Genomic DNA, 57,671 nt, shown 5'->3' on the forward strand with positions numbered 1-57,671 from the left:
GGCGGAGGCGGAGCCGACGTACGGTTCGGCCAGGCCCCGGGCGAGTCCGGTGCCGGCGGCCTTGAGGCAGGCCTCCTTGCGGCACCACAGGCGGGCGAGGGCGCCGGGGCGCCGTGGTGGAGCGAGGGCGGTCAGTTCGGCGCTCTCCACCGGGTGCAGGGACTCCAGGACGTCGGCGACGGCGGGACGGCCGTGGGGGCCGCCGCAGCACGGGCAGTCCTCCCGGACCAGGGTGACCTCCCGCGGGTCGAGACCGAGGCGGGCGCCGAGCAGGACCCGCAGCCCCAGGTGCGAGGCGAGGTAGCGGTGGCGGTGGCCGGGCAGCAGTTGTGCGGCCTTCTCGCGTTCGCCGGCGTCCAGGACGGCGTCCGCCTCCTCGACGCGGTACCCGCCGACCGTGTCCGCGGCGGTGTCCAGGGACCACACCGAGGCGTCCGTGCCCGTGGGCGCCGGCCCGATCCACGGTGCACCGCGGCCGAGTTGGTTCACGTACTCGATCATCTGATCGAGAGTAGACGAGGTGGCCGGTGGGCACGGCACCCCGACTCTTCCACGCGGGACGATCGGTCCGTCCGCTCTGTGGGCCGTACCGGGCCGCACGGCCCGCCCACCCGTGCGGTCCACTTCCCCCGTGGTGGTCGCCGCGGTGTTCGCGGGGTGGGTACGGTCTGTCCATGTACTTGATCGGTCCGGGGCAGCAGCAGCGGGGGCATGTCCTTCTCATAGCGGGGGACGCCGCGGTGCGCCGCGGCACGGTGCATCTTGCGCCGAGCGCGAATCTCGCCGCTCTTGCGATGGTGCCGGCTTCGGTGTTGCTGGGAAGCGGGCTTCCGACGGACACGGTGTGTCTGGACGGGGCGCGTGATCCGAACACGGTGCTGGCGCGGTTGCGTGCAGCGGCCGCGACTCCCGGGCCGTTGTTGCTCTATCTTTCGGGCCGGCTCACCGCTGACCGGCGCGGCCGCGGGTTGTACCTGGCTCTGGCAGGGACGGCGCGCGCGGCCGTGCGGTACACGGCTCTGCCTTGGGATTGGCTGGTGGGCGAGCTGCGGGGCCGCCCTGCCGGGTTGACGACGGTGCTCCTCGACCTTGCCGCGGACAAGGAGGCCTGGCCGTTGCTCCAGGAGTGCGGCGGTCTGCCGGGCCTGCCGTCTCCGGAGGTGTACGGGGTGGTGTGCCCGCCGGGTTTCGCGGCGGGGAGCGGTACGGTCAGCGGCTACACGCGGCACTGGATCGAGCAGCTGCGCCGCAGTCCGTCCCGGCCGGCCGATGTGCAGCTGCACGCTTTGGCGGCGGGAGCGGCGGGTCTTCCGCCGGGTGCGCTGGTCCTGCCGACCGCCCGCGAGCTGGGCATGCGCCCGGGCCCGCAGCAGCAACCGCTGCCGCAGCAGCCGCAGCAGCCGGACCTGCAGGGGTCGTGGCAGGAAGCGGGCGCGCCGGCCACGGCGCCCTCCGATCGGGTGCCGGGCGAAGGGTCGGGTGGGGATCCGCGGCCGCACATCCATGCCTTGGCGACCGCGGGCCGTCATTCGGAGGCGGCTGCCCTGGCCCGGGCGTGGGAGGAGCACGTCCGGCAGGCTTACGGGTTCTCCTCCCCGGAGGCGGTCCAGTGGGCGGAGATCCGTGCAGATCTGGCGCGGATGGCGGGTGATTTCCTGCTGGCGACGGCGTTGTGGATCGGGGCCTGTCGGGTCCGACTGGCCGGTCAGGGCGCGGCCGACCCCGAGGTCTATGCCGCGGCGGCCGGGGCGCTGTACTGCTGGAGCCAGCTCAGGGACCGGGCGTCGGCGGTGGAGTCGGGGCCCGAACTGCTCGCCCTACTGAGGGCCCTGCCCGCGCTGGAACCCCGTTACCTGCGGCTGGCGCAGGCACGCCTGGAGGCACTGCGTGCCCCCGAGCTGCCGCGTGCCGTTCCCACCTGAGCCCCGGGAGCGGCGGCCGGGCTGCCCGCCTGCGCTGCCCGGCTGCGCTGCCGCCGCCGGGCAGCCGCAGCCGGGGTGTGGGGCAGGCGGTCTCAGGCGGCTCGGTTCTTTCCTTCGTCGTGCTGGCGTGCGGTGCGTAGGGCGTGGCCCCACCACAGGAGGTCGTCGATGAGGAGGGTGGCGGCCTGTGCGGCGGCGTCGGTGTCGCGGGGTGCTCCGGTTTCGTCGAAGGGGAACTGGTGGAAGCTGACCGTTTCGCGGAGCGTGGTGGCGTGGAGTTCGGCGAAGACGGGGCGGAGTTGCTCGACGGCGCGCAGGCCGCCGGAGAGGCCGCCGTAGGACACGAAACCGACCGGTTTGCGCCGCCAGATCTGCCCGGCGATGTCGATGGCCTGTTTCAGGGAGGCGGGGAAGGAGTGGTTGTACTCGGGGGTGAGGACCACGTAGGCGTCCGCTAGGGCGAGGCGTTCGACGAATGCGTGGCCGTGGGGTGTGAGGTCGGGGGTCCAGTGTGCCGGGAGGTCGGCGTCCGCGAGGTCGGCGACGGTGAGTTCGATGTCGGTGCGGGCGGCGGCGATGGTTTCGAACCAGCGGGCGACGGTGGGGCCCAACCGGCCTTCCCGGGTGCTGCCGACGACGAGTGCGATACGGAGGGGAGTGGTCATGACCTCATGTGTAGAACATCAAGTCCGGTTGAGGTCAAAGGACTGAGGGCCATGTGCTGCGGACCACGTGCGGTGGGTCATGGGAGGCGGGTCATGGGTTGCGGGTCAGCGCCGCGGGAGCGCCCGCCGACTGTGCACCCTCGGATTCCAGTGTGAGACGGTCCGGGTCCGTCATCGTCAGCACGTACAGGTTGCCCCGGGGGCAATCGAGGACCGCCGCACGGTCGGTGGGATGGCTGGTCGCCGCTTCGAACACCGCGCTGTTCCCGCGGATCTGCTGCAGCCGCAGGGCCTCGGTGCACCCCAGGTTCTGCCCGGTGGTGAGCTCCTTGAGGTCGCTGACCTGCCGGCCCACGAGCTCGCCCACCGCTCCGCCGTTCAGTGTGACGGTGACGGAGAACTCACCCGTGCGCGCCCGGGACACACCGTCCGCGTCGGGAGTTCCGGGTCCGGCACCCGACCACGTACCGGCCCACGCGGCCGGCAGTGCCCCCGCCGGACCCATTGCCGGCGCGGGTGAGGACGCCCCGGGGGAGGGTGTCCGGCGCTCGCCGTCGTCGCTGCCGTCGAGGTGTCCGGGGAGCCACACCGCGAGCGCGACGGCTGCGGCGACGATGGTGGCACCCGCGGCCGCGCCGGCGCCCCGCGAGCGCAGGACCGCCCGCCTCGGCCCGCGCCTCGGGGACACGGGGGAGTACGGCGGAGTCGGCGGAGGCGAGAGCGGTACGGGCACGGATGAGGGGGGAGAGCTGTCCGCGCCGGGAGTTCCGAGAGCGCTGTTTGCACGGGGGGTGCGGGGGGCGCTGGTTGGCGGTGGGGGCAGCGTGAGGAGATGGCGGAGCTCGGTCTCCCGGCGCCCGGCCTCGGCCGCCAGGGCCTGCGGCGCGGCGGGCCCCCAGCCCTGTGCCGGGCTGCCGCCGGCCAGCCGCGCCGCTATGTCCTCGGCAAGGGGACGTTGTTGCGGGTCCTTGGCCAGGCATTCCCTCACCAGCGCCCGGAGCGGCTGGGGTACACCGTCGAGGTGCGGTTCGTCGTGCACGATCCGGTACAGCAGGGCCGGCAGGTCCAGTTCCTCGCCGTCCGCGAGGAAGGGACTGCGGCCGGTCGCCGCGTACACGAGTACCGCGGCGAGGGAGAACACGTCGGCCGCGGCCCCGGCCACCGCGCCGGTTGCCTGTTCCGGCGCCAGGAAACCGGGTGTGCCGATGACCGTGCCGGTGCGGGTGTGCCGCGCGTCGCGGACCGTGCGGGCGATACCGAAGTCGATCAGGAAGGGCCGCTCCGTACCCAGCAGTACGTTCGCCGGTTTGATGTCGCGGTGGACGACCCCTGCCGCCCGTACGCTGACCAGGGCCGCCGACAGTTCCTGTCCCAGCTGCCGGACGGCCGGGGCCTGCAACGGCCCCCATCCGCGTACCCAGTCACCCAGCGACGGCGCGGGCACGTACTCGGTCGCCAGCCACTGCGGGGAGGCCCCCGGTGCGCTGAAATCGACCACCGACACCGTCCACGGGCTACGTACTCGGTCGCTGGTGCGTATCTCCCGGTCGAAGCGGTGCGCGAAGTCCGCTTCCAGGCTCAGCTCGCGGTGCACGGTCTTCAGCGCGAGCGCCCGCCCGGACATCGTCCGCGCCAGGAACACCTCACCCATGCCACCCGATCCGAGCCGTGCCAGCAGACGGTACCCGCCGATCTCCAGCGGGTCACCGGGCCGCAAAGACTCCATCAGTTCCCCCTGCCCCCGGCCGTTGCCGGACCGCGCCGCGCGGCCCGGGTGCCGGGCCGCCGTGATGGACCCTAGAGGACGAGACCTCGCCGCGCCCGCTCAGGGGGAGTACGGCAGGACCCCCGCCCCGCCCGGCGAAGTACTTTCTGGTCGATCAGGGCAGCCCCGAGCTTCCCACCGAGGTCCTTCGGGCGGTGGCCTGGGACGCTCTGCACCGTCGCGACGGCAGGCATGGACGGATCGGCGTCGAGATCGGATCCGACCTCAGCTTCACAGTGGAGAGCGATCAGCGTCCCGGCGCCGATGCACAGGAGAGGCTCCTGCCGCGGTTCTTCGGTTCCCTGCTCGACCTGTTCGACGTGCAGCGCTGGGCTCCCTCCGCGGCTGCCGCACTCAGCGTCCGTACGGTCATCGAGGTGTGGCTGGATGGCCACGGCCTTCGTCAGGAGCTGGTCGGGATGGCCCCGACCGGCCCACCGGAAGAGTTCTCAGCGCCGAAACCGGTCGGGACCCGGACCACGTTCCACCTCGATCCGTCATTCTGCGGTGCGGGCGAGGCCATTGCCTGGGCGCTGCGACCCGAAGAACTGCACGGAGAAGCGTGCAGGGAACACCCTTCCCCCACGACGTTCCCGATCTACGATCTGCGATCTCCGCTCGGAGACTGAGGAGCCACTCAGCAAGTAGGACTCGTGGCTGTCCCGCAATGACCGCTCATGGCTCCGGGAACGGCGGGGTGCCGTCCATCACCAGCAACAACTTCCGAGCAGGTGTCGCCTCTTCCGGCCGTACGGAGGAGGCGACACCCGTGATGACTGACCGGCCCGCGTACACGGCTGTCCTTGCGGCTGCCTCCCAGCCCGTTTGCTGCCGGTAGCTCGCCTCGTGCTTGCGGCCCTGGGCCGCCGCAGCGGCGGAGTGCCACTGGTCGGTCCGGCAGATCCTCTCCAGCAGGTCCAACAACTCGGCCTTGCAAGCCACGTGCGGGGACCCGACCAGTTCGAGTAGGAACGGGACCGTGTGAGCCGTCGCCTCGCCAACGACGAACCCCAGCGCACAGATGGCGTCGCCCAGGTCATCGACGGCGATACGGGCCGTGTCCTGATCTCCGTGTGCGATCCGGGACAGCAGTGGGGGAATACCGCAGGCCGCAGCCCCCGTCGCGTCGTGCAGTTCTCCCCATCGGACCCCGGAGACGCCCCTCAACAGACTTCCCACGTCCTGCTCCTGATCCCTCGCCGGATGGACGAGCGGACCGAACATCGGCCGACCTCGCCCGCACCCGCCCCCATACGCGCGCTGACGTTCGGGCGCAGGCTATCGCCTTGGTTGAGTCAGAACCCGAGCGGGCGCGAATCAAGCCGGCCGTGCGGCAGTTGGGGGAGCGAGCGGTACGGAGCGGGGGCGTCCGGATGTCTTGTCCGACCTGTGATCCGATTTTCGGACATGCGCCCCATCAGACCCTCTAATCTGAGCATGTTCAAAACGAGGGGGAATCGAGAAGTGAAGATCAAGCGCATCGCCGCCGTCGCGGCCGCGGCCGTCGTCGGTCCGGTCCTGCTCACCACGCCCGCGATGGCCGAGGAGCAGAGGCAGCCGGCCGTGACCACGCCGGACGCCGCGCCGAAGGGCGACACGGCACCGGCCGCCGGGGAGAAGGCGGGGACGGCGGAGACGGAGAAGCCCGCGACCACCGGCACTTCGGCCGAGCGGCCGGCCGCCGGGTCCGCGGTGGCGCCGCCGGCCGTTCCGCAGCCGCCGGCCGTTCCGCAGCCGCCGGCCGCCCAGACACCCGTACCCCCGGCCGCCGGGACGCCCGTCGCCCCGGCCGCCGGAACGCCCGTCGCCCCGGCCGCCGGAACGCCGGCGAAGGACTCCGCGGGCCCTGCGACCGAGGACCCCGACCAAGAGCTGCCCACCGGGATGCTCATGGGGCCCGAAGTCAGCGTGCAGGGGATCCCGAAGGCCGGTTTCAAGGCCGACGGCAGCTGGACCCCGCTGACCGTGCAGGTCGACAACTCGGGCCACGTCGCGGTCGCGAACTACACGCCCGAGATCTCCGTCACGCAGCGGGACGGGAAGATCAAGGCCTCGCAGGTCAAGGTCGAGCAGCGGGTCACCGCCGGGGACGGATCCGTCTCCTGGCAGCCGGCGAAGCTGGTCCAAGGCCCGCAGTTCGGCCACGGGTTCAACTACAAGCTCGCGACGACCACCTCCGTGGCCGTCGACGCCGTCTACGGCATCGACGTGCGGATCAGCTTCGCCGTGGACACCCCGGTCGTCGCCTTCGACCTCACCGCCGACGGCACGAGCCGCATCGGCGGCAAGACCAGTGCCTCGCCCACGTCCTGGTACAGCACCGCGATCACGGGTGCGACCCCCGACAACGACCAGCCCGTGGTGACCGAGGGCCCCGAGCTCACCATCGGCGGCCTGCCCGGCGGCCTCGCCGTGGGCGGGGCCTGGCAGGACCTCACCGTCCACGTCGACAACTCCGGCAAGCCGGCCCTGGACGACTTCCACCTGTACTTCACCCTCGCCCGGCCCGACTGGGTCCCGACGGAAGGCGAGAAGCTGGAGGTCGAGGTCTACGGTAAGAACGGCTGGGAGCGCGCGGAACTCGGCTACAGCGACGGCTACTACATCGTCAACCACCTGGCCGGTGGCCGCGTCCCCGCGGGCAAGGCCTTCGACGTCAAGCTGCGCATCCGGTTCGCAGCCGACACCCCGCTCGGCTACGCGCAGTTCCAGGCGTCCGGCACGCTCCTCGAGATCGGCTCGCACCTTCGCAGTGCCAGCCGCCCGGTCCTGGTGAAGATCCTCGCCGCCGACCCGAACACCGGCAACCAGCCCGGCCCGAACGGCGGCACCACCACGCCGATCAGCGACACGGGCAGCACCGGCCAGGCCGGAACCACCACCGGGGCCGGCGGCGAGCTCGCCGCCACCGGCGCCGACGCGGCCACCAGTTGGGCGCTCGGAGGTGCTGGTGTGGCGCTGGCCATGGGCGCGGCCCTGGTTGCCGGCACCGGCCGCCGCCGCCGTACGACGGTCTGAACGGCCACCCTCAGCACGTGAAGGGGCCTGCGGGGGGATGCCCCCCCGCAGGCCCCTCCGCGCGTGCACCGGGCCCCACCATCGGCGGACCCATTCGTGGGGTGGGGGTCGGTCGGGATGGTCGGCCGCGACATGGGCGGCAGAGCAGCCCGTGGGAACGCGTTCGACCGAGATCCGCCTGCCGTGAACGGTCGGGCGGACATTACGGTAGGGCGCGATGACCTACGTGTGGGGGGATGCGGACGGTGCCAAGGTCGATGCGCCGGTGGCTGTGGGGTGGTTGGGCAGCGCTGGTCCTGCTCGGTGGCGCGGCCACCCTGTACTTGGAGGACGGAGCAGGCGCTCCGGCAGAGCCACATCGATGGCAGCGCCCTTCCTCACCCTCACAAGAACCGCTCCCTTGCCCGACTTCCACCCTGGAGGCGCCGGCGCCGGAGACTCGCAGCAAATGCTTCTTCTGGGAGCGGGGATAGACGGCTCACCGCTGACCGGGGCCGGAACGGTGCTGCCGGATGATGAGACAACCACTTGCAGAAGATCGTCGCCGGAACCAGCGTCGCCTGACCCCAGCCCCGCGGAAACGGCAGCTACCGCCTCGGCGACTTCCGAGGTCACCACCCGACAAGAACCGGTCTCGACCGAGAACGGCGGCTGACCGCCCGGGCCGGTGGGGAGCGTCGCCTGCAGAGGCGGGCGAGGAGGCGGGCGTGCTGCGGTTTCACTTCACTGCAGAGGATCTGGCGCTGGTGCGGGTCACTGTTCTGGGTCCCCTCGCGGAGACGCAGCTGAGTTTGTGGAACCTCCAGCGGCGTGACGGCAAGGCACTGTACGGCGGCTGGCGCATGCGCACCGGCCCGCTGGTCACCAGCGACGGGCCGGACACCGCACGGTTCCTCAGCCGCCCCGCCGGGGGGCTGGTGGATCTGTTCACCCTGGTCGGCGCGGCAGGCTGTATGGACGAGGGGGTAGAGCGGCTGAGCAGTGCGCCCGACCGTCGGCTGCGCGCGGAGTTCGCCGTCCTTCCGCCCACGGACAGGTGGCGGGCGCCGTGGCTGACCGAAGCGATGCATGCCGACCCGCGGGCCGTACGAAGGCTGGCCGCCGCACTGCAGGACTGCCACCGCGTCGCGGTGGCCCCGTACTGGGGGCGAATCCACCAGCACCTGGACGGGGAAGTGGCCCGGCGCGGGAGGCTCATGGTGGAGGGCGGGGTGGGGGCACTGCTGAACAGCCTGCGCCCGATGGCCTTGTGGAAGGCGCCCGTGCTGGAGATCCCGGGCTACCGGCCGCTGGCCCACCCGGATGCCGACTTCCACCTGGCGGGTCGTCCGCTCGTTCTGGCTCCATCGGTGTTCTGCGGGCCGGTTCCCCAGTTGTTCGCCAGCCTCCAGTCCGACACGGTCGTCATGGTGTATCCGGCGCTGAACAACCCGGTGGAGGCGGCAGGCCTATGGGCTCCCCCCGCCGATTCGCGCCAGGTCGATTCCCCCGTACCACCCGCTCTGTCCGCGCTCCTCGGCCGTACCAGGGCGGTCGTGTTGTGCGTGATAGCCGACCATCCGGCATGCACCACTACGCAGCTCGCCCAAAGGGCGGGCATCTCACCTGCTAGCGCGAGCGAGCACGCCACCACGCTGCGCAGTGCCGGGCTGACCACCCTCACCCGGGAGCGGAAGGCCGCCCTTCACACGTTGACCCGTTTCGGTCTCGCCCTGCTGAACTCCAACGGCTCGGCCCCGTCCAGTACCTGAACACGAACCCTGCTCCCCGGGGCCGGCCCGCGTTCGGCAGGGCGAAACGGGCCAACCGCGCCGAACGCGCCGGCGTGACTGCGGGTCAGTTGCTGCGGGCGGTGATGTCGCCGTAGGAGGTGGTGGCGCGGATGGTGAGGCCGGCGCCGTCGGCGTTGGTGAGGGCGTTGTGGATGCGGCCGTAGGCGGTGCCGGCGTCGAGGGTGGCGGAGACCCCGCGGGCGGCGCCGACGGTGATGTCGCCGGCCTGGGTGGTCAGTTCGACGGTGCCGCGCTGGGCCTCGGCGATCTGCAGGTCGCCCTTCTGGGTGGTGATCCGGGCGGCGCCGCGCAGGCGTCCGACGGAGACGTCCCCGGCCATCAGGGTGAGGTGGGCGCTCGCGGTCTCGTCGAGGTCGACCGTGCCGTGGGCGCTCTCGTAGGTGACGTCGCCGAGGCGCCCGGTGCTGCGGAACTCGGCGGTCGCGGTCTTCGCTTCGACGCGGGAGTCGGCGGGGAGTTGGACGGTGATCTTGACGGATCCCGGGTTGCTGATGATCGGGCTCTTCGCGGGTGCGGCGGCGATCCGCAGTACACCGTCCTGGCACGTGGCGGTGGTCTGCTCTGCGGCCTTCACGTCGCGGCTGTTGGAGGCGTCGACGGGCAGGATCTCGACGGTGGTGTCGGCCCGGTCGGCGGCGATGAAGTGGATGAGGCCGGCAGGGACGTCCAGGACGGCGGTGATCGGGGTGGCGGTGGCGAACTTCTGCATGGTGCTTCTCCTTCATCAGCGGCTGCGCTCCGTGCGCCCCGCGGTTTCTGATGAACGAAAAGCTACGTTGCATTCAAGAATCTGGCAACAGACTCGTTGCCCCGTAATCACGTTCGTGCAGGTCATGGTGGGGATTTCATTGCAATGGTTTCGAGCTTAACGCAACAACCCCCACACCATATCGTTGCAATGGAGTGGGGGTGAATGCTCCGGTGAGGAGGAGGCCGTGCCTGCCGGCGGTCCCGCAGCACGCCTGACTGTCGGTCTGTTCAGTGCAGGACGGGGATCGCGTCGTGTGTTTCGTCGACCTCAGGGGTCGTGGTGCGGCGGTCGAGCGGCTGTGGGGGCGTTTCGTCCGCGCAGACGGTGCCTCGGGCGGGCAGCGCCAGCGTGGTGAGGTAGGTGTCGACCAGGGTGCTGACGCATGCGCTGCGGTGGTAGGCGGTGTGCCCCTCGGCGTCGAAGGTGAGTAGTCGTCCGCTGGCCAGTGTCCTGGCCAGGGTTACGGCGTCTTGGTAGGGGGTGTCCGGGTCTCCGGTCGTGCCGAGTACCAAGATCGGGGCCGAACCCGCCGCCCGGTAGGAACCCTCGAAACGGCTTGGGCGTTCCGTCGGCCACTGGGCGCAGGTGGGTGCGTGGTTGTGGTCGTAGGTGGGGGGCCCGAGAGCGATCGGGGGTCCCAGCAGCGGGGCGGACGCGGTCTCGGCGGCGATCAGTGTGCGCAGGAGCGGCTGGCTGCTCGGATAGCGGCGGTCGGCGCACTCGACGGCCGTGTTGACGTTGAGGAAGTCGAATGATGCGGGCGAGGGAGGCGACAGGAGGAACGAGGCCTGCCGCGCTTGGGCGGATCGCAGTGCCTGCCCCAGATAGGGCCAGATTTCCTTGCCTGCGTTGATGTTGAACATGAGGCAGTAGGCCAGGGTGTAGCCGGTGGCCGGGCGCCCACTCGTGGTGATCACAGGGTGCGCGTCCAGATCTCGTTTCAGCTGTTCGAACGCCGGCCGTGGGTGGCCCTCACCGAACCCACAGGCCGCCACGTTGCGCCCGCACCAGTCCAGGAACCGGCCGACCGCTGCGTCGAGGGCGGCGAATTGCTCGGCGTCGTACGCGTAGGGCAGGTCCCCGTAGCGGCGCGGATCGTAGGCCCCGTCCAGGACCATGGCACGTACCCGCTCCGGGAACCGGGCGGCGTACACGGTGCCGACGTAGCTGCCGAAGGAACGGCCGTAGAAGGAGAACGTCTCCTCTCCCAGGGCCTGCCTGAGCAGGTCGATGTCGCCGGCGTTGGACCCGGTGCCGATGTACGGCAGCAGGTCCCCGGAGCGTTCCTGGCAGGCGGCGGCGAAGGCGGCGCCCTGCCGCAGGGCCTCCTTGAGGGCCCCCGGCCCCGGCGCACCGCGTGCACTGTCGACCGCGGCGGAGTACTGCGCGTCGTCCCAGCACTCGACCTGCCCGCTGCGCGCCACACCGCGCATGTCGTACCCGACGACGTCGAAGGTGTCGCGCAGGGAGGCGGGTAGCGCCCCGTAGCTGCTGCGGGCGAAGTTCACACCGGAGTTGCCGGGTCCCCCGGGATGCAGTATCAGGACGCCGGTGCGGCGCGTCGGATCGGCCGCCGCCCGACGGGTGACCGCGAGGGCGAGCGTGGGTCCGGCGGGCCGGAGGTAGTCCACCGGTACCCGGGCGGTCGCGCACTCGAAGCCGTCCTCCGCCCCGTCGCAAGCGCCCCAGGACAGCACCGGGACGGGCGGCGCCCCCGACGCCCCGGCCCCGGCCACCCCCGCCCCGGCTGCCGCGGCGGAGTGGGCGGCGTCGGCGGGGCCGGGTGTTCCGCCCAGGAGTGCGGTGACCGCGATCAGGACCAGGGATATCCCCCAGACCACGCGCTTGCGGGGGTCGTCGGCCAAACGGGTCATACGGCGCTCCTCCATCAGGGATGCTGCGGACCGGGCGACAACGTAGCGGCCGGCCACCGCCCCTGTCGGCCCGCCAGGAGTTGATTCCCGGCTACCGCCAGGGTTGTACGCCACCGGCCCCCGGCGACCGGGGACGGTGTGGGTCGCGGCCGGGGGAGGCGCCGCGTTCGTCCGTCCGGTGCCGGCGCGGTATCCGGGGCATGTCCGCACTGCGCCCGCCGCCGTCCGGAGTGACCATTGCCTCATGAACGCCCCAGAGCCGCTGTTCGAGGACGACGCGGCGGCCGAGCCGAGGAGTGGCCCGTGACCGAGCAGGTACTGGCGAGCTGGAACGAGGGCCCTGCCAGGCAGGCGGTCCTGGACTACGTCCGCGAGGCGACGACACCGGGCGCGGCGTACCTCGAGCCGGCCGAACGGATCGCCACGTTCGACAATGACGGCACGCTGTGGGTCGAGCAGCCGATGCCACCGCAGTTCGACTTCGTGTTCCGTACCTGGGAGGAGGAGGTGAAGGCCGACCCCTCGCTCGCGGCGCGGCAGCCGTACAAGGCGCTCGTGGAGCACGACCAGGGGTTCTTCGAGGGCCTGGCGACGCAGGAACCCGAAGCGGTGGCGACCTTGCTGGAGGCGTTCGCCCGGTCGTGGGCCGGCACGACACCCGAGGAGTTCGACGCGCGGGTGCGGGAGTGGACCCGGACGGTGCGTGACCCACGGTTCGGCGTCCCCTACGTGGAGCTGGTCTACCGGCCGATGCTGGAGCTGTTCGACCTCCTACGAGGACACGGGTTCCGGGTGTTCGTGTGCTCGGGCGGCGGCCGTGACTTCATGCGCGTGTTCGCCGAGGAAACCTGGGGGATCTTGAAGGAGGACATCATCGGCTCGGCGGCCGCCTACACCTACACCGGCGGCAGGATCGTCCGCTCCCACGAGCTCCTGGGCGGCCTGGACCTGGGGCCGGGCAAGCCGGAGCACATCTTCGCCCACACGGGCCGGCTGCCCGCCTTCGCGGGAGGCAACGCCGACGTCGACATCGAGATGCTCGAAAGCGCCGCGTTCGCCCTGCTCGTCCGCCACGACGACGACCAGCGCGAGTACGCCTACACCAAGGGCGCCGAGGCCTCGCTCGCCAGAGCCGAGCAGCTCGGCTGGACCGTGGTGAGCATGAAGAACGACTGGACGACCCTGTTCTGACCAGGAGGAAGCGTTGAACGACCTGACCGCCGTCGACGTGCTCGTCGACCCGGACGAGACCACCTTGCGCCACGCCCACGCTTGGAACGCCCGGATGCGCGAGAGCGTCCCGGACGGCTTCGCCCTGGACGCCTCCCACCGGCCGCACATCACCACCCTCCAGCGCTACGTCCGCACGGCCGACCTGGACGACGTCTACGACGCGGTCCACCGGACCCTGGCCGCGACCGACACGAGCGCCCTCTCCTACCAGGCCGTCGCCGTCAAGCACGCCGACTGGGGCGTGCCCGGCCAAGGCCTCGCGGTCATCCTCCTGCGACCCGGCCCGCAGGTCCTCGACTTCCAGGCCGCGCTGCTGGCTGCGCTCGCCCCCTTCACCAGGTCCGGCGGCACGGCCGCCGCCTTCGTCACCGACCCCGGCGAGGCCATCAGCGACAGCACCCTCGACTGGGTCGACGGCTACGTCCCCGCCCAGATCGGCCCCGACCGGTACACCGCTCACATCACCGTCGGCTTCGCCACCCTCGACGACCTCGAAGCCATCGAGGCCGAGCCGTTCGATGCCTTCGCCGTCCGCCCGGCCGGCGTCGCCGTCTACCAGCTCGGGAACAGTGGAGCCGCCCGCACGCTCCTCCGGAGCTGGCCCGTCCCGAACTGACCACGCCCCACCGCGAGCGCGGCCCGCGGCCCGCGCCCTGCTCATGCGGGCCTGGTCAGTGCGGCACAATCGCAGTCAACTGGGCGGGCAACGGTGAAGGGGTGGGGACGTGGGGCGTTTTGGCTGGCGAAGCCGACGCAAGGGCATACCGGACGAGCCGGCGCTGCTGGCTGCGGCTGCCGAGAACCCCGGTGGCAGCGTTGCCGAGATCGACCTGGCGTACATCGACGACCAGGACCGCTATGTCCCTCCCGAAGCGATTCGCGGCACGTGGTCGGTGGACAGCAGCGGGAAGCTGACGGGGGAGTACCAGAAGAACCCCCGTCACGGGGTGCCGCAGGACGACTTCAGCAAGCTCACCGATCCTGATCACTGGCTCGGCTGGCTCGGCGACGATCCCGCGAACGCCGTCAGGAAGGGAATCGAAGAGTCCTTGCGCGCCCAGGTGGCGGACGCGGTGGTCGAGTGGGTCAAGATCCTCGAAACGCCCCGCTTCCTCACGGGTGGGCGTCGACCTTCTGAGGACGAACAGATCGTGCTGGTCACCCGCGCGGCACTCGCCGCGCCGTTCGCCTTGTCCGTGCGCACGACGCAGCACGGGCGTTCCGTCCTCCTGGGGGTGTTCTCCTGGGCTGCGGTGAACCTGGCACCGCCCGAAGCCCGCAAGGACCGGCACTGGTTCGACTTGGGCGTCGGCCTGGACTGGGCCGGTGAACGGCTTCAAGAGCGGATCTACGAGATTCGAGATCGATGGTCAGGGCGGTACTACCTCCGGCTCGAGCGCGCGCGGCCCGCCCAGGGGCGATGGCGCGCTCGCACTCCGACGTTGGACCCTGCGGGCCGGCCGACCGCGTGGTGTTGACGAGTGGCATTACGGAGATTCAGACGTCCCAACCGAGGACATCCGCACACTGCTCGAAGTGGCGGCATGGAACGTGCGGGCCCGGGCCCGACGAGACCCGCGAGCCGCACTGGACCCGGTCGGCGCACGTTTCCTCAACCGAACCGTCAACGACCCTTTCGCCCCGGAGCATCTGCACTGCTGGCAACGGCGTATCGAGATCCGAGGCAGCCAGGACGCGGCCGGCCCGCCGAGCGCTCTCGGACCATCCGTCCCCGTCTTCCCGGCAGGCGGCGAGGTAGTCCGTTTCAGGCGCTACAGAGGTCGGGCTCGCCGTTGGCCGCGCGGACGCGGATCTGCCGGATGCGACCGCAGTTTCCGCAGCGGACGCACTCGCGGTGGTCCCGCGGGTAGCAGCCGGCGCGCCCGCCGGGCAGGCCGGTCTTCGCAGTGCTGCGGCGCCCTGCTCACCAGCGTAGCTTTGGTGGTAGGGCGGCTGGAGGACAGAGATCCCATGAATACAGCCATCCGCATCGAGGTCATGCCTGCGCGGCTTGGCGACGGCCTGCTCGTGGAGTGCGCCCGCCAGGGCGGGCAGCCTTGGCGCACGCTCGTCGACGGCGGTCCTCCGGGCACGCGGCCGCGGCTCGAACCCGACGATCGGGACATCGACGTCGCTGTGGTGACTCACATCGACGGCGACCACATAGGTGGCACGCTCCCGTTCCTGCAGAGCGAGTACGCCGAACACGTCCGCGACTACTGGTTCAACTACCGCACGGAGCCCGCCGCCCGGTGGGCCTCTCCGTCAGGTTCGGGCCGCTCGTTTCGCGAGGACCTACAGAGCATCCCCGGCCCCGCACGTGACGCCGCCGAAACGGCGCTCGCCAGACTGCCCGGCGACCCGCGGGCCCACTTCGACGCCTGCCTGGCCGACCTGGCCGCCGGAGACATCGCCGCCGAGACGCGGACGGAACTCGAAGGGGCGTTCGTCGAGACCCGGCCCGGCGCACCCGACGAAGGGATCCTCGAAGAAGCGGTCCGGAACGACCCCGTCGGGCTCCGCGTCCCGGTACGCCTCCGCGCACCGCCTGGTGGACCTCGTGGTGTGGGCCGCGATCGCCGCAGCCGACCAGGGCCGGCGTGTCGGGATGCCGCGGCTCCGCGCGGCTCTCGCCCTGCGCCGGGCCCCGATGGCGCGTGTGTCCGGAGACCAGGCGTCTCGGCGCAACCACCTCGAGCAGGCCATCGGCCCGACCCGGTCGCTGCTGTGCGACGGCGTCGGTCGCACCGTGGTCCCCCTGTGGCCGGTGGACGACTGGGTCACGCCCCTCACCCGAGCCGTTCGGCGGTGATGCGGAGCGCTACTGGGCACCGTTCGCCCTCGTCGAATGAACCGCAGGAGGCTTCCCATGACCGACACTCGGCAGGACACCGACACCCGCCGCAATCTCGTACTGTGCCTCGACGGCACCGCCAACGAGCCGGAATCCGGCAGCACGAACGTGGCCCGGATGTTCGATCTCGCCGTGAAGGACGACGTGCAGCTCACCTACTACGACCCCGGCGTCGGCACGATGGGCGCGCGGGGCGCAGTCACACGCCTGGGCAAGACGGCAACGCGGTGGGCCGGTCTCGTCGGCGGGCACGGGGTCAAAGAGAACCTGGAGGAGGCCTACACCTTCCTCATGCAGAACTACCGGCGCGGCGACCGGATCTACGTCTTCGGGTTCTCGCGGGGCGCCTACACCGGCCGGGCACTCACGGGGATGCTGCGCACGGTCGGGCTGCTCCGGCCGGGCACCGAGAACCTCGTGCCCTACGCGGTCAAGCTCTACGCCGCGAGCGGCCCGAAGGACATGACGGAAGAGCAGAAGCGCGCGTACTTCCGACTACGGCAGCAGTTCGCTCGCCGGTTCGGCAATCCCGACTTCCCCAATCCGTTCGACCGGGCCGACCACCAGGTTCACTTCCTCGGCGTGTGGGACAGCATCAAATCCGTGGGCTGGCTGAACTGGAAGGCGCAGATCGAGCAGGCCAGGTGGCCGTTCACCGCGAGCATCACGAACGTGACCACCGCGAGGCACGCGATCGCCATCGACGAGCGTCGGCGAACCTACAAGGAGTACCGCTTCCGGCCGGACGTCGTCGCCGCGTCCGAAGGCCGTTACGAGGAGATGTGGTTCGCCGGGGTGCACAGTGACATCGGCGGCCAGTTCCCCGACGACCACAGCCTTTCCGACATCGCCTTCGCCTGGATGGTCGAGGAAGCGGCCTCCACCGGTTTCCGGGTCGACCCGGCCGCCTATCGGCGGATGCTCGAGGTCAGGTACGGCGAGAAGCTGCCGGAAGACCGAGCCCTCGGCAGGATCCACCCCAACGAGAAGGCGTGGTGGCTGCTGGGAGGCTGGCGCACGCGTCCCATCCGGCCGACCGACTCCGTACATCCCAGCGTGCGGTACCGCATCGACCACACCGAGGGCGGCGACTCTCCGTACGGCCCGGCGCTGCCCTCATGAGGCACCGGCACCGGCACCGGCAGCGCAGCGGCGCCACCGCCTGTTCGCGAGCGGCCCCGGGCGTGCGGCGCGTCGGCCACCGGCGGGTTCCCGACCACCGGTAGCCGCCCGGGGGCCGGTCCGTCAGCCGGTGCGGCGGGCGGGCGGATCCGGTGCGCCGCCGATGAGTTCCCGCACCAGCGCGGCGACCTGCTCGGACTCCAGCAGGAAGCCGTCGTGCCCGTACGGGGAGCGGATGATCCGCACCTCGTCCGCGGAGGGGATGCCGGCTGCGAGTTCCTCCTGCTGGGCGAGGGGGTAGAGGCGGTCGGAGTCCACACCGGCGACCAGCGTCCTGGCCGTGACCCGGCCGAGGGCCGTGCGGATGCCGCCGCGGCCCCGCCCGATGTCGTGGGTGTTCATGGCCTCGGCCAGGGCGACGTAGCTGGCCGCGTCGAACCGGCGGACGAGCTTGGCGGCCTGGTGGTCGAGGTAGGACTCGACGCGGTACCGGCCGCCGAGCTGAGGCTGCTCCCCGTCCTGGGGGAGGTGTCCGAAGCGGGCCTGGAGTTCCCCGGCCGACCGGTAGGTGATGTGCGCGATGCGGCGGGCGATGCCCAGTCCCGTGTGGGGCCCCCGTCCGGCTCCGGCGTCGTGGTAGTCGCCGCCCCGCCAGAGGGGGTCGGCGCGGATCGCGTGGACCTGCGCGGTGGCCCAGGCGATCTGGTCCGCGCTCGCCGCCGCGGGGCAGGCGAGCAGCAACAGCGCGGCCACGCGCGAGGGTTCACCGACCGCCCACTCCAGCGCCCGCATCCCGCCCATGGAACCCCCGGTGACCAGCGCCCAGCGTTCGATGCCGAGCGCGTCGGCGAGCCCGGTCTCGGCGCGCACTTGATCGCGCTGGGTCAGCCGCGGGAAGGAACCGCCCCAGGACCGACCGCCGGGGCCCGGGGAGGCGGGCCCGGTACTTCCCTGGCAGCCGCCCAGGACGTTCGGCGCCACCACGAACCACCGGTCCGTGTCCAGTGCCCGGCCCGGGCCGACCAGCGCGTCCCACCAGCCCGCGGTCGGGTGACCGGCGCCGGCGGCGCCCGCGACATGGCTGTCGCCGGTCAGCGCGTGCAGCACGAGCACGGCGTTGGAACGGTCGATCGCGAGCCGCCCCCAGGTCTCGTACGCCAGCCGCACCCCCGGGAGCACCCCGCCCCCCTCCAACTCCAGCGGCCGTGAGCGCCGGTGCCACCGGCGGCGGCCGGGCGGGTCCCCCTCCCGCCACGCACCGGTGGCGGGAGGGGGGACCGTGGTGGTCGGGGCCGCGGGGACGGTGCTCAGGACGCTTCCTTCGCGGCGCGGAACCCGGCTTCCAGGTCGGCCTTCAGGTCGGCCGGGTTCTCGATGCCGACCGACAGGCGCACCAGACCCGGGGTGGTGCCGGTGGCGGCCAGCTGCGCCTCGTCGAGCTGGCTGTGGGTGGTGGAGGCCGGGTGGATGACGAGGCTTCGGACGTCGCCGATGTTCGCGAGGTGGCTGAACAGTTCCAGCCCGTCCACGAACCGCCGGCCCGCCTCCACGCCGCCCCGCAGCTCGAACGAGAGCACGGCGCCGGCGCCGCGCGGCAGGTAGCGGCGCCCCGCTTCGTACCAGCGGCTCGACGGCAGGCCGGCGTAGTGGACCGCGGACACCTCGTCGCGCTGTTCGAGCCACTCCGCCAGGGCCCGGGCGTTCGCCGAGTGCCGCTCCAGCCGCAAGCTCAGCGTCTCCACGCCCTGGAGCAGCAGGAACGCCGAGTGCGGTGCGATGGCGGGGCCGAGGTCGCGCAGCAGCTGCACGCGCAGCTTGACGGCGTACGCGCCCGCTCCGAGTGCGGGCCAGTAGCGCAGGCCGTGGTAGCTGGGATCGGGTTCGGTGAAGTCGGGGAAGCGCTCGGGGTGCGCGCCGAAGTCGAAGGTGCCCGCGTCGACCACCACACCGCCGATGGTGGTGCCGTGTCCGCCGAGGAACTTGGTGGCCGAGTGGACGACGACGTCCGCCCCGTGCTCGATGGGGCGCAGCAGGTACGGGGTGGGCACGGTGTTGTCGACGATGAGCGGCAGGCCCGCCGCGTGCGCGACGTCGGCCACGCCGCGGACGTCGAGGACGTTGCCGCGCGGGTTGCCGAGGGTCTCCGCGAACAGTGCCTTGGTGTTCGGCCGTACGGCGGCCCGCCACGCGTCGAGGTCGTCGGGGTCCTCGACGAAGGACACCTCGATGCCGAACTTCGGCAGGGTGTGCCGGAACAGGTTGTACGTGCCGCCGTAGAGGGAGGCGCTGGAGACGATGTGATCGCCGGCCGAGGCGACGTTCAGGAGCGCGAGGGTCTCCGCGGCCTGTCCCGAGGCGAGGGCGACGGCGGCGACACCGCCTTCGAGGGCTGCGACGCGCTGTTCGAGGGCGTCCTGGGTGGGGTTGTGGATGCGCGTGTAGATGTTGCCTGGTTCGGCCAGGGAGAAGAGGTCGGCGGCGTGCTGGGTGTCACGGAAGACGAACGAGGTGGTCTGGTAGATCGGGACCGCGCGGGCGCCGGTGGCCGGGTCGGGGGCGGTGCCGGCGTGGAGCTGCTTGGTCTCGAACGACCAGGCCGGCGTCCCGGCTCCGGAGTGCTCGCTCTCGGGGGTGTGACCTGCGGTGACGGCGTCGATGGGCTGGGTCATGGGTCTCCTCGGAGGTGAGGGTGAACAGTGGGACGGCAACCGGCAACCGGCAACCGGCAACCGGCAACCGGCAACCGGCAATCGGCAACCGTTGGCCGTGAGCAGGCAACCGCTGACCGGCCACTGGTACGTGGCCACTGGTACGCGTGAGGGAGGCCGGTGCCCTGGGGATGGGCGCGGGCAGGGGGAGACGGCGCGGGCGGCGCGCGGGGGAGTTCACCGTGGAGTCGCGCTCCGGTACCGAACGGTTCCCGTCCGGCAGCCGTGGCCGCAACCGCCGCAATGGCCACGAGCGAGGGCGTGACTGCCTACGGCGGGTACGCGGGGTGCGAGGTGGAAGCCGCGGGTCGATGCCGCGCGGCGCCGCGTCAGCTGGTGACGGGACAACCCGTGGTCGTGACACGCACGTAGTCGACGTGGCGACGGGTCACGAGTACGGTCATGGCCCCAGATAACCACAGGCGGGGTGGGATGCACCAGGTGTTTCAGTCAAACCGGTGAGATGGCCACCCGGCCCCGGCACGGGACGAGCGCCACCCGTCGACACTTCCTGATCTCTGCAACTCCCCTGCGCGTCATGCCCTATGACGGATGGCCGCATGTGTCGAACTAGAAGCGTGCGGTCGCGTCCGTGACCGGGCACGGCAGGCAGGGTGGCGCAATACCGTCGGGGGACGCTCGGCGGACCGAAGGGGTCCTCCGGCGTCTCAGTCGGACGGGTTTCGCCTCGCGGCATCGGCCTGCCGCCATTGCTCGGCCGCCTCGATCATGGTCCGGCCGACGTGCTCGAAGAAGTGGCCTATGTCTTGCATCCGGGTGCCGGCGGGCGTCGTGGCACCGAGGACCTGGGCGCCGCGCAGGGCGAAGTCGGCCAGCATGGCGTTCTGACGGGCGCTGGCCATCCAGCCGCGGAACCAGGCGTCGGCGTCGATCACGTACCGGTCGCGTCGCCGACCGGTGTCGCGTTCGCGCCTGATGAGTTCCTGCTGTTCGAGTTCGCCGACGGCCTTGGAGACGGACGCCGGGCTGACCTGGAGGCGCTGGGCGAGCTCAGTGGCGGTCAGGCTGCCTCCATCGGTGACGTACAGGCACGTCAGCACTCGGGCGGTCATCCGGGGGAGACCGGTACCGACCATCATCGCCGTGAACTGTTCCTCCAGTTCGAGGACGGCCTCCGGGTCGCGTCCGTGCGTGGCGATCGCGGTCGGGGCGGCGGCCGGGGCCGTGGGCTGCTTGCGGCGGCGGGCGCGCCCCGTGGTGGCGCGATGGGCCGCGTCGGCCCGATAGGCGGAGGGGCCGCCGTTGCGGGCCACCTCCCGGGTGACGGTGGAGATGGGCCTGCCCAGGCGCCCGGCGATGTCGGTGTAGCTGAGCCCTTCCCCCAACCCTTCGGCGATCGCCTGTCGCTCGTGGTGGGTCAGTCTGCCTCCGGGCATCGGCATTGCCTCCGTGTCGGGTCCGCGTGTGCGGCCAGTATTGCTTTTACAGTCAGGTCATTGCAAGTCTCCTCTCGTCGCATTTGCATTCGACTTCATTGTCATTGCAAGAGTTCTGCGTCTTGACCTGCACGAATGCCAACAGGGCCATTCTTTTGATTGACGAAAGAGTGAAAGCAATTTAGCTTTTAGTCATTCGCGAACAAGCGATGTGAATCGAGCCGGCCCGGACGAGGGCTGCTCGTCGCCCTGATCGGAGCCCCTCATGACGTCCTTGCTCACGCCCGTGCGCGGCTGGCACCGGCCGCTGGTGGTCTGCACCGCGCTCATGTTCGGCCTGGTGCTCGTTTCCGGCGTGGGAACCATCGTCGACGGGAGGACGCTGCTGGACGAGTCGGTGTGGGTCAAGCCGCTCAAGTTCGGCTTCGCCTTCGGTCTCTACGCGGGCACGCTGGCATGGCTGCTGACCAAGCTGACCAGAGGCCGGCGGCTGGGACGCTGGCTGGGCACCGTCTTCGCGGTGGCCGCCACCGTGGAGGTGGGCGCCATCACCGCCCAGGCGGCGCGAGGCACCTTCAGTCACTTCAACGCAGGCCAGAGCGACCCGATCACCCTGGCCCTGGTCCCCCTCCTCACCTTCGGCGTGATGGTCATCGTCATCGCGCAGTTGGTCCTCGCGGTCGTCGTCCTGATCCAGCGCACGGGCGGGGCAGCACTGAACCGCGCCATCCGCTCCGGTCTCGCGCTCGCCACCTTCGGCATGGTCGTACCGGTCTTCTGGATGGTCACCGAGATCCACTCCCGGACGGTGACCGACGCCAACGGTCACCCCGTGCAGATGTACCAGGGCCACGGCATCGGCGACCCCGACGGCCACGGCATGCCCCTCACCAACTGGAGCGTGAGCGGCGGCGACTTCAGGGTTCCGCACTTCTTCGCGCTGCACGGCATCCAGGTGCTCCTCCTGATCGCCGCGGTACTGGCCGCCCTCGCCGCCGAGCGCGTCTGGCTGCGCGACGAGAAGGTACGGGCCCGCCTGGTCGGCAGTGCCGCCCTCGGCTACACGGGGCTGGTCGCGGTGGTGACCTGGCAGGCGTGGCGCGGACAGTCCCTGATCCATCCGGACGCCGCGACCCTCCTCGCCCTCGCCGCGGTACTGCTGCTCACGGTGGGGACCACGGCGCGAGCGATCGTGGCCGCCAAGCGCGCCGCAGCCGAGCGCACCACAGCCGACCACGCCAGGGCCGAGTGCATCACGGCGCAACCGGCCGGGATTCCTGAGCCCGCCCGACTGGCGAGCTGACACCACTTTCCTGATCCGACCCACCGACCCACCGAGCCCGAAATCCCGAAAGGAAGACCGACATGACCAGTCACTTCTCCACCGAGGCGACCGCAGAGGGCACGCCGGCGGTCCCGGCAGCGGCCATCACGGCCACTCCTGACCGTGCCGTACTGCAGCAGGTCCTGGACCGCGCCGCAGCCCCGGGCGGCGCTCCCGGCGTCGTCGTCGACGTACGGGACGGCCACGGTACGTGGTTCGGCTCGGCAGGCGTCTCCGACACCGGGACCGGGGAGGAGCGCCGGCCGTCCGAGCGGTTCCGGATCGGGAGCACGACGAAGGCGTTCACGGCCGCGCTGGTCCTACAGCTGGCGGCCGAGGGCAGGCTGGGCCTCGACGACACGATGGAGCGGTGGCTGCCCGGGATGGTGGCGGGCAACGGCTACGACGGCCGTGCGATCACCATCCGGCAGCTGCTCAACCACACCAGCGGCATCTTCAACTACGGCAACGACGCCCAGTTCTTCACGAAGGGCATCGGTGCGGCGTGGTTCCAGCACCGCTACGACACCTACGCCCCCGAGCAGTTGATCAGGATCGGTCTGGCCACCCCACCGTCCTTCGCTCCGGGGGAGGCCTTCCTGTACTCCAACACCAACTACTTCCTGGCCGCCCTGATCGTCGAGAAGGTCACCGGCGGGACGCTCGCCGAGGCGCTCACCCGGCGGATCGTCCACCCGCTGGGGCTCACCGGGACCTACCTGCCGGGCACGGAACCGGACATCCGAGGGCCGCACCCCCGGCACTACTCCACCCTCTTCGCCTCCGACGCCCGGCCCGAGGTCCACGACGCGACCGAGATGAACCAGTCCTTCGCCTGGGCGGCCGGCGGCGTCATCTCGACCACCGGCGACCTCCAGCGCTTCTTCGGCGCGCTGCTCCAAGGCCACCTGCTGCCGGCCGAACAGCAGCAGGAGATGTTCACCACCATCGACACCACGGGACCCGTCCCGTGGATCCCCGGCACCCGGTACGGCCTGGGCGTGTTCTCCTGGGCGCTGCCGTCGGGCGTCACGGTCTGGGGCAACGCGGGTGCGACGTACGGCTCGTGGACCTGCGCCATGGGCTCCCGTGACGGCAAGCACCTGCTCGCCAGCCAGGTCAACGGAGACTGGAGCGGCCTGGGCGTCTTCGGTGAGGTCCTCACCACCGAGTTCGGGGCGGCCGGCGGCAGCTGACGGCGCCGACGGCCGGGAGCTCCCGTACGGCGGAGGCTCCGCAGGCCCTGCCCTTGCCCTTCCCTTCCATGGGCCGGACGCGTACAGGACGGTACGCGTCCGGCCCGGACCGCGTCGCGCGTACGCCCCGTCGCGTACGAGTGGACGCGTTCGGGCTTTGCTGCTTCGAACCCCTGGCCATGGCGACATCAAAGGTGTCATGATGACATCATGAGTGGCGTTGAGCGTACGAATGGCGAGCCCCCGGTCGGGTTCCTGCTGTACGAAGTCATCCGCAGCCTGTGGCCGCTCCACCGCACGGTCGTGCGTGCCGTGGAGCGGGAGCTCATCGGAACGGGCATGACGGCCGGTCAGCACGCGGTGATCGACGAATTGCGCAGGGGCGGCCCTCGGACCGTCCCCCAACTGGCCCGTCTGCTGGGCCTGGACCGGCAGCCGGTCCAGCGCCTGGTGAACGACGCGACGGCCCTGGGGCTGGCCGAGAGCGCCCCGAACCCGGAGCACCGGCGTTCGCACCTGATCCGGCTCACCCCGAAGGGGGAAGCCACCATCAGCAGCATCCAGGAAGCCGAGGAAGCCGAACTGCGGCGCCGCCTGGTCGATCTTTCCGCAGACGACGTCAAGACGGCCCTGAAAGTGCTCCGCCGCCTCGGCGAGGAATTCAAAGAGCTCGCGCAAGACGCCCCACCGCACCCGACGGACCGAGGAGCCGACACACCATGACGCACGCGCGGATTCACCCGGTCACGGCCGGCACCGTACCCGTCGAGGCGGGCCAACTCTTCTACGAGTCGGCCGGCGAAGGACCCGCCGTCGTACTTCTGCACGGCGGCATGCTCGACCTGAACATGTGGGACGAGCAGTTCTCGTGGCTCGCGGGCCGGGGATACCACGTCATCCGCTATGACGCCCGCGGCCACGGACGTTCCTCCACGGTCACTCAGGACTACGCCAACCACGACGACGTGCAGGCCCTGCTCACCCACCTCGATGTTCCTTGCGCCACGCTCATAGGACTTTCCCTCGGGGCCCGGACCGCCCTCGATACGACGATGGCTCATCCGGAAAGCGTGTCGGCACTGGTTCTCGCCTCGCCCGGGGTGAGCGGCCGGCCGTTCACCGACCCGTACGTCGCGCACCACACCGCACAGCAGATGGCCGCGGTGGGCGACCGGGAAGGCGGTGCGCAACGGTTCGTGGAGCACTTTCTCCGGATGTGGGTGGACGGGCCGTTCCGTCAGCCTTCCCAGGTCGACCACGGCCTGCGCGAGCGGATGCGCGCGTCGGCGTCCGCGAACGTCGTGCGGCACGCCGACGGCCTCGGGGCGGGCGTACCCAGGGAGGTCGGGGCGGCGGACCGGCTGGCCACCGTCGCCGTGCCCACTTTGGTCCTCGACGGAGAACTCGACAGCAGCGACATTTCCTCCAACGCCCGGGCCATTGCCCGGGCCGTTCCGGGCGCCCGCCGCCAACGCTTCGCTTCGGCCGCCCACATGGTCAACCTCGAGAGCACGGAACCCTTCAACCTCGCGGTCGAGTCCTTCCTCGCGCCCGTGATCGGCCCCGGCTGACCACGTCCGGGGCGGGGCGGCCGTGCGCGCCGTAGCGGGAGAGAGTGCGGTTCCCCTCGCGGTGTCCGTGTTACCCGGGCTCTGTGCGTGATCGGCGTGGCAGGGGCGGGCATCACGGGGGTTGATCGTCTGGCGTGCCCGGGCTGGCCTACCGCTCGGCGGGTCGCTGTTCTCCTGCTGAGATCCGGTATACGACGTTCGGGCGCAGCGGGCCGGCGGGGACGCTCATGTCGTCGTGGTCCTCGGCGGGGTCATGGGTCATGCCCAGGCGTTGCATGACTGCCTGGGAGCGGAGGTTGGTGGCCGTGGTTATGGCCAGGATCTCCGGCAGTGCGAGGGAGTTAAAGCCGAAATCCAGGGCTGCGAGGGCAGCTTCGGTTGCGTATCCGTGCCCCCACGCCGTGCGGGCCAGGCGCCAGCCCACCTCGATCCCCGCGAAAGGCATGTCTTCGTCGACCGGATCGAGCCCGGTGAAGCCGATGAACTCGCCCGTCGCTGCGACCTCCACCGCCCACCAGCCCCAGCCTCGCGCGTCGAGGTCGGCTTGGAAGCGGGCCGCGGACCTTTCGCTCTGCTCACGGGTGAGTACATCCGGAAAGTGTTCACGGACTTCGGGATCGGCATTCATCGCCGCCCATGGGGCGAGGTCGCTGTCTTGCCATCCGCGAAGGACGAGGCGTTCGGTACGTAGTTCAGGCATGGCGTCAACCTAACGTGGCCACCGAGCCGCGGGCGATCGAAAAAGAAAGGGGGAACGAGCGTCAGCCGCGAGCTACAGGGCGGTGGTTCAGGGGGCGGGCGGGGTCGTCGTGTTGCGGGTTTGCCTGATGAGGACGGCGGTGGCCCGTTCCAGGAGTGTGCAGAGCGTGGCGTGTTCGGAGGGTGTGAACGCGTCGGTGAGTGCCTCTTCGAGGACGGCCACTTCCCGGTAGGCGCCGTCGAGGAGCGCCTGGCCCTCGGTGCTCAGGGTCGCGATCTGTACCTTGGCGTGCACGGGGGAGCTTTCGCGGCGAATGAGTCCCTTGCCTTCCATGTTGGTCAGCACGCTGCTCATGCTCTGCTGGGTCACCCCGCAGGAGCGGGCCAGTTGGGCGCCGGACATGCCGCCTTCACGCGAGAGGGCCAGCAGCACGGTGTACTGCGTCATGGTCAGCCCGTAGGTGCGCAGCACCGCCTCGTGGTGCGCCATCAGCGCCTGTTCGGACCGCCTGATCCGGGTGCAGAGGGACTCGTCGACCGGGGTCTCCATCACGCACTCCCATTCCATTAACAGGTTCATGGGTTGACTCAGGAACCTTATATACCTACTGTCTCGACTGTAAGGATACTGAGTCAGCACAAGGGGTTGTGACTATGAAGGCTGTTCTCCTCGATGCCGAGGATCGCTACCGCGTCGCTGAACTCGACGAGCCCACGCCCGGCCCCGGCCAGGTGGCGATCAAGGTCGCCTACGCCGGGATCCAGTGGGGGGACATCATGGTTCGCGACGGCCACTTCCCGGTGCCGCGGCCCTTCGTTCCCGGCTTCGAGGCGTCCGGGCACATCATCGCGGTCGGCGAGGGCGTCGACCCGGGCCGTGTCGGAGTGCCCGTCACAGCGCTGACCACGGCGGGTGCCTATGCCGAGGTGGTCGTGGCGCCTGCCGTGCTCAGCCTGGACGTCGGTGATCTGCCGCTGCGATCGGCCGCGGGGCTCGGCTGGGGCGCACCGACTGCCTACGACCTGATCAACACCACCGCACGGGTCCGGCCGGGCGAGAGCGTGTTGATCCATGCCGCGGCCGGCTCGGTCGGCACGCTCGCCGCCCAGTTCGCCCGGCTGGCCGGAGCCGGCCGGATCGTCGGTGTCGCCGGTAGTCCCGCCAGGGCCGAGTACGCCACCCGGTTCGGATACGACCACATCGTCCTGCGCAAGGACTTCCCGGCCGGGCTCGACGGCGAACGCTTCGACGTGATCCTCGACCCGGTCGGCGGTGCTACCCGCCGCGCTGCTCTGGGGCAGTTGACGGCCCATGGTCGACTCGCGGTGTTCGGCAACCTCGCCACCTTCGAATCCGTCCCGGCCGACACGGGTGATCTGCTCATGAACGGCAGGTCGCTCCTGACGTACAACAGCAACCTGCTCGGCAGCACCCACCCCGAGCGCCTCGCCGACAGTGCCCGCCGTGCGCTCGCTCTCGTGGCGGACGGGTCGGTACGCGTCGACGTCACCGCCGAATACGGCCTGGCGGACCTGGCCACCGCCGTACAGCGCCTCGCCGAGGGCGCCACCCACGGCAAGAGCGTGCTGCGCATCGCCTGACGCCGCGCCGGTAGCCGTAGCCGTCGGCCCCGCCCCCGCCCCCTCCGTGCAGGGGAGTACGGCTCAGGGCATTTCGTCCGGGTCGCAGGTCGCGCGGCGTAGCCCGATGGTGCGTAGGGCCCGCATCAGCCCCTCCTCGTCGCCTGCGCGGACGAGGTGGACGGCCCCGTCGGCGCAGGCGACGTCGAGGTCGCCGGGGGCTGCTTCCGCTCTCGTGCGGAGCACCACACCGCTCGGCGGGTCAAGGGCGCGTACTCCCTGGAACACGCCGAGTGCGGCCGGGTCGTCAAGGAAGCCACCGGACAGCGTCAGCACGGTGATGTCGGGGAGCAGTACCCGGGCGTGCGCGAGCGCGATGTCGGGTGTGTGGGCGTAGGAGATGACTCGGAAGTGGGGGTTGCGCTGGATCCGCGACCGGAGCAGTTCCAGCTCCGTGCCTTCCGCTACGCCGACTACCAGGACTGTCATCACAGTCCCTCATCCTCCGTCGTGGGGGTGGGTCCGTCGAGCGGGGCGCGCCGACTCGACGGGCTCACTGGTCAGCCCGGTGTGGATCCGCTCGTACGCGTCGCAACGCGTAGGAGCGGATCCGTCGGTCTACCCTGCAGATCCACCGTCCGGGAGGAGTGGCAGATGACCGGCACGACGACCCTCGACCTCGGACCGCAGGCCCGGATCGTGGCCCGTCTTGCGGCCGCCGTCCCCGACGCCCGACTCGCCGATCGGACGCCGTGCCCCAAGTACACGGTCGGTGACCTGTTGGGTCACCTCGTGGGCCTCTGCGTCGCTTTCCGTGACGCCGCTCGTAAGGACCTCGGTGCCACGACCGACACGCCTCCCGGTGGGGCCGCGCTCCTTCTGCCGGCCCGCTGGCGCGAGGACCTGCCCAGGGTCCTTGGCGAACTGGCGGAGGCCTGGCAGGACCCGGCCGCCTGGACCGGCATGACCCGCGCGGGTGGTGTGGACCTGCCCGGCGCTATTGCGGGGGCGGTGGCCGCTGACGAGCTGGTGGTGCACGGGTGGGACCTGGCCCGGGCCACCGGCCAGCAGTACGTACCCGATCGGGCCGCGCTGCGCGCCTCGCACGCTTTCCTGCTGGCGGCCGCGCAGGAGGAGGGCCGTGGCGGGGGAGCCTTCGGGGCCGTCGTGCCCGTACCGGACGACGCCCCGCTACTGGACCGGGCCGTCGGCCTGAGCGGGCGCGATCCGGCCTGGACGCCGCCGTCGTCCTCGTGACGCAGAGCGCCCGGCGCGGCCGGCACGGATTCCGCGCGGTCTTCCTCTTGTCGTGGGGCGGTTTCGGTATCCGGCCGGCTGTCTCGAAGGGGGCACGGTCGATCACGGTCGGTGAGATCCGAGTGCTTCGGGGGTGACCCGCCCCATAGGGCCCACGTCACAAACGAACCGGGATAGTAGCCCCGAAGGGCTCCTTGTCGACCCTTGATATGGGCCCCCACCTGTGCGGATTCTTCCGGGACCGTTGTGCCGCTGGTGGTCGCTGACTGCGAGGGACGTTAGTAAGAGGGGTCGTTGCCAGGGGGTCGGGCCGTCTGTAGAACTGGATGAGTCGCCAGGCGGCACGGGTGCTTCACCCGCCGCCGACGAACCCCTCTCCACCGCGTGAGTGGCTCACGCATGTCTTCGACATGCCTGCGACCGCCCTTGTTCCCTGTGGAAGGTACATCCGTGTCCAACGCCATCATCCGCCGCATCGCCGTCTCGAAGAAGGCCCTCGCGGGCACCGTCGTCGCCCTGGGCGTCGCCGGTTCCATGCTGGCCACGGTTCCCGCTCAGGCGGCCCCGATGAGTGCCAAGGCGATCGCGCAGCAGATGATCAAGGACCCGGCCCAGTTCGCCGCGTTCGACAAGATCATCTCCCACGAGAGTGGCTGGGACTACACCGCGACCAACGCCTCTTCCGGCGCGTACGGCCTGGCCCAGGCCCTGCCGGCCTCGAAGATGGCCTCCGCGGGTGCGGACTGGAAGACGAACCCGGCCACCCAGATCAAGTGGGGCCTGGACTACATGAACGACCGCTACGGCAGCCCGGTCGGCGCCTGGAACTTCTGGTCCGCCAACCACTGGTACTAAGCCACCAGCGGACGACCAAACCGACGAGAACGCCCGGCCCGGACTTCCCGGCCGGGTGTTCTCGCGTCCGCGGCCACCAGCACGTCGTCAGGGGAAACGGCTCCCACCCGTACCGGCACGGCGACGGGAGAGGAGGACGAGGGCGATCGTGAGTGAGGGGTGATGGCAGGGCCCGGTCCCGGCATCGGCCCCGGGTGGACGGGAGTGGGCAGTGCTGGACAGTTTCTGACCCGGTAGGGCATGGAGAGTGGACACTGCTCGACGTGAGTCTGTGCTCCATGGAGGCCGCGCTTGTACCGGCGGCTGATACCACTGGATCTGACTTCCCTGGAGCATTCGCCATGACGTCTCGCGCTCTGCGTACTCTCACCGTGTTGACCGCCACCGCTACCCTCTGCGCCACCGCCGCCACCGCCGCCACCGCCGCCGTTGCTGCTCCTGCCAGCGGGCAGGACAGCGGTCGGCGTACGTCGGGGATCGTGGCTGCTTGGGCTCGTGCTTGGAACGGTACTGACCCCCAGGCTCTTGGTGCCCTGTTCACTGCCGATGGCACCTACACCGACGAAGCCGTTGGTGTCTCCTTCCGTGGGCGCAAGGAGATCTCTGGGTGGAAGGCCCGTGCCGACACCCTCATCGAGAACGTGCATGTCACCATCCGCACGACTCGTCTGGACGGCGACCGCGTCACGGTCCGGGCCGTTTATTCCGGTCATCTCAAGGGTGCGCCCAAGCCCTTTGCCGTGCCGATGACTACCCGGCTCGACCTGGACAAGAACCATTGCCGGATCGCTGTTGACCAGGATCACTACAGTCTGGCCACCGTCCTTGCCCAGTCCGGCCTGCCCGCCGACTGGACCCCGCCCACCAGCTGACACCAGCGTCCGTAGCGGAGGCGTTCGTGGGCCGGCTTCCCGGAATGCCGGTTGGCCGGTTCTGCGGTGCGTCCCTCAGTGGGCGCGGCGTTGACCGAGGTGCAGCGCGAGTCCGGCGGCGGCGAGTCCGGCGGCGGTCGCGGCGGTGATGCCGGCTGCCATGAAGCCGTTGCGTGACCGCCAGGACAGTACTGACCAGCGGGACTGTGCGGACAGCAGTGAGCCCGTGCTGAGCCAGGAAGCGGCGCTGAGCGCGGACAGGGAGGAGCCGATGGAGGCGGCGGAGAGAGCGCTGCCCACGGAGCCGATGGATAGCACCGAACCTACCGAGCCGATGGACAGCACTGAGCCCACCGAGCCGATGGACAGTACCGAGTCCTTCGACCAGAGGGAGAGGTAGGAGCCGTTGCTGCGGCACCACGAGTCCGTCCGTGCGCGAGATGTGGTCACGGGCCCATCCTGGCAGGGAGGGGATGTGCGGGGGGTTGGTACTCGCCGGTTCGGGTCGTTCGTGTGGCTCTTGCTGCCGGGAGCCGGATGGGTTGCTGGCTTTGGGGTGGGCGGAGCCGACCGGAGTCGAACCGGTGTCCTCGCGGTGTTGGAGACCACGCGCGTCGACCTCTGCGCTACGGCTCCGCCCGTTTCGGGATCGTAGCCGGTGCTGCTCGGTAGCCGGGTTGGGTAGCTGGTGGTGCTGGGTGGCTGGTGGTGTGCGACGTCAGGTCGGTACACCTCCTGGCACCCTCCGGTATGGGCGCGGCCCGGGGGTGTATCGAGTTCTTCTGGACAGCCGCACCCGAGAATGTCCGGTTATCGATTCTGTGGGGGGAACACCGCGTGGGTTTTCGTCGGTTGACCGGAGGGAACTGAGTCGCGTTCCGCGCGACCTGGTTCGACTGGCAGAGCGACGGCAAGGAGAAATCGTGCGCGTACTGTTTACTGGACCGGCTGCAGCCGGCCATCTCTTCCCGATGATCCCGACCGCGCAGGCCTTACGTGCTGCTGGCCATGAGGTGTTGTTCGCGGGCTCGCGGCCGCTCGATCAGCTTCGCGAGAGTGGCTTTCCGATAGTTGAGATCGGTGACGGCCGCAGCATCCGCGACGTCTTTGAGCAGTCCACGGGCGAAGAAGTGCGCTACGTCGCACCGGACATGACCACGGATCAGATTCTTGACCGGGCGGCTCACGGCTTTGCGCTCGCTTCCCGCTCGACTGTGGATGGTTTGTTGGAGGTTGCCGATAGTTGGCGTCCTGACCTGCTGGTTTTCGATTCTTTTCAGGCTTCGGCTCCGTTGGTCGCGGCTAAACTCAAGATTCCCTCGGTGGTCCACAACTTTGGTGTCACGTCAGGCCTTGACATGGTCGCCCGGCTTGCCGCCAACTTTACTGAGGCGTATGGGACGTACGGGGTGGCCGGTCCTGCCGTGCCCACTGCGCTGAACGTCGTTCCCGCTTCGCTGGGCGGTGACCCGGGTGGCCTGCGCGTGCGCTACCTTCCCTACAACGGTGGCGGCTCCGTTCCCGCCGAGTTGCTCCGGCGCGGTAGCCGTCCGCGCATCGCCATCACCCTAGGTACTGTGCTCACGGAGTTGGACGGTGTCCGCGCCATCGTTCGTCTGATCGAGGCTGCCGCGTCGGTGGACGCCGAGTTTCTGCTGGCGGTCGGTGACGCCGACCTCGGAGCGCTCGGTACCCTCCCGGACAATGTCCGCCCGCTGCCCTGGGTCCCGCTCGCCGAGCTGCTGACCAACTGCGACGCGTTGATCCATCACGGCGGCTCGGGCACGCTGCTGACCGCTCTGCAGGCCGGTACGCCCCAGCTCCTGCTTCCCCAGGGCGCCGACCACTTCACCAACGCCGACGCGCTCACCGCCACCGGGGCCGCCCTGCGCTGTGCCTCCGAGGACGTCGATGCCTCGCTGCTGACCCGCCTCATCGGCGATCCGGGGCTGCGTGAGGCGGCGGCTCGCCTCCGGGCGGAGAATGCGGCTCTGGCGACTCCGGCCGAAATGGTTCCCGCGTTGGAGGCTCTGGCCGCCTCATGAGAAGCCCGGGCGGTTGGCCCTGCGGGGCTCGCTTGGCCGCCGCCCGGGCCCGGCCGCCGCTCGGAGCCCGGGGCCCGCCGCGGGCGCCGGGCTCCGGGTGTGGCTCGGGGTTCAGTAGGTGTCGGCCGCGCTCGCGGCGGGCAGTGGGGTGTGGCTGACCACGGCCGTGAGTTCGAGGGGGAGTTCCGTGTCGTGTTGCCCGACGGTGAGGCCGATCCAGCGGCCGGCGTCCGGGACGGGCCACGCCTGCAGGCTGCCGGCGCTCTGGGAGAGGCGCTCGATCAGCTCCGGGGCCCTCCTCCCCTCGTAGCCGGCCGTCAGGTACGACCACAGGTCGACGACGAGTGGATCACCCCAGCGCACGGTGAGGGCCGCGGCGAGGGCATCGAGCGCGGCGCTCATCTCCGCGTCGGCCCGCTGCAAGGCCTCGTGGTATTCGTCGTCCCAGAAGTCCTGGCTCGTGCGTAGCACCCGGACGACGTGGGTCGGGCTCCCGTAGCCGGTGGCGTCCTCGAAGTCCGTCGCCGGGAAGGGCTCGGTGATCATCTCGTCGATGATCGGTAGGTAACGGGCAAGCGCTTCTTGCACGACGGTTTCCAGCTCAGCGGTGGTCATACACACAAGGTACGAGCCGGGTCGGACAACCCGCGCAGTGAGCCGCAGGCCACAGCCCGCGGTCGCGGCCGGGTCCGCAGCCCCAGCCCAGGCCGGAGCCCTAGCCGGGGCCGGGTCCCCGAGCCGCAGCCGGGACTGAAGTCCGGCTTGGGGTCGGGGTGTTCGGCTCAGTTGTTGGTGAGGGTGTGGTTGAGGAGGGGGAGCAGGCGGTTCCAGTGGTGTTGTAGTGCGGCGGGGTTGAAGGCGTCGGTGTCGGACATGGTGAAGCCGTGGATGGTGTCGGGGTAGATCTCGCAGGTGTAGTCGAGGCCGGCGGCCTTCAGGGCCCGGTCGAGCGTGCCGAGGTCCTCGGGCGTGATGTCGGATGCGGCGTGGCCGAGGTGGACCTGGGCGGTCAGCGTGGAGAGGAGGCGGCGCAGGTTGTCGGGCCCGTCGGCGCCCACGGGGCTGTGGAACGCGGCGACGGCGGCTACCTGGCCGGGGTGGGCCGCGGCGGTGTGCATCGCTAGGAGTCCGCCGATGCAGTAGCCGGTCACTGCAACCGGGCCGGCGTCGACTCCGGGCCGACTGGTGAGGAACGTGAGGTAGGCGTCGGCGTCGCGCAGGACACGTTCGGTGGTGTGGGCCTCGATCAGGGGCATCAGCTGGGCGAAGACCGCGGGCCGGGCCTCTTCCCCGATGTGCTCGGGAAGGTCGATCACCGGTGTCGGGCCGTGCCGGTAGAAGAGGTTGGGGACGAGTACGTAGTACCCGTGCCCGGCGAGTTCGAGGGCCATCTCCCGCAGCACGGGCCGGATGCCGAAGCCGTCCGGGTACATCAGTACCCCCGGGTGCCGTTGCCGTTCGCCGTGGTCGGGGAAGGCGGCGAAAGCGTCGGCCAGGCCGTCTGGGGTGGGGATCGACAGGGTCGTGATGGGCATGAGTTCTCCAGTCGTGATCGAGGTGGTCGATGCGTCGAACCTGTGGTCAACACGACGGAGGCGGAGCCCGCGCAGCGGCGCGGCCTCCTCGCTCGAACCGGGGGCCCACACCGGCCCGTACGGCGCTCAGCGGAGCACCGGGTCACCGATCCGTGTGTGGCGCAATGCCGTCCCGGGAGTCATCACTGCCCACTCTAACCATCGGACGGATCCGTTCGCGAGGACGATCTAGGCCAACACCCCCGTTCCTGAACCCGGTCGACGCCCCCGCTCCACGCGGCGGGTGCCCCCGGCCACTACGTGGCGAGCAACCCCGGCTCTGCGCGGCGGGCAGCCCGGCTCCGCGCGGGGTATCCCGGCTCCGCGCGGCGCGCGCCCCGGCTCCGTGTGGCTGGAACTCGCCCGGGGTGGGTGAACAAGGGGCTACGTACTGGTAACTTACGCGAGTTGATCAAGGTCGGGGTGTGGTCGACCATGCTCCCGGCCGGAGCCACCCCCACCTCAGTCAAGGAACCACATTGGCACGCACCGTCCGTACGACGGCCCTCGTCCCCACCACGGCCCTCGCCCTCGGCCTTTCCCTTCTCGGCGCCGCCGCCCCCGCGTCCGCCGCCGATGCCCCCACCCCGCACCTGGACTCCATCGAGCAGACCTTGCGTCAGGTTTCGCCGGGTCTGGAGGGCTCGGTGTGGGAGCGTACTGCCGGCAACCGGCTCGGCTCCTCCGCCCCCGGCGGCGCCGACTGGCTGCTCCAGACCCCCGGCTGCTGGGGCGACGCCACGTGCGCGGAGCGGCCCGGTTCGCGCCGGCTCCTGGAGAAGATGCGCCAGGACATTGCCGGCGCCCGGGAAACGGTGGACATATCGACGCTGGCGCCCTTCCCCAACGGCGGCTACCAGGACGCGATCGTCGCGGGCCTGAAGGAAGCCGCCCAGAAGGGCAACCGGCTGAAGGTGCGCGTCATGGTGGGCGCCGCGCCGATCTACCACTCCACGGTGATCCCCTCGTCCTACCGCGACGAGCTCCTCGCGAAGCTGGGCCCGACGGCCGCGGGCGCCATCACCCTCAACGTGGCCTCGATGACCACCTCGAAGACCGCGTTCTCCTGGAACCACTCCAAGCTGGTCGTCGTGGACGGCACCTCGGTGATCACCGGTGGCATCAACAGCTGGAAGGACGACTACCTGGAGACCTCGCACCCGGTCGCCGACGTCGACCTCGCACTGACCGGGCCCGCCGCCGGGTCCGCGGGCCGCTACCTGGACTCCCTGTGGGACTGGACCTGCCGCAACAAGAGCAACTGGGCCTCGGTCTGGTTCGCCGCCTCGCCCGGCGCGGACTGCATGCCCTCCCTGCCCAGGCCCGCCGCCCCGGCGGGCGGCGGGGACGTGCCCGCGCTCGCCGTCGGCGGCCTCGGCGTGGGCATCCGCCAGAGCGACCCCACCTCCTCCTTCCGCCCGGTCCTGCCCACGGCCGGCGACACCAAGTGCGGGATCGGGGTGCACGACAACACCAACGCGGACCGCGACTACGACACCGTCAATCCGGAGGAGAGCGCCCTGCGCTCCCTGGTCTCCAGTGCGACCTCGCACATCGAGATCTCCCAGCAGGACGTGCACTCCACCTGCCCGCCGCTGCCCCGCTACGACGTGCGCCTCTACGACGCCCTCGCCGCCAAGCTCGTCTCCGGCGTGAAGGTCCGCATCGTCGTCAGCGACCCGGCCAACCGCGGCACGATCGGTAGCGGAGGCTACTCGCAGATCAAGTCGCTCTCCGAGGTGAGTGACGCCCTGCGCGGCCGCGTGGCGGCCCTGACCGGTGACGGCGGCCGGGCGCGGACGGCGATGTGCGAGAACCTCCAGCTGGCCACCTTCCGCGCGTCCGACCGGCCGACCTGGGCGGACGGCAAGCCCTACGCCCAGCACCACAAGCTGGTCTCGGTCGACGGATCGGCGTTCTACATCGGCTCCAAGAACCTGTACCCGTCATGGCTCCAGGACTTCGGGTACGTCGTTGAGAGCCCGGCTGCGGCCGGACAGGTCAAGAGCGACCTGCTGGACCCGCAGTGGCGCTACTCGCAGGCCACCGCGACGTACGACTACGCCCGCGGCCTCTGCCAGGGCTGACACCCTCCGGCCCGCAGGGCCCGACTCTCCGCCCCCGCCGCACCCGGCTCGTACCGCCGGGCGCGGCGGGGGCGGCTTCGTGTCCGCCGCCCGGGAATATCGCGGGCGCACCCTCCGTTCCCAGGTATGGTTGAACAGTCAACAATCTTGGAAGGGGATGGGAAGCCATGCAGTTCGGGATCTTCACCGTCGGTGACGTCACGGCCGACCCGACGACCGGACGCGTGCCGGGCGAGCACGAGCGCATCAAGGCGATGCTCGCCATCGCACAGAAAGCCGAGGAAGTCGGCCTCGACGTCTTCGCCACCGGTGAGCACCACAACCCGCCGTTCGTCCCCTCCTCGCCGACCACGATGCTCGGCTACATCGCCGCACGCACCGAGAACCTGATCCTGTCCACCTCGACGACACTGATCACCACCAACGACCCGGTGAAGATCGCCGAGGACTTCGCGATGCTCCAGCACGTCGCGGACGGCCGCGTCGACCTCATGATGGGCCGCGGCAACACCGGACCGGTCTACCCCTGGTTCGGCAAGGACATCCGCGACGGCATCGACCTCGCCATCGAGAACTACGCCCTGCTGCGCCGCCTGTGGGACGAGGACACCGTCACCTGGAAGGGCAAGTTCCGCACCCCGCTCCAGTCCTTCACCTCCACCCCCCGCCCGCTGGACGGCGTCGCGCCCTTCGTCTGGCACGGCTCCATCCGCTCCCCGGAGATAGCCGAACAAGCCGCCTACTACGGCGACGGCTTCTTCCACAACAACATCTTCTGGCCCGCCTCCCACACCGAGCAGATGATCAACCTCTACCGGGAGCGCTACGCCCACTACGGCCACGGCACCCCCGAGCAGGCCATCGTCGGACTCGGCGGCCAGGTCTTCATGCGCAAGAACTCCCAGGACGCGGTACGCGAGTTCCGCCCCTACTTCGACAACGCGCCCGTGTACGGCCACGGTCCGTCCCTGGAGGAGTTCACCTCCCAGACCCCGCTGACCGTCGGCTCGCCCCAGCAGGTCATCGAACGCACCCTGTCCTTCCGCGACTACGCCGGCGACTACCAGCGCCAGCTGTTCCTGATGGACCACGCGGGCCTGCCCCTGAAGACCGTCCTGGAACAGCTCGACCTCCTCGGCGAAGAGGTCGTACCCGTCCTGCGCAAGGAGTTCGCGAACCTGCGCCCGGCGGGCGTGCCGGACGCCCCGACCCACCCGGCCCGCGTGGCAGCCGCCCGGCAGAGCTCGAAGCAGGAGATGCAGGCATGAAACTCGTCGTCGTATCGGCAGGACTGAGCTCGCCCTCCTCCACGCGCCTGCTCGCCGACCGGCTCACGGCCGCGACACTGGGCCACCTGGACGCCGAACCCGAGGTCATCGAACTGCGGGAACTGGCGACACAGATCGCCCAACACCTCGTCACCGGCTTCCCGCCCGCCCGACTGGCCGCCGCCCTCGACGCGGTGGCGGCCGCGGACGGCCTGATCGCCGTCACCCCGGTCTTCGCGGCCTCCTACAGCGGCCTGTTCAAGTCGTTCTTCGACCTCATCGACAAGGACGCCCTCACCGGCACACCCGTCCTCCTCGGCGCGACCGGCGGCACCGCCCGGCACAGCCTGGTCACCGAACACGCCATGCGCCCGCTCTTCACCCACCTGCGCGCACTGGTCCTGCCCACCGCCGTGTACGCGGCCTCGCAGGACTGGGGCGAACAGGGCCTCGCACGGCGGATCACCCGCGCGGGCACGGAACTGGCCCGCTCCATGCGCCCCACCACCCCCGACGCCGCCTCCGACACCGCCCTCGATACCGATACTGCTGCCGCGATCGCACCCCGTTCACTGACCGGGGCGATCACCTCTGCGGATCCGGCGCACGGCTTCAAGACGGTGCCCTTCGAACAACGCCTGGCCGCGTTGCGCACCGAGTAGGCCCAGACCCCGCGAGGGGCGACCGGCGTCATCGTGAGGGGCAACGCCTGCCCGGGCCGGCGGCGGACCCCGGACCGGTGGCGGGGCCCGCACGCGGCGGGGCCCCGCCGCGTGCGGGCAACATGCCGCGGTCGGCGTAATCGACGGTTCGACCCGACTTCCTCCTCACGCTGTGACAGTCGATCACGCTCATTCAGGAGGCCCGTGTGCACAGGTTCCGTGGGTGCGCGGCCCTCCGTACCGCCCCCGGAGGCGGGCGGTGAGGGGCACCCGCCCGGACACGCCCCTCACGGCTGCTACCGATGACGGCTTCCGGCCGGCCGCACCGCCGGCATGGATGCGGTGGCTGCCGTTCGCCTACCTCGCCTTCGTCCTCCTCCTGGAAGCCGCCCAGCAGCAGGAGTGGGCGGTGAGCTTCTTCCTGATCGCCCTGCCCGCCATCGCCGCATACGCCTTCGGCCCCGTCGCCGTGGCCGCGTTCACCGCCCTCGCGATCCTCCTGGAAGGCTTCCTCACCGCCATCTCCCACGACCTCGGCGAGACCCACCACGTCACCGCCGACATCGCCACCGCCGTCGTCGGCATCCTCGCGACCGCACTCGCCGCGCACCGCCGCAACCAAGAACGCCACCTCGTCCACGCCAACTCCGTCGCCGAGGCCCTGATGCGGGCCCTCCTGCGCCCGGTACCGCACCAGGTCGGGAACGTACTCGCAGCCTGCCTGTACCGGCCGAGCGAGGCCGGGACCATGGTGGGCGGCGACCTCTTCGACATCCGCGCCACCCGGGCGGGGGAGCGCGCCATCATCGGCGACGTCCGCGGCAAAGGACTCCCGGCGGTCCGCACGGTCGCCGCGCTCCTCGGTAGCTTCCGCGAGGCCGCGTACGAGGCACACGACCTGCCGGCCGTCGCCGCCCGCCTGGAGCGGGGCCTGGTCCGCGAGGCCGAGGAGATCCGGGACGCCGAACTGTTCGCGACCGCCGTGCTCATCGAGTACGACAGCCTGGCCCACCGGGTGACGGTCGCCAACCACGGGCACGTGGAGCCGGTGCTCATCTCCCGCGGCGAGGTACGCACACTGGGCGGCTCGCCAGCCCTGCCGCTCGGCCTGGGCCAGCTGGCCGCAGCCGACGGGCCGGTGGCGCGCACCCACCGCTTCACCCGGGGCGACGTACTGCTGCTGGTCACGGACGGCCTGGTGGAGGCCCGTGACACCGGCGGCGCCTTCTACCCCCTGGTGGAGCGGCTGCGCCACCGCTTCGAAGGCCGGCCGGCACCCGGACCCGCCGACGTCGTCGACTTCCTCAACACCGACCTGCCCCGCCACACCCGCAACCTCCACGACGACGTCGCGATGCTCGCGATCGCCCCGCACAGCCGCACCTGACCCACCCCGCTCGCCCCGCGCCCTGTTGCGGGCACGCGACGGCCGAACACCACGAAGGCCCCGACAACGACCCGGGGCCTTCGTGCACTTCGCTGACCTACCCGTTCAACGACCCGGGCACCAGAACGTCACGCCCCGCCCCGGGTGCAACCGGCCGCGGCGCCTGGGCCCTACCGGAACAGACGGTCACCGGGCGCAGCCATGCGATGGGTCCCGCCGTGGCGACCGACCCAGTCACGGATCAGGTTGACGGAGTTGGCGCACTGCCAGCTGTCGTCGTACTCCCGCACCCCGGTGAACGCTCCGTAGCCCGCGATGATCCCGTCCACCCGACCGTCGCCCAGCAGTTTGTCGACGTACCACGGATCGTTGTAGGTGGTCGTCCAGGAAAGGGTCGCCGCGAGCTGTCCGGCGTCACGGTCCGCGGCGCCCTTCTTCAGCTCCGCGCACGTGTAGTACGTGGCCTCCGTGCAGTTCCCGAACCCCTTGGTGATGTCGCTGTCGCCGTAGTCCATCACCCGGCGACCGGCCGGGAACCCGGAACCGGACCGGTCGAACGCCCCCCGCACCTGGTCGCGGTTCCCGGTCGTCGTGATGCCCTCCAGGGCGCCGAGCCTGCCTTCCAGGCTCTTCCAGCCCCGGCCGCCGACGTCCGGGGTGCTGCCGCCGTGGTACTCGTAGAACCCGTAGAGCACCTGGATCCCCGCAGCCGTCAGCCGCTGCGCCTTGTCGCGCAGCCCGGCGACGCTGCACCCGCGGTTCTCCCGCTCCCCGCAGTAGTTCGGGTCCTTGATGTCCAGCCAGACCAGCGACAGCCTGCGCCCCTGGTTCGCGTGGGAGAGGATCCGGTCGATCATGCTGTCGAAGCTGGGGCCCAGCCGGTTGTCACCGGCCGAGGAACAGTCGTGATAGGCCCGCCACTCGTTCGGGTTCCACCAGGCGCAGACGTCTATCTCGATGCTGTTGGCGCCGTGCTTGAGTGCGGCGTCCACGCCGTCCAGGGTGTCGACGCGGTGCGCGATGGCATAGACCGGATGGCGCCCGTCGGCCGCTGCGGCTGCCGTTGCTGCTGTCGCCGGGGCCGTACCGAGCGCCGTGGCGGCGACGACCGCGCACAGGGCCGAGAGCAGCGCCAGGAGCATCCGCGGGCCTGCACCATGTTTGAGGTAGGTAGTCAAGAAAACACTCCGTCATGTCGGTGTCCGAATCGGACGGCTCATCTCACCCGCCACATGCTGACACGCAATAAATGTATGACGAATGAATCAGGTCCAGGCTTCTCCCGGAATGGCGAGAAATAGCCGCCACCTCCTCTGTCGTGTGACGAGAAAACACCCGCGGAGAAAAGAGGGGGCGCAGATTCCGGTGCAGCGTGAATCGCCTCCGCGCGGCCGGACGTCCACCGAGGCGGTCCGGGCCGCGGGTCTCCGTTTCCCGCTCTGCTGGAAGCCCGGGGCCGCGCCGGTGCACGACATTAGGCGTGGACGGCTCGCGCGCCGTGCATTCCGCGCTCCGCCGGGAAATGCGGACGATCCCGCTCCGGCAAGGTTCCGCCGGCTCCGCGAAATATCGGGGAGCGGAGGGAATGCCGGGGGAGCGGCCGGAATCGCCCCGTGGCCGGAATCGACCGACGGCGACGCCATCGATCAGAACCGGACTTGGACAGGTGGCAAACATAACCCTCAGGCACTTGCCGCCGTCCGGACGGCATCGCAATACTCACCGAACGGTCCGGCCGACCGACGTTCAGTGCACTTTCGGCTTTCCGCTTCCACATTCCGGGAGACACGTATGTCCGACACCGCACGCACCCCCGAGGCCGAACTCCACGACCTGGAACTCGACCTCGGCGACCTCACCGTCACCTCGATGCGGGACACCGCCGCGCTGCCCGAGGGCGGGGCGTCCTGGGGTTCCTGCTCCTGCCAGGGGTCCTCGTCCTGCGCCCAGCCGCAGGACGTCACCGCCCTCGAGGTCTGACCGCCCCTACACGAGAGGCAACCCATGAACGACACCACGCAGTCCGCCGGTTTCGACCTCGACGACCTCGACCTCGGTGAACTCACCGTGACCTCCATGCGGGACACGGTCGCACTGCCCGAGGGCGGCGCGTCCAACGGCGGCAGCTCCTGTTCCTGCGGCTCGTCCTCCTGCGCCCACCCGCAGCTGCCCGAACTCCCCCTGTAACCGGGGGACACCCTCGCACCACTGCACCACAGTGCCACCGCATGACCGCTCGCCAGACGCTTCCCGCCGTGCCCCTGGGCCCGGCGGGAAGCCGCGCGCCGACCCCCCACCCACAGGACGGGAACCCATGCCGCAGCCGCAACCGCACGCCGCCCCCGGCACCGGAACCGACGGCTACCGGGTCCGGTCCGCACCCTACGCGCTGGCCCGCACCACCGTGCTCGCCCACCCGGCCCAACCTTCCGCCGCAGCCACCTTCCGAGACCTACTGACCCGCCTCCACCAGCTCGACATCGAACTGGCCCTGACCGCCGCACCGCTCTGCGACGACCTGTACGCCGCCCGCGACGGCCACCCCGCGGACTTCCACCGCGACACCGTCCTGCCCCTGCGCAGGGCCCTGCACAACCGGCGTGAACCCCGCCCCGCCCTACTCGCCCGCCTCGGCGACCTGCCGGCCCGCCTGCCCCGACTCGCGGCCTGGCTCGCCCTGCGCGCCGACCGCGACGCCCTCCTGACCGCCCTCGACGCCGCCACCGGCCCCGCCCTCGACGCCGAACGCGCCTCGCTCGCCGCCCTCTGCCGCGAACCCGCCCTCGCCAAGGCCGCCGCCCTGACCAGCGCCGACCTGCTGCGCGCCATCAACCGTGCCGCCACCGGCACCGCCGACCGCCGCGCCCGCAAGGAAGAACCCACCGTGCTGCGCTACGCCCTGCGGGCCAGCACCAAGACCAGCCCGCTGTCTTGGTTCACGGCGGTCGGATGGGGACCACTTGCCGGCCACCTCGCCGACGGCGCCGCCCGCCCGGTGACCTCCTGGGGCGCCGCGCCCCTCCTCGACGGCCCCCTACGGTCCGTCGTACGGGCCAACCGCACCCTGACCACCGCACTGACCCTCGCCCTCCTCGACGCACCGCACCGACGCGCCACCCTTCCCCACCGCATCACCAGCACCGCACGCACCGCCGGCCCACGCACCGCATACACCCGCGACCGGCCCTCCTTCGCAGGCGGCCGCTACCTCGTGCCCGGCGAGGACGAGGCCGAGGTCGCCTCCGGTCGACCGCTCAGCCTGCTCACCGGCCTCGCCGAGAACCCCGTGCCCCTCGCCGACCTGACACGGCACCTGGCCGCAGCGCTCTGCCCGCCCGGCGAAGACGACGACAACGACGACGACAACGATGGCGGAGATGGCGGTGGCGGCCGGGCCGCGGTCGCCGCCTTCCTCGACCGGCTCACCCGCGCCGACCTGCTGGTCCCGCAGCACCCCCTCGCCCCGCAGGACCCCGCCCCCCTGCAACGCCTCGACGCCTGGGTGCGCACCTTCGCACCCGGCCACCCCCAGGACGCGCACCGCGCCGACCGGATCGCCGAACTCGGCGAGCTGACCGCCCGGTTCGCCGCCGCCCCGGCCGCCGACCGCCCCGGCCTGCTCACCGACCTCACCCAACGTTGGACCGCCGAGCTGGCCGCCGCCGGCCGGCCCGTCCCCACCGGCTCCGCCCCACTGACCGTCCTGTCCGAGGACGTGATCGCCCCGCGCCCACTGGCACTCGACGGCTTCCTCGGCGCCGCCGACCACGAGGCCCTCGGCGAGGTCACCGCCCTCGCCGAACTCTTCGACCTCGGGCACCTCGTCCGCCGCGCCCTACGGGACCGCTTCGTCGAGCGCTACGGCGTCGGCGGCCGCTGCGCGCACCCCTGGGAGTTCGGCCCCGACGTCACCGCCGCCTGGGAGTCCGCCGGACGGATCGCCCGGCTCGACCCCGCCGACCGGGACGCGTTCCCCAGCGCAACCGAACCCATCGCCCGGCTGCGTGCAGAGATCACCGCCGCCCTGCTCGACCACGACGACCCCCGAGACCAGCACGCCCCCGTTCCCGCCGACGAAGCGGTACTGCCCGCGGACACGCTCAAGACCCTCGGAGAACGACTGCCCGCCACCACCCTCGAACGCCCCCTCAGCTACACCTTCTTCCTCCAACGCGACCCCATCACCGGGCTGCTGGCCGCCAACCACGTCTACGGCGGATGGGGCCGCTTCACCAGCCGCTTCCTGGACTTCCTCGACCCCCGCGCCACCGCCGAGGTGTCCCGGCAGATCCGGAGCGGCCTCGGCCCCGGCGCCCACCCCGCCCAGATCCGCCCCGTCGGCGGGTTCAACGCCAACCTCCACCCCCTCCTCGTCCCGGACGAGATCGGCCCCGACCGCGACCGCACCCCCATCGCCGAAGCCGACCTCGAACTCGTCCATGACGAAGCCACCGACCAGGTCCGCATACGCCTACGAACCACCGGCGAACCCCTCGACGTGCTCTACCCCGGCTTCCTCGCCCCCGTCCTGCTACCCGCCCGCATCGCGCCCCACCTCGCCGACCACCCCGGCGGCGTCATCGACTTCCGCCCCCTGGCCCCCCGCCGAACCCTGGACGCACCCGGCGGCCCGGTCACCGTCAGCTCCCGGCTCCGCCACCGCCACGTGGTCCTCCAGCGCCGCCGCTGGCTCCTGCCGCCCGCCGTGGTGGCCCGGCTGCGCGCCGACCTCACCGCCGACACCCACCCCCACCGGGTCCCCGCCGCCGCCACCGCCGACTGGCGCGCCCACCTCGGCCTACCCGAACAGGTCTTCCTGCACCCGCTGGCCGGCGCCCCCACCGGCCGTGCCACCGAGGACTTCCTCAGCCACCTGACCCGCCCCAAGCCCCACCTCGCGGACCTCGGCAACGCCCTACACCTGCGCTGCCTCGCCAAATGGCTGTCCCGACACACCGACGGCGTCGTCCTGGAGGAGGCCCTGCCCGCCCCCGGCGGCCTGACCGCACCCGCCCGGGCCGTCGAACTCGCCCTGGAGGTCTACCGGGACGGACGCCCGCGATGACCCGCCCGCCCAGCCCGGAACACCACGACAGGAGCGCACCGGACATGCCGCCCCCCGACCCCCAAACCCCTCCGGGACAGGACCCCCACGACCACAGCGCACTGGACGTCATCGCCTACTACCACCACCCGGTCAAAGCCCCCCTGCTGCGCGAGGTCATGCTGCCGCTCGCCGCCACCGCCACCAGCGACGGCACCACCGCCCACGTGGAGCGGCACTGGCTGCACGGCCCGCACCTACGGCTGCGCCTCCAGGGCACCGACCCCGCCGCCGTAGCGGACACCGCCGCAGCCGCCGCCGCACACGTCCGCACTTGGCTGCGCGCACACCCCTCCCACAGCGACCTCACCGAGGCGCAACTCCTGCAACAGGCCGCCGAGACCGGGCGCGCCGAACTCATCCCCCCGCCCTACGGGCCGATCCACCCCGACAACACGACCCGGATCGAACCCGTCGACCGCACGCCCGTACGCACTCTCCTCAAAGCCGACGGAACCGCCCTGCGCGAAGACCTCCTGCGCCACGGCCTGGACGCCCTGCGGGCCGGCGCCGCCTTCCTCGGCCGCCACGGGGACACCGACCGGGCCCGGCTCCGCCTGGCGGTCACCGCCCTGGCCGCCCACGCCTGCGCCCATCCCGGCGGCCTGACCGGCGGACACTGGTCCTACGTCTCCCACCTGGAAGACTTCTTGCTCCACGACGACCCCGACGGAAGACTCCGCGCCACCTTCGAACGGCACGCCGAACGCGCGGGAGACACCGTCACCGCCCTCGTCGCACGCATCGCCGACGGACACGCGGACGACTGGGAACGGGCCTGGGCCGGCTTCTCCCGCAACGCCTGGCAACTCACGGCCCGGCGCCACGCCGCTGGCGCCGACCTCCACGGAGACCCCCTCGCCTACCGGACCCGGGCGGCCGCCACCGGCGACGCCGCCGCCCACGAACGCTGGAACCAAGACATCCGCACCCGCTACAGCGAGTTCCACCAACTGCTGCGCCGAGCCGACCCCCAGGGCACGATGTGGAGCCGCCCCGACTACCTCATCCACCGGGCCTGCACCAACGCCCTGTACCGGCTACTGACCATCTGCGACGTCCGCCCGTTGGAGCGCTACCTCGCCGCGCACCTCGTCGTCCGTGCCGTGCCCGCCCTGACCGGCTGCGACTGGCGCACCGAGATCGACACGGTCATCGACGCCGTGGAGGCACGGACATGACCGGAGAACACACCGGCCAGGACTCCGCCGGCGAGGACGCCGGCAGACAGCACGCGCACGGCGGCGACCGGCTGCGTCCCGGCACCGCCACCACACCGCTGCGCGCAGGCCTGCACCTGCGGGGACGCCGCGGCAACCTCACGCTGGAAGGCAGCACCGCGGTCCCCACGGTGTGGGGCCTCCTGGAGGAACCCCTGCGCTCCGGCCGCCTCGCCGAGTTCCGCAAGGGCCTGGAGCCGGGCTCGGCCGTCCGCACCGCCGTCGACACCCTCCTCGGCCAGCTCGCCGAACACGACCTCCTCCTGCCCGCACCCCCCGCCACCGGGCACCCCGACCCCGCCGTCGCACGGTGGATCGACGCCACGGCCGCACGCCCCGCCGACGCAGCCGCCCTCCTCGCCACCGCCCGCGCCGAGGTCCTGGCCCACGACCCGGCCTCCCCGCCCGCCGCCGCCGCCGTACGGGCGCTGACGGCCGGCGGCGTGCCCGTCACCCTCACCCCCGACCCGGACCTGCCCCGCGACCGCGTCCTGCTGACCGTCCGCGGCACGGGCCCGGACCGGACGGTCGCGGCCGGACGGGGCGGCGTCACCGGATACGTGACCGCCCCCGGCAGCGCCGCCCAGGCACGCGCCGACGCGGCAGCCCTGGAGGCCCGCCTCACCGACGCCACCGACGGCGCTGCCGCGCCGCAACCCCACCAGGCCCCGCGCACGTTCGCCGCACTACTGGCCGGCGCCGCCGCACACCGGCTGCTGTGCGCGGCCGCCGGGCTGCCCGACCCGGCCACCGAGGCCGACGACCCCCGGCTGCTCCCCGGCATCCCCGCTGTCCTCCTCGCCGACGCCCGCCTCCCGCGCGCCGACCACCACAGCTGGCTCGGCCCCGAACGGATCGACGCGGACCGCCGCGTCCGCCTCGCGCCCCCGGCCGGGCTCGCCGAGGCACTCCAGCGGATCGCCGCCCTCGGGGACCGACGCTGCGGACCCCTGCCCGGACCCCTGCCGGGGGACCTGCCCCAACTCCCGGTGCCCCTCGCCACCTGCACCCTGCCCGGCCCTACCACCGGGAACGCCACCACCCCCCGCACCCTGACCGGCGGCGGGCCCCGCCTCGACCTGGCCCGCCTGGAAGTGTTCTGCCGCGCCGCTGAACTGCTCCTCGGGGAGGCCGTGTTCACCGTCGGGGCCGACCCGGGGCACGCCCGCGGCCGCGCCCTGCGCCACGCCGCCGCACGCCGCCTCGCCGGCGCCCCGCACAGCCGCCCGGTGGACCCGGCCCGATGGTGCGGCCACCCGCAGCTCCGCCACTGGTGGACGACCCTGACCGGCCGGCTCGCTGTCCCCGCACGATTGGAAGTACACCAAGCGGCCCCCCACGCGCAGGCGTACCGGGCCGTGGTCCGCCGCACCCCGTCGGGGCCGGGGCGCGGGCCGGGCCCCCTGCTCGGCGAGGCCGTCGAGGCGACGCCCGGCGACGCCGCCTCCTTCGCCGCGCTGGCCGCCGTCACCGCCGCCTGCACCGCCACGGCCGGGGCGCCCGACACCCCGCCACCGCCCTCCGGGGGCGCGGCCGCACCGCTCGCGGCGGCCGGTGTGCCCACCGCCGCCTGGGAGGACCTCGGCTGGACCGGCGGCTGGCTCGCCGACCTGGCCGGGCGCGAGGAGGCCTTCCGCAACACCCTGCACCAGCTGTCCGGAGCCGACCCCGCGATCACGCCGCCCGCATCCGACCCCGCACCCGACTCCGTACCGGATGCCGGCCTCGCCGGCCTGCTGCGCTCCTTCGGCTTCACCGTTCTGCACACCGCCGAGGAGGCCCGATGACCGCCCCCACCGCAGCCCCCGCACCGGCGCCCGCACCGGCGCCCGGTCCCGCGGCCGGTCCGGGTCCCGTCCCCGTGCTGGACGCGGCCGCCGCCCTGGCGACCACCACCGGCCGGGCCGCGGTCCTACTGACCCGTTGGACGCTCGGCCTCGCCGAGGAACTGAGCCGCCACGCCCTGCACCGGCCCGTGACCCTGGTGCCGGTGCGCTACGACGGGCCGCTGGCGGTGATCGGACCAGTGCTCCGGCCGGGCGGCGCGGCCTGCCTCGTCTGCACCGAGTACCAGCGCCTGGCGACCGCGGGCGGCCGGGTCCCGTGGCAGGCCCCGAAGCTGACCCTGGCCGGAGTACCCTCACCGGCCCTGACCCCGGCCGTAGAAGCCCTCGTCCACGACCTCCTCGCCCTCGCCCCCGCCCCCGACCCGGATGCGGATGCAGATGCGGCCGTCGTCCACATCGTCCACCAGGGCCGCGGCACCTGGTCCACCCACCACGTCCGCCCCGTCGGCGGCTGCGACGTGTGCCGCCCGCTGCCCTCCGACACGCAGGCACCGCTCCACCCACTGCCCTCCGGACCCCGCCCGATGCCCGACCCGACCGTCCTGCGCGGCCCCAACCCCCGTACGACCGGCGCCGCACTGCGCGCCGCCCTGCACGACGAACGGTTCGGCCCCGTGCGGCTGTTGCGCCGCTCCGAGGACTCGGCGTTCAGCCTCACCAGCGCGATCGTCACCGACGGCAGGTCCGTCGACGACGGCGGCCACGGCCGGGCCCGCACCTTCCCCGACAGCGAACGCATCGCCCTCTTCGAAGCCGTCGAACGGTACGCGGGCATGCGCCCCACCGGCCGCCGCACCGACCTGCTGGCCTCCTTCGCCGAACTGGGCCCGGGCCGCGCACTGGACCCCGCACGGCTCGGACTGCCCGACCCCGCCCACCACGGCCACCCCGCCTCGCCCACCGTTCCCTACACCCCGGACCTGCCGTTCCACTGGGTACACGGCTGGTCCCTCACCCACCGCAGGCCGATCGCCGTCCCCGAACACGTCGCCTACTGGGACGTGCCGGGACCGGACCGGCCGCGCGTCGTGTACGAGTCCTCCAACGGCTGCGGCCTCGGCAACAGCCCCGAAGAGGCCGCCCTGTACGGGCTGTTCGAGGTCGCCGAACGCGACGCCTTCCTCATGGCCTGGTACGCCGCCACCCCGCTGCGCCGCATCCAACCGCCGGCCGACGACACCGACACCCTGCTGCTCGCGGACCGGGCGGCGGCCGCGGGCTACCGGCTCCTGCTCCTGGACGCGACCAACGACTTCGCCGTCCCGGCCGTCCTGGCCGTCTGCCGCTACGAGGGCGACCACCCGGGCGCGCCACGGATGTTCCTCGCGGCCGGCGCCCACCACGATCCGCGCGCCGCCATCCGCTCCGCCGTCGCCGAGGTCGTCACCAACGTGCTGGAGGCACCGCACCGTGCCTCCGCCCAGGGAGGGCCGCGCGACCCCGAACGGCTGCGGCCCATGCTGGAGCACCCCGAACTCGTCCTCACCCTGGACGACCACGTCGGGCTGAGCACCCTGCCCGAGGCCGCCCCCCGCCTGGAGTTCCTCTTCGCCGACACCCCGGCCGCGACGGTCGACGAGGCCTGGCCCGGCGCACCCCGCCCCGTGCCCGACCTCTCCGGCCTCCTGACGCGGACCGTCGGCCGGCTGGCCCGGGCCGGAATGGAGGTGATCACCGTCGACCAGAGCGAGCCGGGGCTGCGCGAGCGGTTCGGCCTGCACTGCGTGAAGGTCGTCGTCCCCGGCGCGCTCCCGATGACCTTCGGGCACGTCAACCGGCGCACCCTCGGCCTGTCCCGGCTGCTGGACGTGCCCCACCGTCTGGGCCGCACCGGCCGGCCGGTGCGCCACGGCGAACTGCCCCTGCACCCGCACCCCTTCCCCTGACCCGACCCGCGACGACGAGGACCGGACGACGTGACGACGACCGACAACGACACCAGCACCGGCACAGGCACGGGCGCCGTCGCCGGCACCTGGCACAGCCACCACCTCTTCCTGCACTCCACCACCGAGGACACCGACCGCTTCCTCGTCCGTGACGCGGCCCCCCTCCTCGACGACCTCGTGGCCGCCGGCGAAGCCGCCGACTGGTTCTTCATCCGCTACGGGCAGGACGGCCCCCACCTACGGATCCGTGTCCGTACCACCGGAACCGCGACCGCTGCAGCCCTCTCCGGATCGGCGGACCTGCTGGCCCGGCGGGCCCGGCAGGTGCCCGCCGTCCCCGGCCCCTGGCCCTCCCGGCACGCCGAGATCCGCGCGGTGCCCTACGTACCCGAAACCCGGCGCTACGGCGGCCCGCGGGCCCTGCCCGTCGCCGAAGCGCTCTTCGCCACCTCCACCCGTACCGCCCTCGACGTACTGCGGGCCCTGCCCGCCACGGCCACGGCCGCATCCCGCCTCACCGCGGCCGCGGACCTCGCCCACACCACGGCGTACGCGCTCGGCATGGACCCGCTCGCCGCCGCACGTTGGCTCCGCGCGCACGCGGCGGGCTGGCGCTGGGTCACCGAGGTGCCGCTGCTGCCCGCCGCCGCCGTCCACACCAGGGTCAACACCGTCCACGCCGCACAGCGCACCACCCTCGGCGCCCGCGCCGCGGACCTGCACGAGCGCCTCCGCTCGGGCACCGCGGCGCCCTGGCTGGCCCACTGGGCCGAACGGGTCCGGGAGGCCGATGCGATGCTCGACGGTCCCGGCGAGCGGACCCGGGCCGGGATCTGGGGTTCCCAGCTGCACATGCTGTTCAACCGGCTTGGAGTGAGCCCCGACGAGGAACGGGCCGTGTGCCGGCTGGCCGCGCGCACCCTGCTGGAGACGGACGGACCGGCAGGCTTCTTCCCACCCGGCCACACCGCCCCCGACCTGCAGTACCTGGAGCGCAGCAAGTTCCAGATCGGCCGCGGCGAGGACTCGGCACTACGCCCACTGCCGCCCCCGGCCCCGGCCCCGGCGACCGACCCGGCGAACGATCAGGCCCCGGCGAGCGACCCGGCCGGGTCCGTCGAGATTCCGCTCCCCGCCGACCCGTTGCCCGCCGTACCCCTGGCCGCGGTCCTCGCCGCACGCTCCTCCCTGCGCGGCGCCCTCACCGGCCCCCTCGACACCGGTACGCTCGGTGCCCTGCTGTGGCACTCCCTCGCCGAGAGCGGCCGCAGCGAGCAGCACCTCGCCGACGGCACGACCCGCACCCTGGCCCACCGCCCCTACCCCAGCGCGGGCGCCCTCTACACGGCACGCGTCCGCCTCCTCGTCCTCGACGTGAGCGGTCTGCCCGCCGGCACCTACGACTGCGTCCCCGAACGCCGGACCCTGCGTCGCATCGGCCCGGTAGCCCCGCTGGAGGACATCACCGCCCTGTCGACCTACCTTTCGCGCCCGCCGACCGACCCGGACTGGATCGGCATCGCACAGGCACCGGTACTCCTCGCCCTCTACGCCGACCTCGGCCTGCTGCGCCGCCGCTACGGACTGCGCGCGCTGCGCCTGGCCCTGTTGGAGACCGGCCACCTGGCCCAGACCCTGCTGCTCACGGCGTCGGCCCTGGGCCTGGGCGGGACCCCGCTGGGCGGCTTCCACGACGACCTGGCCCACGAACTGCTCGGACTCCACGACCCGGACCAGCCGCTCCAGTACCTCCTTCCCCTCGGCCGCAGGCCGCACCACAACGACAGGTGACCTGGGCACACCACAGGACCGCACGGCACCGCAGCACTCAGGGCTCGTCGTCGACGGCGCCCGGTGCCAGGGCGGGGGAGGGGAACACGTGGCGCGCCTCGCCGCCGGACCACCACACACCGACGGCCAGGACGGCGGCCGCCTCCAGCAGTGCCGCGCGGGACAGTCCGCCGCAGGACAGCGGAGAGCAGCCCATCGAGGTGATCAGCTCCGCCGTGAAGGTGGCGGCAGCGGGGGTGTTGGCGCAGAAGGGCACTGCCAGGGCCGCCCCTTCGAAGGCGGGCCGCGGCAGGGTCCAGATGCTCTCGTGGCAGATCCCGAAGGCCTTGGCGACACCGGCGTCCGGCGCGGCTGCCGCGATGCGCGCGGCGACGGAGTCCGTGCCGCCGGCGCTGGTCAGCCAGGGCCCGTCCGGGCCCGCCGCCATGGGCACCTCGTCGGCGTCCGGCCCCAGGGAGATGCGGCCGCGGGTGGGCTTGAGCCCGAACAGTCCGGTGCTGGCGACCGGCACCCGGATCGAGCCGGCCGCGTCGGTGGCGTGCGCGAGGGGAGTGATGCCGGCGGCGGCGGCCGCGGCCGACCCGCCGCTGGAGCCGCCCGGGGTCCGGGCGAGGTCCCAGGGGTTGCGGGTGGCGCCGTACAGGACCGGCTCCGTGGTGGTGCTGTAGGCGAATTCGGGCGTGGCCGTGCGGCCCAGCGTCACCAGACCGGCCCGGCGCAGCCGCCGCATCAGGTAGGAGTCCTGGCCGGCCACGTTGCCGGCGGCGAGGCGGCTGCCCAACTCGACGCGCTTGCCCCGCATGGACACGGCCAGGTCCTTGATGAGGAACGGCACGCCCGCGAGCGGGGTGCTGCCCGGGACGGGGGCGTCCTCGGCGGGCCAGCTCTCCACGACCGCGTTGATCCGCGGGTTCACGGCCGCCAGCGCGGCCTCGGCCGCGCCGGCGAGCTCCGCCGCGGTCACCTCTCCCCGGGCCACGAGCCCGGCCAGTCCCACGGCGTCGTACTGGGTGTATTCGTGCAACTCCACGGCGTTCCACCTGCGCCCGCGGCCCCGCAGCAGGCGGGCGAGCCACGGGACGGCCAGAACGGCTGGACGTTCGGAGCCGTCTTCGCACCGCACGCGCGGACCGGCCGGGGCAACGACGTCATCACGGTGAACGGGCTCCCCCCGGGGCCGGTCGTGATCGACCTCAGCATCCGGGGAGACGGGTACACGGGCCTGTGGCCCCTCACCCGGTTCAACAAGGAGGGGGACACCCTCGTCAACAGCACGGAGGAGAACTTCCGCGGCCGCGTTCTCGCCCAGGTCCCGGACAACGGCCGCCTGCGTCTACAGCTGAAAGCGGAAGGCCCCTGGCAACTCCAGGTGCTGCCACTGGCCGCCGCCACCCGCCTGACGGAGGACGAGCTGGACAGACGCGGCCCCGACGTCCTGCTGCACACCGCGGGAACAGCCGACCTCGCCCTCCACTACCGGGGCGAGGACAACCTCATCGTCAACCTCTTCGAACTGGAGGGGCACCACGACCCCACCGCCCTACCCGACGACGACAACGTCGTGAACGAGATCGGCAAGCGGCGGGAGACCGTGCCACTGCCCGAAGGTCCGGTCATCGTGCAGTTGCAGATGGCGGACGGCCCGTGGAAGGCGAAGCTGAAGCACCTGGAGCCGCACAGCAGACCACCGCAGATCGGCGCCGGTCCGGCGCACGCCTCCGCTCCGACACAGGTGGCGGGCACAGGCAAGGTCCAGGGCTGGCTGCGGCGGGGCAGACGCTGAGCCCCCACCGGGCCGACGCCGCACCGCCCTGATCCCCGCCCGTCCCCAGACACCGACCTGACGGGGTCAGGCGGGGACAGGCGGGGCCCGGTCCGGCACGTGACGTGCCGGACCGGGCAGGCGGTCAGAAGTCCCAGCTCTGGCTCCGCGCGCCATTGCAGCTCCAACTCACCAAGAGCTGCCCGATCTCAGGCCGGCCGGCCAAGATGTCGAGGCACTTTCCGTTCACCCGGTTACGGATCTCGTTGCCGTTGCGGTACCACTTCTGGTGGAGAGCGCCGTAGCAGTCCCACAAGCTCACCGAGCCCTGCTCACCCAGATGGGGACCGTAGATCTCCAGGCACTTCCCGTTCAAGCTGGAACGGATCTGCTCACCGTCCCAGTACCACTGCTGGTTGGTGCCGCCGTGGCAGTCCCACGTCACGGTGGACGCGCCGTTCTCCTGGTGGAACATGAAGACGTCGGCGCACCTTCCGTTCAGGTTGGACTTGAGCAGCGGCGCCGCCGCAGCTGCAGGCGAGCCCGTCAAAGTGGCTCCGGCCAACAGCCCGGTGACCGCCGCCAGCAGCATCAGTCGTCGTACGGACCTCATGATTTCCCCTTCCCATCGCCGTTGCGCGGTTGCGCTGACCCCTGTCTAGCCCCCCATTGATGTCCGGCGCCGGAACGAGGATTCCGGACATCAAAAGCTGGACAAACACCACCCGACGCGATTGCGGAACGCCGCAGGAAGGAAGCCATGCCACGCCCCGAACGCCCGCTCGACCTGGACTCCGGTCCGCTGACACGCTTCGCGGCCGACCTTCGGACACTGCGCGAGAGAGCGGGACGGCCGCCCTATCGGGCACTGGCGAAAAGGGCACACTATTCGTCCACGACGTTCTCGGACGCCGCAGGCGGCAACACCTTCCCGAGCCTCGCCGTCACGCTCGCCTACGTCGAGGCCTGCCACGGCGACCGCCACGCATGGGAAACCCGATGGCATGCGGTCGCCACCGAGATCGCCGCAAGCGCGCACCCCGACGAGAACGCGCAAACCAGCCGGCAGAACGCGCCGTACGCGGGCCTGTCGGCATTCCAACCAGAAGACGCCGACCGCTTCTTCGGACGCGAGCGCCTGACCACCGAGGTGCTCACGAAGGTGCGAGAGCGCCGCTTCCTGACAGTCTTCGGGCCGTCCGGATCGGGGAAGTCCTCCCTGCTACGGGCAGGGCTCGTCGCCAGCGCCCGGGCATCGGGGTGGCCGGTGATCCTCTTCACCCCGGGCCCGCACCCCATGGAAGAGTGCGCGATCCACCTCGCCACCGCGACCGGCCAGGCCCCGGGAACGCTGGCGGCCGAACTACTGGACGACCCCGCGGCACTGCACCTGCGCATCCGGCAGATCATGATCGACCACACACCGGACACCGACGCACTGATCGTCGTCGACCAGTTCGAAGAGGTCTTCACCCTCTGCAAGGACCGGGACGAACGAAGCGCCTTCATCGCCATGCTGACCGCGGCCGCCACGACGCCCACGAGCCGAACCCGGGTCGTCCTCGGCGTCCGCGCCGACTTCTACGGCCACTGCGTCCAAGACCCTCGCCTGGTCGAAGCCATCCGCGACGCACAGCTCGCCGTCGGCCCGATGAGCAGCCAAGAGCTACGCGAGGCCATCACCCGGCCGGCCGTCCTCGCCGACTGCACGGTGACCGGCCCGCTCCTGGCCGCCGTGGTCGCGGACGCGACCGGCCAGCCAGGCGCACTGCCACTGGTCTCGCACGCCATGGTCGAGACCTGGCGCCGGCGCAGCGGCAGCCGCCTGACCCTGGAGGGATACCTGGCGGCCGGCGGAATCCAACACGCGCTCGCACACACCGCGGAAGCCGCCTACGGGACGCTGTCACCCCCGCAGCAAGACCTCGCCCGGTCCCTGTTCCTCCGGCTGACCGCACTGGGCGACGGCACCGAAGACACCCGACGCCGGATCACCAAGGACGAACTGGACCCGAACCCCGACACCGCCTGCGTGCTCGAATCCCTCGCCCGGCAACGGCTCGTGACCCTGGACCACGAATGCGTCGAGATCACCCACGAGGCGATCATCCGCTGCTGGCCGAGACTGCGCACCTGGCTGACCGAAGACCGGGACCAACTGCTCCTGCACCGCCGACTCACCGACGCGACCGCCGCCTGGGAAGCACAGGACCACGACCCGCACGCCCTGTACCGGGGCGCCCGCCTGGCCTCAGCACTGGACCTGGCCGCCGCCGACCGTACCCAACTGAGCTCCAAGGAACGCCGCTTCCTCGACGCGAGCCGCGAAGCACAAGCCGACGAGATGGCGGCCGTCAGGCGCCGAACGGTCCGCTTGCGACAACTGGTCACGCTCCTCACCGTGCTGGTGGTCATCGCGGCGACCGCGGGCGGGCTGGCCCTCGACTCGCGCGACGCGGCCATCGGCCAGCGCAACGTGGCCATCGCACGCAAGGCCGCCGCGAACGCGGCCGAGGTACGCCAGCACAACCCCTCCCTCGCCGCGCAACTGAACTTGGCCGCGTACCGGCTGGCAGCCACCGACGACGTCCGCGACCAGCTCATGAGCACGTTCGCGACGCCGTACACGAGTCGCCTCACCGGCCACACCTCCGACGTGGTCGCGCTCTCCGTCGCCCCGAACAGCACGCTCCTGGCCACCGCGAGCTGGGACCGCACCGTCCGGCTGTGGGACATCGCCCACGCCCACCACCCCCTCCAACTGGCCGTCGTCCACCAGCCGGAGCGGCTGATGTCGGTGGCCTTCGACGAGGGCGGCCGCATCCTGGCCACGGCGAGCGAACGCTCCGTGCGGCTGTGGGACGTGACCGACCGGCACGCACCCGCCGAACTGAGCACACTGGCGGACCAGCGGTCCGCGCCGACCTGGGTGGCGTCCGGGCCGGACGGCCTCCTCGCCACCGGCCACACCGACGGCGCGGCGCGACTGTGGAACGCGAGCGACCCCCGCCGCCCGCAGCTGCTGGCCACCCTGCCCGGCCACGTGGCCACGGTCACCTCCGTGACGTTCAGCCCCGACGGCCACACGGTGGCGACCACCGGCGACACCACCACCAGACTGTGGGACGTCGACGATCCCGCACAGCCGCTCCTCCTCGACGTCCTGCGCGGCCACACCGACACCGTGACCTCGGCCGCCTTCAGCCCCGACGGCAAGACCATGGCCACCGGGAGCTGGGACCGCACCGCACGGGTCTGGGACATCGCCGCCAGCCCGCGCACACAGCCACCCGCCGTCCTGCCGGTCCACCCCGCGATCGTCTGGTCGGTGGCCTTCAGCCCGGACGGCGGCACGCTCGTCACCGTCGGCGGGTCCACCCTGTTCTGGGACGTCACCACCCCGGCACATCCGAACCGGACCAGCACCGTCCAGGGCGGCTTCTACCAGGCCGCGTTCAGCCCGAACGGCCGCGTGCTCGCCAACTCCGACCGCCTCCTGGACCTACGGGACCTGTCCCTCGCCACCCACGACGACGTGGTCACCTCCCTGGCGTTCGGCCCCGGCGGTCACCTGCTGGCCAGCGCCAGCTGGGACGGCACGGCACGGCTGTGGCAGGTCACCGAAGGTCGGGCCCTGTGGCCACTGTCGGTCCTGCACGGGCACACCAAGTTCGTCCGGTGCGTGGCCTTCAGCCCGGACGGCCGCACCCTCGCCACCGCCAGCGAGGACGGCACCGTACGCGTATGGGACGTGACCGATCCCCGCAGACCGCGACAGACATCGCTCCTCGCCCCCGGCGGCGGCGAGGTCGCCGGCGCCGCCTTCGGCCCGGACGGTCACGGCCACCTGCTGGCCCTGTGGGCACAGGACACGGCCGGACTGTGGGACCTGACCGATCCCGGCAACCCCCGACCACTGAGCCGGATCGCCGAGGACGGACCCCCTGTCACGACGGCCTCGTTCCGGCCGGACGGCCGCACGCTGGTGACGAGCACCGGCGAATCCGGTTCGCTGAGGTTCTGGGACATCAGCGAACCGCGCAGCCCCCGGGAACTACCGTCCCCGCTCCGCTCCGACCCGCTGACCAGCGGCGCATTCAGCCCCGACAACCGGACACTGGCCGCCTTCCACCGAACGGACAAGACCCTCTGGCTGATCGACGTCCACGACATCCACCACCCGGCGAAAGTGACGCAGCTGCCTACGTCCGGCTCCTGGCTCTACACCGTGACCTTCGACGCGGCCGGCCGCCGACTGGCCGCCGGAGCCGCGGACAGCAAGGCCCTGCTGTGGGACATCAACGGCGCGGCCACTCCCGTCGTCCTCACCGGCCACACCAACCCCGTACCGGCCGTCGCATTCAGCCCGGACGGCAACACCCTGGCCACCGGCGGCAACGACTTCACGATCCGACTACGAGACACCGTCCTGGACGAGGTCGCCACCCGCATCTGCGACAGCGCCTACCCCCGGATCACCGAAGTCCAATGGGCCCAGTACTTCACGGCGGTCGACTTCGCCCCACCCTGCCCCGGCACATGACAGCCAGACACTTCCCGGACGGGTGAACTCGCCCA

48 protein-coding genes, 1 tRNA gene and 2 pseudogenes (1 of these 51 only partly in view) are annotated in these 57,671 nt (G+C 71.7%); 32 read left to right on the top strand and 19 right to left on the bottom strand.

Annotated elements, in window-relative coordinates; genetic code table 11:
- On the bottom strand, positions 1 to 501 hold the 5' portion of the coding sequence (locus tag OG386_RS41640) for a 4'-phosphopantetheinyl transferase family protein (RefSeq protein ID WP_328792513.1). 129 nt of this gene lie to the left of the window's left edge; the window shows 501 of its 630 coding nt (coding positions 1-501); the start codon lies at positions 499 to 501; its stop codon lies beyond the left edge, outside the window.
- 536 nt (positions 502 to 1,037) lie between these two features.
- On the opposite strand from OG386_RS41640, the gene OG386_RS41645 reads away from it, so the two are divergent.
- On the top strand, positions 1,038 to 1,922 hold the full coding sequence (locus OG386_RS41645) for a hypothetical protein (RefSeq protein WP_328792514.1): 885 nt from the start codon (positions 1,038 to 1,040) through the stop codon (positions 1,920 to 1,922).
- A gap of 92 nt (positions 1,923 to 2,014) precedes the next feature.
- On the opposite strand, the gene OG386_RS41650 is transcribed toward OG386_RS41645, so the two are convergent.
- Together OG386_RS41650 and OG386_RS41655 are read right to left on the bottom strand one after the other, a co-directional pair.
- Entirely contained in the window at positions 2,015 to 2,587 is a 573-nt protein-coding gene (locus tag OG386_RS41650; protein WP_328792515.1) for an NADPH-dependent FMN reductase, read from the bottom strand.
- Positions 2,588 to 2,678: 91 nt separating this feature from the next.
- Complete coding sequence (locus OG386_RS41655; RefSeq protein ID WP_328792516.1) at positions 2,679 to 4,313, bottom strand: serine/threonine-protein kinase; 1,635 nt, start codon at positions 4,311 to 4,313, stop codon at positions 2,679 to 2,681.
- A 194-nt stretch (positions 4,314 to 4,507) separates the two neighbouring features.
- On the opposite strand from OG386_RS41655, the gene OG386_RS41660 reads away from it, so the two are divergent.
- Entirely contained in the window at positions 4,508 to 4,981 is a 474-nt protein-coding gene (locus OG386_RS41660; protein WP_328792517.1) for a hypothetical protein, read from the top strand.
- A gap of 46 nt (positions 4,982 to 5,027) precedes the next feature.
- On the opposite strand, the gene OG386_RS41665 is transcribed toward OG386_RS41660, so the two are convergent.
- Positions 5,028 to 5,531: a hypothetical protein gene (locus OG386_RS41665; protein ID WP_328792518.1), complete on the bottom strand. Its 504-nt coding sequence runs from the start codon at positions 5,529 to 5,531 to the stop codon at positions 5,028 to 5,030.
- 285 nt (positions 5,532 to 5,816) lie between these two features.
- Here OG386_RS41665 and OG386_RS41670 point away from each other — a divergent pair, with 285 nt between their 5' ends.
- Both OG386_RS41670 and OG386_RS41675 read left to right on the top strand, forming a co-directional pair.
- Positions 5,817 to 7,370 carry a hypothetical protein gene (locus OG386_RS41670; RefSeq protein ID WP_328792519.1) on the top strand — a complete coding sequence of 518 codons (1,554 nt, stop codon included), beginning with the start codon at positions 5,817 to 5,819 and terminating at the stop codon, positions 7,368 to 7,370.
- Between the two features lie 707 nt (positions 7,371 to 8,077).
- Complete coding sequence (locus OG386_RS41675; protein WP_328792520.1) at positions 8,078 to 9,121, top strand: winged helix-turn-helix domain-containing protein; 1,044 nt, start codon at positions 8,078 to 8,080, stop codon at positions 9,119 to 9,121.
- Between the two features lie 85 nt (positions 9,122 to 9,206).
- Here OG386_RS41675 and OG386_RS41680 read toward each other — a convergent pair whose 3' ends face one another.
- Positions 9,207 to 9,872, bottom strand: coding sequence for a DUF4097 family beta strand repeat-containing protein (locus tag OG386_RS41680; protein ID WP_328792521.1), 666 nt, complete (start codon positions 9,870 to 9,872; stop codon positions 9,207 to 9,209).
- Positions 9,873 to 10,141: 269 nt separating this feature from the next.
- Positions 10,142 to 11,788, bottom strand: coding sequence for an alpha/beta hydrolase (locus OG386_RS41685; RefSeq protein ID WP_328792522.1), 1,647 nt, complete (start codon positions 11,786 to 11,788; stop codon positions 10,142 to 10,144).
- A 303-nt stretch (positions 11,789 to 12,091) separates the two neighbouring features.
- Between OG386_RS41685 and OG386_RS41690 the strand changes: the two genes are divergently transcribed.
- The 6 genes and pseudogenes from OG386_RS41690 to OG386_RS41710 all read left to right on the top strand — a co-directional run bounded on the left by OG386_RS41690 (position 12,092) and on the right by OG386_RS41710 (position 16,997).
- A complete protein-coding gene (locus tag OG386_RS41690; protein WP_328792523.1) occupies positions 12,092 to 12,979 on the top strand; it encodes an HAD family hydrolase in 888 nt (295 codons plus the stop codon).
- 13 nt (positions 12,980 to 12,992) lie between these two features.
- Complete coding sequence (locus OG386_RS41695; RefSeq protein WP_327387787.1) at positions 12,993 to 13,637, top strand: hypothetical protein; 645 nt, start codon at positions 12,993 to 12,995, stop codon at positions 13,635 to 13,637.
- 109 nt (positions 13,638 to 13,746) lie between these two features.
- Complete coding sequence (locus OG386_RS41700; RefSeq protein ID WP_328792524.1) at positions 13,747 to 14,499, top strand: hypothetical protein; 753 nt, start codon at positions 13,747 to 13,749, stop codon at positions 14,497 to 14,499.
- Positions 14,500 to 15,019: 520 nt separating this feature from the next.
- Positions 15,020 to 15,202 (top strand): annotated as a pseudogene (locus OG386_RS47075) (MBL fold metallo-hydrolase); the annotation flags it as partial.
- A 370-nt stretch (positions 15,203 to 15,572) separates the two neighbouring features.
- Positions 15,573 to 15,833: a hypothetical protein gene (locus OG386_RS41705; protein WP_328792525.1), complete on the top strand. Its 261-nt coding sequence runs from the start codon at positions 15,573 to 15,575 to the stop codon at positions 15,831 to 15,833.
- Between the two features lie 57 nt (positions 15,834 to 15,890).
- Complete coding sequence (locus OG386_RS41710; protein ID WP_328792526.1) at positions 15,891 to 16,997, top strand: DUF2235 domain-containing protein; 1,107 nt, start codon at positions 15,891 to 15,893, stop codon at positions 16,995 to 16,997.
- Between the two features lie 123 nt (positions 16,998 to 17,120).
- On the opposite strand, the gene metX is transcribed toward OG386_RS41710, so the two are convergent.
- The 3 genes from metX to OG386_RS41725 form a co-directional block, all read right to left on the bottom strand.
- Positions 17,121 to 18,308 (bottom strand): homoserine O-acetyltransferase MetX, encoded by a 1,188-nt coding sequence (gene metX / locus OG386_RS41715; RefSeq protein WP_328793542.1) that lies wholly within the window; start codon positions 18,306 to 18,308, stop codon positions 17,121 to 17,123.
- Positions 18,305 to 19,666, bottom strand: a complete 1,362-nt coding sequence (locus OG386_RS41720; RefSeq protein ID WP_328792527.1) for a bifunctional o-acetylhomoserine/o-acetylserine sulfhydrylase — start codon at positions 19,664 to 19,666, stop codon at positions 18,305 to 18,307. Before OG386_RS41720 ends, metX begins: the two co-directional genes overlap by 4 nt.
- Before the next feature lie 707 nt (positions 19,667 to 20,373).
- Entirely contained in the window at positions 20,374 to 21,102 is a 729-nt protein-coding gene (locus tag OG386_RS41725; protein WP_328792528.1) for a GbsR/MarR family transcriptional regulator, read from the bottom strand.
- Between the two features lie 265 nt (positions 21,103 to 21,367).
- Between OG386_RS41725 and OG386_RS41730 the strand changes: the two genes are divergently transcribed.
- The 4 genes from OG386_RS41730 (at position 21,368) to OG386_RS41745 (ending at position 25,193) form a co-directional block, all read left to right on the top strand.
- Entirely contained in the window at positions 21,368 to 22,405 is a 1,038-nt protein-coding gene (locus tag OG386_RS41730) for a hypothetical protein (RefSeq protein ID WP_328792529.1), read from the top strand.
- 62 nt (positions 22,406 to 22,467) lie between these two features.
- The gene (locus OG386_RS41735; RefSeq protein ID WP_328792530.1) at positions 22,468 to 23,622 is read left to right on the top strand and encodes a serine hydrolase domain-containing protein; all 1,155 of its coding nucleotides are present in this window, start codon (positions 22,468 to 22,470) and stop codon (positions 23,620 to 23,622) included.
- Between the two features lie 210 nt (positions 23,623 to 23,832).
- A complete protein-coding gene (locus OG386_RS41740; RefSeq protein ID WP_328792531.1) occupies positions 23,833 to 24,345 on the top strand; it encodes a MarR family winged helix-turn-helix transcriptional regulator in 513 nt (170 codons plus the stop codon).
- Complete coding sequence (locus OG386_RS41745; protein WP_328792532.1) at positions 24,342 to 25,193, top strand: alpha/beta fold hydrolase; 852 nt, start codon at positions 24,342 to 24,344, stop codon at positions 25,191 to 25,193. Before OG386_RS41740 ends, OG386_RS41745 begins: the two co-directional genes overlap by 4 nt.
- A 148-nt stretch (positions 25,194 to 25,341) precedes the next feature.
- Here OG386_RS41745 and OG386_RS41750 read toward each other — a convergent pair whose 3' ends face one another.
- Together OG386_RS41750 and OG386_RS41755 are read right to left on the bottom strand one after the other, a co-directional pair.
- Complete coding sequence (locus tag OG386_RS41750) at positions 25,342 to 25,893, bottom strand: GNAT family N-acetyltransferase (RefSeq protein WP_328792533.1); 552 nt, start codon at positions 25,891 to 25,893, stop codon at positions 25,342 to 25,344.
- Positions 25,894 to 25,980: 87 nt separating this feature from the next.
- Positions 25,981 to 26,472 carry a MarR family winged helix-turn-helix transcriptional regulator gene (locus OG386_RS41755; RefSeq protein ID WP_328792534.1) on the bottom strand — a complete coding sequence of 164 codons (492 nt, stop codon included), beginning with the start codon at positions 26,470 to 26,472 and terminating at the stop codon, positions 25,981 to 25,983.
- 74 nt (positions 26,473 to 26,546) lie between these two features.
- On the opposite strand from OG386_RS41755, the gene OG386_RS41760 reads away from it, so the two are divergent.
- Entirely contained in the window at positions 26,547 to 27,494 is a 948-nt protein-coding gene (locus OG386_RS41760) for a quinone oxidoreductase family protein (protein WP_328792535.1), read from the top strand.
- Positions 27,495 to 27,557: 63 nt separating this feature from the next.
- Here OG386_RS41760 and OG386_RS41765 read toward each other — a convergent pair whose 3' ends face one another.
- Positions 27,558 to 27,962 carry a hypothetical protein gene (locus OG386_RS41765; protein ID WP_328792536.1) on the bottom strand — a complete coding sequence of 135 codons (405 nt, stop codon included), beginning with the start codon at positions 27,960 to 27,962 and terminating at the stop codon, positions 27,558 to 27,560.
- A gap of 165 nt (positions 27,963 to 28,127) precedes the next feature.
- Here OG386_RS41765 and OG386_RS41770 point away from each other — a divergent pair, with 165 nt between their 5' ends.
- The 3 genes from OG386_RS41770 (at position 28,128) to OG386_RS41780 (ending at position 30,457) form a co-directional block, all read left to right on the top strand.
- On the top strand, positions 28,128 to 28,730 hold the full coding sequence (locus OG386_RS41770; protein WP_328792537.1) for a TIGR03086 family metal-binding protein: 603 nt from the start codon (positions 28,128 to 28,130) through the stop codon (positions 28,728 to 28,730).
- Between the two features lie 450 nt (positions 28,731 to 29,180).
- The gene (locus tag OG386_RS41775; protein WP_405786054.1) at positions 29,181 to 29,585 is read left to right on the top strand and encodes a transglycosylase SLT domain-containing protein; all 405 of its coding nucleotides are present in this window, start codon (positions 29,181 to 29,183) and stop codon (positions 29,583 to 29,585) included.
- Positions 29,586 to 29,959: 374 nt separating this feature from the next.
- Positions 29,960 to 30,457 (top strand): nuclear transport factor 2 family protein, encoded by a 498-nt coding sequence (locus OG386_RS41780; protein WP_328792538.1) that lies wholly within the window; start codon positions 29,960 to 29,962, stop codon positions 30,455 to 30,457.
- 75 nt (positions 30,458 to 30,532) lie between these two features.
- On the opposite strand, the gene OG386_RS41785 is transcribed toward OG386_RS41780, so the two are convergent.
- Positions 30,533 to 30,907, bottom strand: a complete 375-nt coding sequence (locus OG386_RS41785; RefSeq protein ID WP_327380797.1) for a hypothetical protein — start codon at positions 30,905 to 30,907, stop codon at positions 30,533 to 30,535.
- Positions 30,908 to 31,018: 111 nt separating this feature from the next.
- Positions 31,019 to 31,093 (bottom strand) — tRNA-Trp (locus OG386_RS41790).
- A gap of 287 nt (positions 31,094 to 31,380) precedes the next feature.
- Between OG386_RS41790 and OG386_RS41795 the strand changes: the two genes are divergently transcribed.
- Positions 31,381 to 32,502 (top strand): nucleotide disphospho-sugar-binding domain-containing protein, encoded by a 1,122-nt coding sequence (locus OG386_RS41795; RefSeq protein ID WP_328792539.1) that lies wholly within the window; start codon positions 31,381 to 31,383, stop codon positions 32,500 to 32,502.
- Positions 32,503 to 32,613: 111 nt separating this feature from the next.
- Here OG386_RS41795 and OG386_RS41800 read toward each other — a convergent pair whose 3' ends face one another.
- The gene (locus tag OG386_RS41800) at positions 32,614 to 33,117 is read right to left on the bottom strand and encodes a hypothetical protein (protein WP_328792540.1); all 504 of its coding nucleotides are present in this window, start codon (positions 33,115 to 33,117) and stop codon (positions 32,614 to 32,616) included.
- A 167-nt stretch (positions 33,118 to 33,284) separates the two neighbouring features.
- Entirely contained in the window at positions 33,285 to 34,037 is a 753-nt protein-coding gene (locus tag OG386_RS41805; protein WP_328792541.1) for a dienelactone hydrolase family protein, read from the bottom strand.
- A 518-nt stretch (positions 34,038 to 34,555) separates the two neighbouring features.
- Here OG386_RS41805 and OG386_RS41810 point away from each other — a divergent pair.
- From OG386_RS41810 to OG386_RS41825, 4 genes are all read left to right on the top strand, one after another.
- Positions 34,556 to 36,163, top strand: coding sequence for a phospholipase (locus OG386_RS41810; RefSeq protein ID WP_328792542.1), 1,608 nt, complete (start codon positions 34,556 to 34,558; stop codon positions 36,161 to 36,163).
- 167 nt (positions 36,164 to 36,330) lie between these two features.
- Positions 36,331 to 37,431 (top strand): LLM class flavin-dependent oxidoreductase, encoded by a 1,101-nt coding sequence (locus OG386_RS41815; RefSeq protein ID WP_327380793.1) that lies wholly within the window; start codon positions 36,331 to 36,333, stop codon positions 37,429 to 37,431.
- Positions 37,428 to 38,093: a CE1759 family FMN reductase gene (locus OG386_RS41820; RefSeq protein WP_328792543.1), complete on the top strand. Its 666-nt coding sequence runs from the start codon at positions 37,428 to 37,430 to the stop codon at positions 38,091 to 38,093. The genes OG386_RS41815 and OG386_RS41820 overlap by 4 nt, the downstream gene beginning before the upstream one ends.
- A gap of 259 nt (positions 38,094 to 38,352) precedes the next feature.
- On the top strand, positions 38,353 to 39,480 hold the full coding sequence (locus tag OG386_RS41825) for a PP2C family protein-serine/threonine phosphatase (RefSeq protein ID WP_328792544.1): 1,128 nt from the start codon (positions 38,353 to 38,355) through the stop codon (positions 39,478 to 39,480).
- A gap of 170 nt (positions 39,481 to 39,650) precedes the next feature.
- Here the strand turns inward: OG386_RS41825 and OG386_RS41830 are convergent, their stop codons facing one another.
- Entirely contained in the window at positions 39,651 to 40,622 is a 972-nt protein-coding gene (locus OG386_RS41830; RefSeq protein ID WP_328792545.1) for a phospholipase, read from the bottom strand.
- Positions 40,623 to 41,271: 649 nt separating this feature from the next.
- On the opposite strand from OG386_RS41830, the gene OG386_RS41835 reads away from it, so the two are divergent.
- The 7 genes from OG386_RS41835 to OG386_RS41865 all read left to right on the top strand — a co-directional run bounded on the left by OG386_RS41835 (position 41,272) and on the right by OG386_RS41865 (position 51,331).
- Entirely contained in the window at positions 41,272 to 41,460 is a 189-nt protein-coding gene (locus OG386_RS41835; RefSeq protein WP_327380789.1) for a thiazolylpeptide-type bacteriocin, read from the top strand.
- A gap of 24 nt (positions 41,461 to 41,484) precedes the next feature.
- Complete coding sequence (locus tag OG386_RS41840) at positions 41,485 to 41,667, top strand: thiazolylpeptide-type bacteriocin (RefSeq protein WP_328792546.1); 183 nt, start codon at positions 41,485 to 41,487, stop codon at positions 41,665 to 41,667.
- 127 nt (positions 41,668 to 41,794) lie between these two features.
- A complete protein-coding gene (locus OG386_RS41845) occupies positions 41,795 to 44,545 on the top strand; it encodes a lantibiotic dehydratase (RefSeq protein WP_328792547.1) in 2,751 nt (916 codons plus the stop codon).
- A 44-nt stretch (positions 44,546 to 44,589) separates the two neighbouring features.
- Positions 44,590 to 45,765, top strand: coding sequence for a lantibiotic dehydratase C-terminal domain-containing protein (locus tag OG386_RS41850; protein WP_328792548.1), 1,176 nt, complete (start codon positions 44,590 to 44,592; stop codon positions 45,763 to 45,765).
- Positions 45,762 to 47,591 (top strand): hypothetical protein, encoded by a 1,830-nt coding sequence (locus tag OG386_RS41855; protein WP_328792549.1) that lies wholly within the window; start codon positions 45,762 to 45,764, stop codon positions 47,589 to 47,591. The genes OG386_RS41850 and OG386_RS41855 overlap by 4 nt, the downstream gene beginning before the upstream one ends.
- Positions 47,588 to 49,537 (top strand): TOMM precursor leader peptide-binding protein, encoded by a 1,950-nt coding sequence (locus tag OG386_RS41860; RefSeq protein WP_328792550.1) that lies wholly within the window; start codon positions 47,588 to 47,590, stop codon positions 49,535 to 49,537. The genes OG386_RS41855 and OG386_RS41860 overlap by 4 nt, the downstream gene beginning before the upstream one ends.
- 30 nt (positions 49,538 to 49,567) lie before the next feature.
- Complete coding sequence (locus tag OG386_RS41865) at positions 49,568 to 51,331, top strand: thiopeptide-type bacteriocin biosynthesis protein (protein WP_328792551.1); 1,764 nt, start codon at positions 49,568 to 49,570, stop codon at positions 51,329 to 51,331.
- A 430-nt stretch (positions 51,332 to 51,761) separates the two neighbouring features.
- On the opposite strand, the pseudogene OG386_RS41870 reads toward OG386_RS41865, so the two are convergent.
- Positions 51,762 to 52,361 (bottom strand): annotated as a pseudogene (locus OG386_RS41870) (amidase family protein); the annotation flags it as partial.
- Between OG386_RS41870 and OG386_RS41875 the strand changes: the two are divergent.
- A complete protein-coding gene (locus OG386_RS41875) occupies positions 52,350 to 53,114 on the top strand; it encodes a hypothetical protein (RefSeq protein WP_328792552.1) in 765 nt (254 codons plus the stop codon). The pseudogene OG386_RS41870 and the gene OG386_RS41875 sit on opposite strands and share 12 nt — an antisense overlap.
- 124 nt (positions 53,115 to 53,238) lie before the next feature.
- Here OG386_RS41875 and OG386_RS41880 read toward each other — a convergent pair whose 3' ends face one another.
- Complete coding sequence (locus OG386_RS41880) at positions 53,239 to 53,706, bottom strand: RICIN domain-containing protein (protein WP_328792553.1); 468 nt, start codon at positions 53,704 to 53,706, stop codon at positions 53,239 to 53,241.
- Positions 53,707 to 53,853: 147 nt separating this feature from the next.
- Between OG386_RS41880 and OG386_RS41885 the strand changes: the two genes are divergently transcribed.
- Positions 53,854 to 57,636 carry an nSTAND1 domain-containing NTPase gene (locus OG386_RS41885; protein ID WP_328792554.1) on the top strand — a complete coding sequence of 1,261 codons (3,783 nt, stop codon included), beginning with the start codon at positions 53,854 to 53,856 and terminating at the stop codon, positions 57,634 to 57,636.
- The last annotated feature ends 35 nt before the right edge of the window (positions 57,637 to 57,671 follow it).

The sequence above is a fragment of the Streptomyces sp. NBC_00273 genome, from assembly GCF_036178145.1.
Taxonomy (GTDB): domain Bacteria; phylum Actinomycetota; class Actinomycetes; order Streptomycetales; family Streptomycetaceae; genus Streptomyces.

Coding starts and splice junctions, on each gene's coding strand:
- OG386_RS41710 (WP_328792526.1), top strand. CDS start 15,891: ATGACCGACACTCGGCAGGACACCGACACCCGCCGCAATCTCGTACTG.
- OG386_RS41885 (WP_328792554.1), top strand. CDS start 53,854: ATGCCACGCCCCGAACGCCCGCTCGACCTGGACTCCGGTCCGCTGACA.
- OG386_RS41880 (WP_328792553.1), bottom strand. CDS start 53,706: ATGAGGTCCGTACGACGACTGATGCTGCTGGCGGCGGTCACCGGGCTG.
- OG386_RS41720 (WP_328792527.1), bottom strand. CDS start 19,666: ATGACCCAGCCCATCGACGCCGTCACCGCAGGTCACACCCCCGAGAGC.
- OG386_RS41650 (WP_328792515.1), bottom strand. CDS start 2,587: ATGACCACTCCCCTCCGTATCGCACTCGTCGTCGGCAGCACCCGGGAA.
- OG386_RS41800 (WP_328792540.1), bottom strand. CDS start 33,117: ATGACCACCGCTGAGCTGGAAACCGTCGTGCAAGAAGCGCTTGCCCGT.
- OG386_RS41750 (WP_328792533.1), bottom strand. CDS start 25,893: ATGCCTGAACTACGTACCGAACGCCTCGTCCTTCGCGGATGGCAAGAC.
- OG386_RS41765 (WP_328792536.1), bottom strand. CDS start 27,962: ATGACAGTCCTGGTAGTCGGCGTAGCGGAAGGCACGGAGCTGGAACTG.
- OG386_RS41755 (WP_328792534.1), bottom strand. CDS start 26,472: ATGAACCTGTTAATGGAATGGGAGTGCGTGATGGAGACCCCGGTCGAC.
- OG386_RS41655 (WP_328792516.1), bottom strand. CDS start 4,313: ATGGAGTCTTTGCGGCCCGGTGACCCGCTGGAGATCGGCGGGTACCGT.
- OG386_RS41855 (WP_328792549.1), top strand. CDS start 45,762: ATGACCGGAGAACACACCGGCCAGGACTCCGCCGGCGAGGACGCCGGC.
- OG386_RS41805 (WP_328792541.1), bottom strand. CDS start 34,037: ATGCCCATCACGACCCTGTCGATCCCCACCCCAGACGGCCTGGCCGAC.
- OG386_RS41735 (WP_328792530.1), top strand. CDS start 22,468: ATGACCAGTCACTTCTCCACCGAGGCGACCGCAGAGGGCACGCCGGCG.
- OG386_RS41845 (WP_328792547.1), top strand. CDS start 41,795: ATGCCGCAGCCGCAACCGCACGCCGCCCCCGGCACCGGAACCGACGGC.
- OG386_RS41725 (WP_328792528.1), bottom strand. CDS start 21,102: ATGCCCGGAGGCAGACTGACCCACCACGAGCGACAGGCGATCGCCGAA.
- OG386_RS41820 (WP_328792543.1), top strand. CDS start 37,428: ATGAAACTCGTCGTCGTATCGGCAGGACTGAGCTCGCCCTCCTCCACG.
- OG386_RS41860 (WP_328792550.1), top strand. CDS start 47,588: ATGACCGCCCCCACCGCAGCCCCCGCACCGGCGCCCGCACCGGCGCCC.
- OG386_RS41850 (WP_328792548.1), top strand. CDS start 44,590: ATGCCGCCCCCCGACCCCCAAACCCCTCCGGGACAGGACCCCCACGAC.
- OG386_RS41685 (WP_328792522.1), bottom strand. CDS start 11,788: ATGACCCGTTTGGCCGACGACCCCCGCAAGCGCGTGGTCTGGGGGATA.
- OG386_RS41760 (WP_328792535.1), top strand. CDS start 26,547: ATGAAGGCTGTTCTCCTCGATGCCGAGGATCGCTACCGCGTCGCTGAA.
- OG386_RS41770 (WP_328792537.1), top strand. CDS start 28,128: ATGACCGGCACGACGACCCTCGACCTCGGACCGCAGGCCCGGATCGTG.
- OG386_RS41740 (WP_328792531.1), top strand. CDS start 23,833: ATGAGTGGCGTTGAGCGTACGAATGGCGAGCCCCCGGTCGGGTTCCTG.
- OG386_RS41745 (WP_328792532.1), top strand. CDS start 24,342: ATGACGCACGCGCGGATTCACCCGGTCACGGCCGGCACCGTACCCGTC.
- OG386_RS41815 (WP_327380793.1), top strand. CDS start 36,331: ATGCAGTTCGGGATCTTCACCGTCGGTGACGTCACGGCCGACCCGACG.
- OG386_RS41730 (WP_328792529.1), top strand. CDS start 21,368: ATGACGTCCTTGCTCACGCCCGTGCGCGGCTGGCACCGGCCGCTGGTG.
- OG386_RS41835 (WP_327380789.1), top strand. CDS start 41,272: ATGTCCGACACCGCACGCACCCCCGAGGCCGAACTCCACGACCTGGAA.
- OG386_RS41840 (WP_328792546.1), top strand. CDS start 41,485: ATGAACGACACCACGCAGTCCGCCGGTTTCGACCTCGACGACCTCGAC.
- OG386_RS41680 (WP_328792521.1), bottom strand. CDS start 9,872: ATGCAGAAGTTCGCCACCGCCACCCCGATCACCGCCGTCCTGGACGTC.
- OG386_RS41830 (WP_328792545.1), bottom strand. CDS start 40,622: ATGCTCCTGGCGCTGCTCTCGGCCCTGTGCGCGGTCGTCGCCGCCACG.